Genomic DNA, 57671 nt, shown 5'->3' with positions numbered 1-57671 from the left:
AAAAGGGCGATAAGCGCGCCTTCGACCTGTTAGTCCTGAAGTATCAACACAAGGTGGCAGCCATCGTCTCCCGCTATATTCGCGACAGCTTTGAGGTCAACGATGTGGTGCAAGAGGCCTTTATTAAAGCCTATCGGGCGCTGCCAGGCTTTCGGGGTGAAAGTGCATTCTATACATGGCTATTTCGTATCGCGGTTAATACCGCCAAAAATCACTTGGTATCGCGCTCGCGGCGACCACCTGCACAGGGCGTGGATGCCGAAGAGGCAGAGTATCTGGCTGCTGAATACATGGAAGATGTAGATACCCCAGAAGGTATCCATTTTCGCGATGAGTTGGATGCCATTGTGTCCAAAACTGTGGCAGCCCTGCCTGAGGATTTGCGGTCAGCGGTGACCTTGCGGGAAATAGACGGCAAGAGCTACGAGGAAATAGCGGAAATCATGCAGTGCCCGGTAGGGACGGTTCGCTCGCGCATTTTCAGGGCGAGGGAAGTGCTCGACGCGAAGATCAGGGCCTATATGGAGCCCGAGCTGCGTCGTACGACGCCGGCCTGAGTCGGGTTTAGAGGAACTTAACTTTTTTTAACAAATTTACCCATAGGCGGGAACTTGAGTCTCAACTAGAGGTCTTAACCCCGTAACGAACGCATTAGGCCGTCCTTTCGTCCTAAATTGCACCAGATTAGAGCTGGCAAGTTGGTATCCGCCTCTCGTTCAACGGCGATAACGCACGCATTGTAAGGTGAGCTTAAAAGATGGTTCAAAACTCAGACAGCAAACTTCAGGAAGGCCTCTCTGCACTCATGGATAATGAGGCCAGTGAACTGGAGTTGCACCGGTTATTGAAAGCCGTTGAAACAGAAGGTACTTTGCGCGAAAGTTGGAAAAACTACCATTTAGCGGCCTCGGCCATTCGCGGGGATACCCCGGGCCTGGTGCCAGTGGATTTGTCGGCTCAAATCAGTGCTGCCATAGCCGATGAGCCCGTTCATCGGGCCGCTCAACCCTCGGGCCTGGTTGGCCTGTGGCGTGCAGCGGGGCGCTTGGCGGTAGCCGCCAGTGTGGCGGGGGCGGTTGTGATTGGTGCCCAACACTACCTGCAAACCAATGATGCGATGCTGGCCACTGCGCCTAGTGCTCTGCCCGAGACCGTAGGTGGTGCCGCAGGTGTTGTGCCCGATGGCTTTTCCGCGCCGGCGTTGAATACGCGCGCTGTCAATATTAGCGATGGCCCCGTCTTGAGTCAGCAGCCCGAGCGCACAGGCGTTATTTATCAGCCCTCTGTACAAGAGCAGCAAATCCAGAACAAGGTGATTGAAGAGCATTTGAATCAATTGATGTTGCAGCATGCCGAAAATGCTTCGCAAAACAGTGCGCAGGGCCTGCTGCCCTATGCGCGCATTGCGCCCGAGTCGGCGCCATTAGAGGCAAAGCGTGATGTACAATCAGAGCAAGACCAGCAGCGCTGATAAATTACGCCCTCAGTAGGCCTTTGTATGATCAAACGCGTGACCTTATACCGCCTGGGTTTTTCCCGGGCGTTTCTGTTTTTACTGGCCCTGTTGGCCCAGCCCGTCGCAGCCAATGAACCGGGTGCACGGGAGTTGCTGGCAAAGCAGTCTGTGGCCATGTCAAACCTCGATTATCGAGGCATTCTCACTTACGAACACGGCGCACACCTGGCAACCATGGAGATTACTCACCGGGTAATCGATGGGCTAGAGCACGAGCGACTGGTGCACCTGAACGGCAATCACCGGGTTGTGGTGCGCGACCAGGATAAAGCCCAGTGCCCCCACCAAGGGGAGCGTTTATTGCGAGGAATTGATGCCGATCTCGACGGTACTGATATCGATGCGCTGTACCACATTTCAGTGGTGGGTGAGGAGCGTATCGCCGGCAGATTGGCATCCATGGTGCAGGTCATGCCGCGCGATCAGCACCGCTATGGTTACGTCATTGGCATAGATAAGGCCTCGTATTTGGCGTTAAAAGTGATTTTTATTGGGCCTGGTGCGCGGGTGATGGAGCGATTCCAGTTTGCTGACTTGCAATTGCTTGATCCGCAACCCAGCGGCGACGCCGAGGTACAAAGGGCAATCGACTGCCAGCCTGCAGTTCAGCATCAGGCTCGCTGGGAGGCACATTGGCTGCCACCGGGCTTTAAATTGGCGGGTAGCCGCGCTGTGTCTGACGAACGAGAAATGTTGATGTACACCGATGGTCTGGCGGCGTTTTCTGTGTTTATCGATCGGGTAGATGCACCGGCCATGCTCGAGGGGCGCGCCCAGCGCGGCGCGACGGTGGCCTACATGGGCCGCGCAGAGGGTGGCAGTGAGAATTTTCGGGTAACGGTTGTGGGTGAGGTGCCTTCGCCAAGCCTGGAGCGTGTGGCGTTAAGCCTGCGTCAATCGACGGAGGATAGCCAGTGAACCCAGTGCGCGAGCAAGGGCGTATTGTCGCCATAGAAGCCGATAAAATCTGGGTGGAATCGATTAATCGATCGGCCTGCGCACAATGTGCGGCTAAGTCTGTGTGCGGGCAATCCGCCCTGGCGCGCTGGGCTGAAACGGCCAATTTACTGGCCATTCACGAGGTTAAGCCCCATTTGGCCGTGGGCCAAACGGTGCATTTTCAGGTGAGTGGCAACGCGCTTGTGCGTGCGGCGCTCACACTTTATTTGCTGCCGTTGGTTTTACTGTTGTTAGGTGCGGGGCTGGCCTTTAGCGTTTGGTCGCACGATGGGGTCGCTTTGGCGGGTGCCGTTGCGGGTTTATACATTGGTATGAAACTTGCGCCTTGGCTGGCGGTCAAAGGCGGCGGAAGAGATGCTTTGGGGCTGGCCTTAGTCGCGCCCGATTAAAGCGCTGGCGCAGCCTCATCCTTTCGCGTTGTATATTCGCTCTGGCGAGCGAGTATGAATTCAGTAAAAGTGAGGAACACATGCAATTTAAACATTGGCTGTTTGTGAGTGTTTTAGCCGTTTGTAGTGTTAGTGCCAGTGCGCGCGGCCTGCCGGAATTTACCGATTTGATCGAAGAGAATTCGCCGGCGGTGGTCAAAATAAACACAATTGAGCACGCAAAGCGCGCCAGTCAGCGTCAGGCGCTGCCTCAGGATATTCCCGATATTTTCCGCCATCTTTTCGAGCAGCGCGATCCGCGCCAGCGCGAGCAGCGCTCCATGGGCTCGGGCTTCATCATATCGGAAGATGGCTACGTGCTGACTAATAACCATGTGATTGACGGTGCCGATGAAATTTCCGTGCGGTTAATCGATCAGCGCGAGTACGAGGCGCAGGTAGTGGGTACCGATCCCCGCTCAGATTTGGCGCTTCTTAAGGTAGAAGCTAAAGACCTGCCCACACTGCGCTTCGCGGATTCCGACGACTTGAAAGTGGGCGAGTGGGTCCTGGCTATTGGTTCGCCCTTTGGGCTGGATTTCACAGCCAGCGCCGGCATTGTAAGCGCCATTGGTCGCAGCATTCCCACCGAGCGCAATGAAAACTATGTGCCGTTTATTCAAACGGATGTTGCCATCAATCCGGGCAATTCGGGCGGCCCATTGTTCAACATGAAAGGGCAGGTTGTGGGCATCAACAGTCAAATCTATACCCGCAGCGGAGGGTCTATCGGTTTGTCTTTCGCGATTCCAAGTAATGTGGCGCGCGACGTCATTGCCCAGCTGAAAAGTAAAGGTCGGGTGGATCGCGGTTGGTTGGGGGTTGCCATACAGGAAGTGGATCGCGACCTGGCAAAATCCTTTGGTTTGAGCAAGCCCATGGGGGCGCTGATCCAGCAGATTGAGCCCGGCAGCCCGGCCGATGTTTCAGGATTGGCTGTGGGCGACGTGATCATCACATTTGACGGTAAAAATGTCAGTAAAAGTGCAGACTTGCCGCACATCGTGGGTGGCATAGCGCCGGGAACCAAGGTGCCTGTCGTGGTCATGCGGGCCGGCAAGAAAGAAACACTGAACGTAAAAGTAGGCCGCTTGAATACGGATGGCGAGGCGGAATTAGGCGCGGCACCGGGTGTCGCCGGCGATCGCCTGGGTCTGGTCGTTGAGCCCTTGGAGCAGCGGCAAAAGCAGGCGTGGCGCCTCAACGGCGGGGTGCTAGTTGCCCAGGTGGCCGAGGACTCGCCTGCAGCCAAGGCTGGCATTCGTCCAGGCGATGTGATCGCGCAGCTCGGCTTTAACGATGTGACGGATATCGAGACCTACGAAAAGCTTCAGAAAAGCCTGCCGGCCGGTAAACCGCTGCCCATTCGCTTTTATCGCGAGGGGCGACCGGCTTATCGCTCCTTTGTTATCGAGAAGTAGGCTACATAGCCTAATATCGCCAAATGCGGTAGACTTGCCGCGCCGCGAGGGCCCTGAGGGGCTCTCGCTATTTGGGGCTTTACGGCAGGCCTGCCGGTTGTTGGGTGCACGCGTTCAACAAGAAGGAGTGGCTGTCAAATTGCCCGTTTATTCACGATTTCAGTAGTTGAAGCGCCCAGTGTCTGACTTAAGCCATATTCGTAATTTTTCTATTATTGCCCATATCGACCATGGTAAATCTACCATTGCCGATCGCTTCATCCAGATTTGCGGCGGTTTAACCGATCGCGAAATGGCGGCCCAGGTGCTCGATTCGATGGATATTGAGCGCGAACGCGGCATTACCATCAAGGCGCAAAGCGTGACCTTGCACTACAAGGCGCGGGACAATAAAACCTACCAGCTAAATTTTATCGATACCCCCGGGCACGTGGACTTTTCTTATGAAGTGTCGCGATCTTTGGCGGCCTGTGAGGGTGCTCTGCTGGTGGTGGATGCCGGTCAGGGTGTAGAGGCCCAGTCGGTGGCCAACTGCTATACGGCGATTGAGCAAGGGCTGGAAGTTATACCCGTGCTCAACAAAATGGATCTGCCTCAGGCGGAACCGGAGCGAGTGGCCGAGGAAATAGAAAACATTATTGGCATTGATGCCACCGAGGCAGTGCGATGCAGTGCAAAATCCGGTATGGGTATCGAAGACGTGCTGGAGGAGCTGGTCAGACTGGTGCCGCCGCCCGTTGGTGACATTGACGCTCCTCTGCAGGCTTTGATTATCGACTCCTGGTTCGATAACTATTTGGGCGTCGTGTCTTTAGTGCGCGTTAAGCAGGGCACACTCAAAGCAAAAGATAAGATCATCACTAAATCGATTGGCAAAGCCCATGTTGTCGATAAAGTGGGTGTATTTACGCCTAAGCTTACGGAAACCGGTGCGCTAAAGGCTGGTGAAGTGGGCTTTTTTGTGGCGGGAATTAAAGAAATTCTGGGTGCTCCCGTAGGCGATACCATTACCCATGCCAACTCGGCTGACACGCCCTCGCTGCCTGGTTTTAAAAAGGTAAAACCACAGGTCTATGCCGGTTTGTTCCCGGTGACGTCCGATGATTTTGAAGCGTTTCGCGAGGCGCTGGCCAAGCTTACACTTAACGATGCCTCTTTATTCTATGAGCCCGAAAGTTCAGATGCGCTGGGCTTTGGTTTCCGTTGTGGCTTTCTTGGCATGCTGCACATGGAAATTATTCAAGAGCGGCTGGAGCGCGAATACGATCTGGATTTGATTACTACGGCACCCACCGTAATTTACGAGGTGTTGAAAACCGATAAGGAAGTGATCTATGTAGACAACCCCTCCAAGCTGCCAGATCCCGGTCTTATCGACGAAATGCGCGAGCCCATTGTCGAGGCCAATATTCTTGTTCCGCAGGAGTATTTAGGTGCAGTCATTACACTGTGTGTGGAAAAGCGCGGCATCCAAAAAGATATTCAGTACACCGGCTCTCAGGTTCAGGTTCGTTACGAACTGCCCATGAACGAAGTGGTATTGGACTTCTTTGACCGTCTGAAATCAGTTAGCCGCGGATTTGCGTCGCTCGACTATGCATTCCAACGTTTTGAGCCCGCGAGGCTGGTTCGTCTCGACATATTGATTAACGGCGAGAAAGTCGATGCCTTAGCCTTGATTGTGCATCGAGACAATGCTGCCTATAAAGGTCGCGCCATCGCTGAAAAGATGAAAGAGCTGATTCCCCGCCAAATGTTTGATGTAGCCATTCAGGCTGCCATTGGCGGTCAGGTTGTTGCGCGCACAACGGTAAAAGCCTTGCGCAAGGATGTGACCGCCAAGTGTTATGGCGGTGATGTTAGCCGAAAGCGCAAGTTGCTGGAAAAGCAGAAGGCCGGTAAAAAGCGCATGAAGCAAGTGGGGCGCGTTGAAATCCCGCAAGAAGCATTTTTAGCTGTCTTAAAAGTCGACAGTTAAGTTCTAACAATAAAAGGATTCTACATTGGATATTAATTTTCCTCTGATACTGGTCGTACTTGTTTTCGTGTCGGGGCTGATTTGGCTGTTTGACAGCTTATTTTTGGCCAAGGAGCGTCGACAGCGTATTGCGGAAGCAGAGGCGGGCTTGGCAAAGACCTCATTAAAGGAAACCGATGAAGGCTACCAGTTAGCCATGGCAACTGCGAGTAAGGAGCCAGTGGCGGTTGAGTATGCAAAGTCTTTTTTTCCCGTGTTGGCCTTTGTGTTGGTGTTGCGCTCATTTTTAGTGGAGCCTTTTCAAATTCCTTCAGCATCGATGGTGCCCACGCTGCAAATCGGGGATTTTATATTGGTCAATAAATACACCTATGGCATCAGGTTGCCGGTAACCAATACCAAAGTATTTGATATTAATGATCCGGAGCGCGGCGATGTGATGGTGTTTTTTCCACCGCATAAACCGGACACCTACTACATTAAGCGGGTAGTAGGTATGCCTGGTGATGAGGTAGTCATTGCCGATGGAGCGCTTTATATCAACGGAGAAAAGGCGCCTCAAAAGCTGCTGGCCAGCTTGCCAGCCAGTAATCCGAAATACCAAGTGATGGACGAGCGCCTAGGCAATGTGGATCACCAAATTCACCGCAATATTAAGCCGGGTCTTTTGAGTCGGTCAGGCCGTTGGAAGGTGCCCGCTGACCACTATTTCATGATGGGCGACAATCGTGACAACAGCTCAGATAGTCGCGAGTGGGGGCCGGTGTCGGAGGAGGCAATTGTCGGTAAGGCCTTTGCTATTTGGATGCACTGGGAACAATTGTTGAGTGTGCCCAGTTTTTCACGTGTGGGTGGCATACAATAGATTGACGGGATCTAACTCAGGAGCACGCTATGCATAAACAACAACAGGGCATGAGCTCATTTAATCTGATTTTGGTGTTGGCTGTTGCCGGATTTTTTCTGATGTGTGCCTTCAAGCTGGTGCCTGTTTATTCAGAAAATCAGTATGTGGTTAGCGCGCTGAAATCATTGCGTGACAAGGATAAGCCTGTAGCGCAGATGTCTCCAGGTGAAATTCGCAAGCACATTCAAAGTTTTTATATGATAAATGGTGTGCGTTCTGCCGGCGCCTCTAATATTGAAATTGAGCGAGAGCGCAGTCGTAATATCATTACTATTAATTATGAAGTGCGTGTACCGCTGATCTACAACATCTCGGTTGTGGTGGATTTTAAGAACTACATGGATAGCACGAAGCCCGAAGAGTGCTGTAAGCCGCCAGTTGATTATCGCCCTAAGCCCGCCTCGTGAAGTCGACAACTTACGCCACGCTAGAACAAAAGTTGGGATTTCAGTTCTCTGATTCTCAGCTGCTCAAGCTCGCCTTAACTCATCGTAGTTTAGGTGCGAGTAATAACGAACGGCTCGAATTTTTAGGTGACAGCGTCCTTAATTTTGTGGTGGCAGAACAGCTGTACTTAAAGTTTCCACAAGCGCGAGAAGGGCAATTAAGCCGTCTGCGTGCAAGCTTGGTCAAGGGAGACACCCTGGCTGCCATTGCACAGGAGTTATCGCTAGGTGAATTTTTACTGCTGGGCGATGGGGAGCGCAAGAGCGGCGGTCATGCCCGGGCATCTATTTTGGCAGACGCCGTGGAGGCCATACTCGGCGCCGTCTACCAGGAAACCGGTTTGGCAGAGGTAAAAGCTGTAATCCTGCGGTTATTGGGTTCCAGGCTGAGCGCACTGCGTCTAGAGGATAACCAAAAAGACAGTAAGAGCGAATTGCAAGAATTAACGCAGGCACGACAGTTACCGCTACCCGATTATCAATTGGTGTCGGTAGAGGGGGAGGGACACGCTCAACAATTCACCGTGCGCTGTGTGGTTGTAGGTTTGTCGAAGTCCCCAGAGGCAACAGATTCAAGCCGTAAAAAAGCAGAGAAAAAGGCGGCCAGAATGGCTTTGAGCCAACTGGTATCGCGCAATGAGGTTTCATAAGTGACTGAAAGTGTTCCGCCTGATGTTCAGAAGTGTGGATTTATCGCACTTGTAGGCCGCCCCAATGTTGGCAAATCGACGTTGCTTAACCATATGCTGGGACAAAAAATCAGCATAACCTCCCGCAAGCCGCAAACCACTCGCAACAACGTGACCGGGATAAAAACCGATGGTCAATGCCAGTTAGTATTCGTGGATACGCCTGGCTTGCACCTTCATCACACCAGTGCAATGAATCGCTATATGAATAAAGCAGCCGGCACAGCCATTAAGGATGTGGATGTGGTGGTGTTTTTGGTCGACCGGACCCAGTGGACGGATGAAGATGAATCGGTGGCGCGCCGATTGGAGTCTATTAAAGTACCATTGATTATTGCGGTAAATAAGTGTGACCAACTAGACAACAAAGAAGTCTTATTGCCACATTTACAGCGGCTGTCGGAACGCTTGCAGTGTCAGGAAATAGTCCCCATTTCCGCCCTTAAGGGAATGGGTTTGGACCGTCTGGAAGCGCTTTTGGCAAAGCTGGTGCCCGAGGGTGACCATATGTATCCAGAGGATCAAATTACCGATAGAAGCTCTCGCTTTTTGGCGGCAGAAATTGTAAGAGAAAAGATTACCCGCCAATTAGGTGCGGAACTTCCCTATCAGATGGCAGTGGAAGTCGAAGAGTTTGAACAAGATGGTGGCATCTTACATATTGGCGCCGTTATTTTAGTAGAGCGCGACGGACAAAAGCGCATTCTTATCGGCGATAAGGGCGACCGTATAAAAAAAATAGGCCAGCAAGCGCGCCTGGACATTGAAGCCTTGTTTGATATTAAAGTGATGCTTAAATTGTGGGTTAAGGTTAAGTCCGGCTGGTCCGATGACGAGCGCGCACTCAAAAGCCTGGGCTATGACGATTTCTAAGCATGAGTACTGTTCTGGAGTTGGAGCAGGGATTCATACTTCATAGCCGGGCTTACGGTGACACAAGTCTGATAGTAGACTGCTTAACGCGTCGCTGCGGGCGGCAGTCCGTCTACGCTCGGGGCGCAAAATCTAAAAAGAAGTCGTCTGTGCGAGCGCTAATTAACCCCTTCCTACCCGTTGTTGTGTCAGCAAAAGGCCGCGGTGGTTTAAAAACCTTAACAGGACTAGAGTCGGCCGGTACGGCTTACCGGTTGCAGGGGCGAGCACTATATTGCGGATTTTATTTGAACGAGCTGCTGGTGCGCCTGCTGCCCGAAGACGATGCTCAGCCAGAACTTTTCGACTTCTATGCCGATATTTTGCTGGCGCTGGCTGGCCATCAAACTGAATGGGGCGACGCACCATTAGAGGTGAGGTTGCGCTCTTTTGAGTGGATGCTGGTTAACAAGGCTGGCGCTGGCTTTTCGCTTCGAACCACGCACGCCGGTGAGCCGCTGCAGGCGAACATGGGCTACGGCGTACGCTTTCAGCAAGGGTTAGAATTATCAATGCAGGCTGAAGGCACCACAAGCGGCGCGGCGCTGCTGGCCTTTGCTGATGGGCGATTGGCTAACGACATCCACAGGCAGGAAATCAAGTTGTTTATGCGAAGGGTGCTCAAGCCGCTCTTGGGTGCTAAGCCTTTGGTTAGCCGCTCGCTGTTTAGCTAATGTTTCAGTTTTAAAGCCGTAGTAGCTTAGAGCCGTAGTTGCTTAGATTGCTGTTGCGTAGTTTGGTCGCTGCACCTTAGGTGAGCGCTAAGGTACCAGCATACCTTCGTCAAACAATACGTCGACATCGTGCGAATCAGACCACTCCAATAGCGCATCAATCTCAGTAATTAATTTCTCGTAGAGCGGTACCAGCGCCTCCGTTTCGTTGGCCTGTAATCGCTTGTCGAGTTGGTGCGCTGCGTTGCGTAGCCGTCCCACCCCGCAGTAGCAGCAACCCCCATGCAGACGATGTACCCGCGCTTCCAGGGCTTTATAATCCTGTGTTGAATAGCTTTTTTGTATGCTCAGTTTGTCGTCAGCCAAGCCGTCGAGTAGCATGCTAAGCATATCTCTGGCGAGATTGGGCTTGTTGTTGGCAAGTTTTAGCGATTCGGTTAGATCCACTACGCGCTGGGGTTCTTGGCTTGGCGCCGGGCGAGGTTCTGGCGCGATTTCTTCTGCGGGTTGCTGAACATTTGGGAGCCAGTTTGCGTGTAGTTTTCGGGCTTTTAGCCAGCGATTAATTACGTGTGCCAACTGGGCTTCGCTCACCGGTTTGCTCAAATAGTCGTCCATTCCCGCCAGTAACAGTTGCGACTTTTGCTCCGACATAGCGTGCGCGGTGAGTGCGACGATGGGCGTGCGCCGCTTTCCGACTTCGCGACTGCGAATGACCTTGGTGGCTTCGATACCGTCCATAATGGGCATTTGCAAATCCATAAAAACCATGTCGAAAATCTGCCGGTCGGCAATTTCGATTGCCTGCTTGCCGTCCGATGCCAAGGTGACATCCATCCCGAGGCCGCTAAGCAATTCGCCAACGAGCTGTAAGTTGGCTGGGTTATCGTCCACTGCCAGTATGCTGGGTTTGTGCTCGTAGGGTGTGGTTCGGCTCGCTGTTCGCGTTTCTTCTTTTTCAGGCGATAGATCTTCTCGCAACAAGTTGAGCAGTCTTTGTTGTACTATGGGCTTTTCTAAAAAGTGTGCTGCATTGCTTTGAATGCTGCGCTCAATGGCGCGCCGGGTTGTTGGCGTGGCGAGTAAAAACGTTTTACAGGCGAAATGGTTCTTCAGTTGCTCTATAAGCTCACTCAGTAGATTTATATCGAGTAAGCGCTCTTGCTGCGGTTCTAAATCATAAAAAATGGCCTCGATTGGCATGTTCACCTGGGCCTGTTGCTTCACCAGTGACAATAGGTCTTGAGTGTTTTTAACTACTATGACTTTGCCGCTTTCTGAGCCAACAATTTCCTTCACTTGCAGGCATAGCTGCTCATTCGCGGCTAACATGGCAAAGTGGCAATTGGCGAGTAAGTGTTGCGGGTCTTGCTCGTAGGATTCCTGCTCTATGCCAAACTGTGCGGTAAACCAGAAGAGCGCACCGCCATTGGCGCCATTTTTCACGCCTATCTCTCCGTGCATCCGCTTGATCAACCCCTTGGATACAGCAAGCCCTAGGCCAGAGCCGCCGTGCTTGCGGCTATTGCTGCTATCGGCCTGACTAAAGGCTTGGAAAAGCTTGCTGCGATCTTTTTCGCTGACGCCAACACCCGAGTCTTCAACGGTGATGCCCACTTCCACTTGGGTTTCTTCAAGCTGTTTGAGTTCGGTGCGAATAATGACGTTGCCGCCGTGTGAGAACTTAATGGCATTGCTCACCAGATTGGTCAATACCTGCTTTAGTCGTAGGGGATCTCCCAGCAGGTGGGTAGGCAGATGGGTGTCCATCAGCAGAATGAGTTGGATATTTTTTTCATGTGCCGCCGGCGCCATAATTTGCATGGCACCTTCTATCACTTGCCGCAGGACCATAGGTACATAATCCAATTGCAGGCGGCCGGATTCGATCTTGGAAAAGTCCAGTACGTCGTTAATGATGGTCAGCAATCCTTGAGAGGAATGCTGAATGGTGCGCATGTATTCTTTTTGTTGTTCGTTGAGCGGTGTTTTGAGCAGTAAGCTGGTAAAGCCGATAATGCCGTTCAAAGGAGTGCGAATTTCATGGGAGGTATTCGCCAGAAAATCGGATTTAACACGACTGGCCTCAACGGCCTCTTTACGTGCTAAATCCAGCTCAATGTTTTGAATCTCAATGGTTTCTAGAGTTTCGCGTAGGTCCTCGATGGATTGATCCATGTTTTTCTGGATATCGTCGCGGCTTTCTTTCAAACTTTGTGCCAGTTTGTTGTAAGCGTGCGCCAGTTCGTCCAGCTCTGCAAGGGGGCTTGCGTCCAGCCGGTTGGCGAACATGCCTTTTTGCAGTTGATGTAGACCGTCTTTAAAGTCTTCTAATGCTTTGCCGATACGTTGGCCGTAGCTGAATGACAGTGCACCACTGATGGCTGCTGTCGCAAGCCCAATAATGATGGCAATTAGTAAGGTTTTGTACTCGAGCAGCGTGTAGTCGTCGTTGGATATTTCAACCACTAGCCAGCCGAAGGGTGCAAAGGAGTCGTGGTCGGCGTGAATAGGCACCACATAGAGAGTGCTGTCAGGCAGATTTTGATGACTGGCATCCAGGCTAAAGCGCGATGGCTCCATGTGAGCCGTCATGGAAAAGCTGTTGCCAGCGTGTATCAGTGGGTTGCGATTTAAATCGTAAACGCGGATCGCCTGGATATTACCATCGCTCACGGAAGTCTGTACCACCGATTGCAGCAGCAAGCGATTGTGCATGGACTGATAGGTTAATTGGGCCAATAGTCTGCTGACGTGATAGCCGCGATCGACGGACAGCTTGCCCAGTTGATGCACGTACAGACCTGTTAGCACAAGTGTCAGCAACAGGGTTAAAACGGCAACGGGAAGCAGGGCAATTCGCAGGGAACGAAGCTTGACTGTATGGGTTATATTCACGTCTCGACCATCCAATTTGGCAGCTGTTTAACCATACCATAATCGGCGGTAGAATAGCGCCCTCAAGCCGATTGCGGTGCGCACCGCAGAACGCATACTCATTTAGAAAAGGTCTGTTATATGTCTTATTCCGGCGGTCATCTAGGGCTTCCAACCATGGAAGCACTGGTGGGCGGTACGCCTCTGGTGCGGCTGCAGCGGCTTCCCGGCGACACCAGTAATTTAGTGCTGTTAAAGCTGGAAGGTAATAACCCGGCCGGCTCCGTGAAAGATCGGCCGGCGCTATCGATGATTAACCACGCGCAAGCGCGGGGCGATATCAAGCCTGGCGATAGGTTGATAGAGGCCACTAGCGGCAATACCGGCATCGCGCTGGCCATGGCGGCGGCCATCAAGGGTTATAAAATGACCTTGATCATGCCCGATAACGCTACGGCGGAACGCAAAGCAGCGATGACCGCCTACGGTGCAGAGTTGATTCTGGTCTCCAAAGCCGAGGGCATGGAAGGTGCCCGTGATTTGGCCCAGCGCATGGCTGCTGAGGGCAAAGGCAAAGTACTTGACCAATTTGCCAATCAGGACAATCCCAATGCCCATTTTTTAACCACAGGGCCTGAAATCTGGCAGCAAACGCAAGGGAAAATCACCCACTTTGTCAGCTCAATGGGCACGACGGGCACTATTATGGGCGTCTCCAAGTACTTGAAAACGCAAAATCCCCAGGTGCAAATCGTTGGATTACAACCGGAAGACGGCGCTAGTATTCCTGGTATTCGGCGCTGGCCAGAGGCCTATTTACCCAAAATCTTTGACGCCAGCCGGGTAGATACTGTAGTCAATATGTCGCAGGCGCTGGCCGAAGAGACCATGCGCGCTTTGGCGCGTGAAGAGGGAATCTTTTGTGGCGTTTCCTCGGGGGGCGCGGTGGCCGCCGCACTGGCGCTTAACCGCGAGCTAAGCGAGGCCGTAATTGTCGCGATTATCTGTGATAGGGGGGATCGCTATCTGTCCTCAGGTGTGTTCGATTAATGCAAAAACACCGGAAATCAAAGCGGCAGATCTCCAGCGCTCGGGGCGCGCGGCCCGCAGTGCTACCGGCGCCTGCAGAGCTTACCATTGAGCGCTTGGCGCACGATGGCCGAGGCATCGGCTATACCGACGGTCGCATCACTTTTGTGGAGCAAGCGTTGCCCGGTGAAGTGCACCGGGTGCGTTATGTGGCTGCAAAGTCGAAATATTTAGAAGCGCAGAGCGAAGCCTGTCTGGCGGCGCCCTCGCCAACCCGAGTAGCGCCTGTTTGTGGTCATTATACCCAGTGTGGTGGTTGTCAATTGCAGCATATGGACGACGCAGCGCAACTCGCCTTTAAACAGCAGATGGTACAAGATCAGTGTCGCCGTGCAGGTTTGGTGGTGCCGGCGTTCGAGCCAGCAATCAGTGCGCAGTCGCAGCGTTATCGCGCTCGCTGTCGCCTGTCGATCAATCACAAGGGGCAGGCCTTTGCGGGCTTTCGGCAAAAAGGTCGCAGTCAGTTGGTCAAGATCCTGTCGTGCCCCGTGTTAACGACAGAGTTAGCGGCACTGCTTGAACCCATTCAGGCAGTGCTTGCCGAATTGCCACCAGCCAGCTTAGGGCACATCGAGCTAATTTCGGAAACCTCGGGCGTTTATCTACTGCTCAGGCACGTTAAATCCCTAGATGTACAGGCGCGACAAAAGCTGGTCGAGCTGGAACAGACCACGGGTGCGCGCCTGTTATTGCAGCCAGAGGCTTCGGCAGATTACCAAGATTTACAGGGGCTGCCAGTGGCGCCTCGGCTTGCTTATGAATTGGCCGAACTTGAGGCTCCAGTTCATTTTAAACCGCATCATTTCACGCAAGTTAATCCGGCCATCAATCAGTTGATGGTGTCCCAGGCGATGACGTGGCTTGCGCCCCAAGAATCGCAAGTTTGGTTAGACCTTTTCTGCGGGGTGGGTAACTTTAGCTTGCCATTAGCCAACCGGGTACACAGGGTGATTGGTGTCGAAGCCAGTACCGAGATGGTCGAGCAGGCTAGTCAAAACGCGCACGTGTTGCAGCGTCAAAATTGTGAATTTTTGGTTGGGGATTTAGAGCAAAGCAGCATCTATCGCAAGTTTCCTAAGTCTGTTCACGGCGTTTTACTTGACCCGCCCAGAGCTGGCGCTAAAGGTGTGATCGAGCATTTAGTGGGCTTGAAACCCGCGCAAATTTTATACGTATCCTGTGACCCGGCAACCTTTGCCCGCGACGCCAAGCTTTTGGTAGAGGGCGGTTACCGCATTAAAAAAATCGGCGTGCTGGACATGTTTCCACAAACAATGCACGTTGAAACCATGGCGCTATTTGAGCTTTAGCGCCGGAAAACAGTAGGAACCTCATGGTTAAAGTCAGAGAAGATCAACCCGTTGGTGCCGATGGTCAGATTGATATAGAGGCCTGGTTATCTCGCCTGGAAAGCAAAGTTCATTTAACGGGTGAGGCCTACTCACGCATTAAATTAGCGTGTCTGGCTGCGGTGGCGGCAGAGCAGGATGCCATTGCCAATGAAAACCTCTGGGTGACCGGAATAAGCAGTTCCAAGACCGGCTTGGAAATGGCCGACATCCTGGCGGATCTAAATCTGGATGTAGACACATTAATTGCCGCAATCCTGTACCGCGCGGTGCGCGAGGGCAAGCTCAATATTGCTCGCGTAGGGAAGGACTTTGGCGCCAACATTGCCAAATTGATAGACGGCGTGCTGCGCATGGCGGCCATCAGCGGTTTGCGATTGACCGAAGAAAATTCAGCCCTAGGGCGCCAATCGGAAGAGCACGCGGAGAATGTGCGCAAAATGCTGGTTGCCATGGTGGACGACGTCAGGGTCGCACTCATCAAATTGGCCGAGCGCACCTGCGCCATTCGCGCATTAAAAAGTGCCACTGCCGAGCGGCGCCAGCGGGTGGCCCGTGAAATCGCCAATGTGTATGCACCACTGGCGCATCGATTGGGCATTGGCCATATTAAATGGGAGCTGGAAGACCTGGCTTTTCGGTACCTGGAGCCCGACGACTACAAAACCATTGCGCGTCTATTGGACGAAAAGCGATTGGGCCGGCAGCAGTACATCGACAATGTTATCGGCATGTTGCGCAATGAATTACAGGACGCCTCCATTGAAGGAGATATCTCTGGGCGCGCCAAGCACATTTACAGTATTTGGCGCAAAATGCGGCGCAAGAACATCGGGTTTTCCCAGGTGTACGACATCCGGGCCGTGCGCATACTGGTGCCAACGGTGCGTGATTGCTACGCGGTATTGGGGATTGTGCACAGTCTCTGGCGCAATATCCCCAACGAATTTGACGATTACATTGCCTCGCCGAAGGAAAACGGTTATCGCTCGCTGCACACGGCTGTTATCGGCCCCGAGCGAAAGGTACTCGAAGTACAAATTCGCACCCACGCCATGCATGAAGATGCCGAATTTGGTGTGTGCGCCCATTGGCGCTATAAAGGTACCGATAAAGAAGAGCAACAAACCGGCTACGATCAAAAGATCGCTTGGTTGCGGCAGGTGCTGGAATGGCATGAAGAGTTGGGCGGCAAAGGTGGTGAAGATAACCCCTTGGCGGACGATTTAAATCTCGGCTTAAATCAAGATCGGATTTACGTATTCACACCAGAAGGGCACGTGCTGGATTTACCAAGCGGCTCTACCCCGCTGGATTTTGCCTACCGCATACACACAGACGTAGGAAATAAATGTTGTGGCGCCAAAGTGAACGGACGCATAGTGCCGCTCAACCATGCACTAAATACCTCCGATCAAGTTGAAATTCTCACCGGCAAGCGCGAATCGCCAAGCCGTGACTGGCTGAGCCCCGCTTTGGGTTATGTCACCACATCGCGCGCCAGAGCCAAAATTCAACAATGGTTTAAATTGCAGGCCCGAGAGAAAAACCTGGCCGATGGGCGGGCGCTACTCGATAAAGAGTTCAAGCGGCTAGCGGTTCAAGATATTGACTTTGAACAATTGGCGAAGAGCTTGCACTGCAAAGGCTTGGAAGACCTATATACCGCTGTGGGCGCAAGTGACATCAGTGTGACGCAGGTGCTCAATGCGGCGCAACGCCTACTTGAATCAGAATCGCCAGACGATCAGCGTGTGCCACACATTAAAGCCGCTCGCGCGGACGGCGATGCTGCCGATATCTATATTGATGGTGTTGGTAATCTTTTAACTCATCTAGCAAAATGTTGCTCGCCGGTTCCGGGCGATGCGATTACTGGTTATATCACTCTGGGCAAGGGGGTTTCGATTCACCGACAGGACTGTAGCAATATTTTACAGCTGGAGGCCGATGAGCCCGAGCGCATTATTCAGGTGTCGTGGGGCGAAGCACCGCAAAAGTATTATGCTGTAGAAGTGCTTATAGAGGCCTTCGATCGTCATGGCCTCTTGCGCGACGTCACCGCTTTACTCGATAGCGAGAAAATCAATGTCATTGCCATGCAAACCTTGTCCGATAAAAATCTAAATACGGTTGATATGCAAGTGACTATTGAAGTGAAAAACTTTAATGCTTTGAGCCGTGCACTCAATCGGCTAAATCAACTGCCCAATGTGGCAGCCGCAAGAAGGAAGCGATAAGTGAGTAGCGGAACAAACGATCCTCAATACACTGTGGATGACTTGCTGTATTTGATGCAGCGGCTTCGAGAGCCGGGCACTGGCTGTCCCTGGGATCTTCAGCAGACCTTTGCCACCATTGTACCCAGTACACTCGAAGAGGCCTATGAAGTGGCAGATGCTATTGAGCGCGGCGATTTTGATCACTTGGGTGAAGAGCTTGGCGATCTGTTATTTCAAGTCGTGTTTTATGCCCAGTTGGGGCGGGAGCAGGGTTATTTTGACTTTAATGGATTGGTATCTCAACTAACTCGAAAGCTCATTAGTCGCCATCCGCATGTGTTTCCCGATGGCCATCTACGTGCTTTAACAAGCGCTCAAGCAGGCGAGGATCTGGATGTCAAGGCGCAGTGGGAATCCTTAAAGGCAAAGGAGCGCAAAGAAAAGGGGCACAAGGGCGTTTTTGCCGATGTTCCGACCAACCTTCCATCCGTATCTCGCGCACAAAAACTGCAAAAGCGCGCGGCTAATGTTGGCTTCGATTTTGAAACCCCCCAAGCTGCAATGGAAAAAGTACGTGAGGAATTGCACGAAGTAGAACAAGAGCTGAGGCGTTTAAAAGGCGCCAATACCACTGACGCATTGGGGCAGGAACTTGGGGATCTGCTTTTTGCCGTAATCAATGTCTGCCGGTTAAGTCAGTTTGATGCGGAAAGTCTGTTGCGGGCTACCAATCGAAAGTTTGAACACCGTTTTGGCAATATGGAGCGGCGACTACAGGCGGGCGGCAGCTCCGTTGAGGCGGCAACGCTACCGCAGATGGAGGCCGCCTGGCAGGCGGTTAAGGCGCAGGACGAGATCTAGCCTGCTCCAGCTCTTTTTGCCATTCAAACAGGTTCATCTCGATAAATACAAAGGCAACCAGCCAGAGAAAAGCATCCCAAAAGTCGAGGAAATCGCCATCTATGCCCCAGTAGATGGCGCATATTAATAGCGTAGAGTAGAGCGCAAGTTTGGCGCACTGGGTCAGCTTCCCCAGCAAAGGTGCTGCATTTTGGCGGGTTTGTAAAAACACTTCCACCTCGAGGATAACAACGATCAGCAACCAAGTGGATGCATTAATGACATCTACCATTGCCAGATTTTTAATAATTCCGTAATCAACTGTCGAGCCGATAATTTGGGTGCCCCGTAACTGTACTAGGTTACTTTGATTAAGCCGCTGGCAAGACTCCTGCGTCACAGGTAGGTATTCATTTAACGTTGATATCGTCGTGAAGTCCGTGCCGATCAATGCGCAGGTGTCGCGAATCACAACGGCGTCCACAGCAAAAATGCTAATGTATCGAGACAGGTAACCATACAGCGAGTAAATGATAAAAATGTAGCTGATACTCCTCACCAGTAGCAGCCAGAGTTTAACCCGCGTTGTGAGCCAACGATCATTAATGACATAGGTTTCCAGCTCAAAGAGTAGCAGCAGTAACACCCATGCTGCAGTATCAATGGTGTCTGAGTAGGCCTCAATAAGGCTTGCCAAAGGCACGCCACTGGTAAACGTGTGCGCTGCTGCTGCTGAGTTTTCATTGAAGAAAAGTATAAGATTAATGAGCAGCAGGCTGTAAATAGCGTATTTAAAAACCTGGTATATCAGGTAAGGGCTAGGTAGACGTAGGCTCGCTGTCACTGTCATTGCTTTCCGGTTGGTCGCTATTATTGTTGATACACGATTTTTCCATCAAAAACCGTCATAACCACCTGAGTGCTGCTGATGGCTTCGGAGTCTTCCAATTCTGCGTCTTGAAAAATATTGCGATCGATCATGATGATGTCGGCCTTTTTGCCCACTTCAAGTGACCCTGTCAGCCAATCCTGCTGTAGCGCTTTGGCACCATTTACTGTATAGGCATCAAGCACTTCAGTTATCGTGAGCCGCTCGCTGGCATTGTAGGTGTGCTGTTCGGCAGCGCGTGTGACTGCGGCCGCGATATTAACAAAGGGGCGTGGGTCACGGGAATCTACCGGCGCATCGCTGCCGGCAACAAGTGTTGCGCCATGCCGCTGAGCACTCTTTGCGGGGTAGTGTGTCATGGCATAGAGTGACGGTTGGTAGAGTGCCGTTATGTCTGTAACTCTGTCGATAAATGGCGTAACTGTTACATCGTATAAATAATCAGGAACTGCCCAGGCAAAGGTAAAGGCTAAAAAGACTGGGTTATTCGATAAGGTCGGGCGATCTTGCGGTGCTATTTGTTGTGCGTGGCTAATGGTTTGCGGCAAGCTATGCTGCAGAGAATGCCGGGTTTCGGCGAATGTAGACAGTGCCAAGCCTACCGCTCTGTCGCCTATGGCGTGCGCGTGAACCGCAAAACCCGCCGCTTCCAGTTGGTAAATATACTGTTTTATAAACGCTTTTTCGTGCTCAAAACGGCCGTTGCTTTCGATGCATTGCTCGGGATAGTGACCCCATTGGTTTAAAAAATCCTGTCGCTCGGCTATTGGGTGACGATCCTGCGAGCGCAAGCCGTCGCAGTGGGGTGCCTGTGTGTCGACGTACCCTTTTAACAGGAGCTCGCCGTCGCGCAGATTAAATTGGGGTTGTAAATAGGGTCGATACACTGCTGCATTGGGCAGAGCAGGTGGTTCGCTGTAGGGGTTGCCCTCAATGACGCCGTCGACAAAAATCTTGGCGGCATCCGCTTTTAGCAGTTCAGTATTTTTTTGTCTGTCTCGCAATAGACTAAAGGCGTCTACAACGGCGGGGATATCGATGACTTGATGAGCGTTTTGTATTACCCATCGGTCATCGCTTTCTCTATTTTCCTTTGCCTTCGAAAAGCGTTTGAAGTCTGTGAAAAGCGCCGCAGTCATGCGAAAGCTTTGCTGGCCAGATTGAGCGAACTTTTCATACACGCTAAAGGTTTCGATATCGGAGGCGGCATCTTGAATAGAGGTTATGCCGCTTCGATTCAAAAGCTCATTGACGCGGGGCATTTTTTCAGCCAGCTCGGACAGGTTACCGTCGCCGGTAAGTGCATTGCCCTCCAATGCTAAAAGGTAGCGGGCAGCTTCCGACAGGTTACCATCTGGCTCACCCTGGGAATCTAAGCCAATGTATTGTTGATAGGCGGCGAAATCGGTTGCTACTGTCTGCCGGGTAAGTCCAACCGTTCTACCGCTGGCATTTTTTGCAGTGGCCAGGGCCATGCTGTTGGCTGCCCCATGGTGGCCATCGTTACCGCGCAAGAAAATTGGGTGTTGAGTACTGGCGGCATCCAGAGCGGCGCGCAGCGTGGGCAGGTCATCGCTAGGTGTATTACCTTTTGTAAAATTCCATTGATCCACCGTCAACCACTGACCTGCAGGCAATGATGCATCGGCTATACATTGTTTTAATACGCGACTTAGACTCTCCAGTGTATGGGGTTCACTTTCTAAGTCGCATTGACTGCTGCTAACTAACCCAAAAGGGTGTATGTGCACATCGTGCAAACCGGGAAGTACAACTTTTCCCGCCGCGTCGACTAGGTTTGTGCGAGGGCCCCGGTAGCGCGCCGCGCCCTCATTGTCCCCCACATAGATTATGCGATCGCCTGAGATAGCCACCGCCTCTGCAAAAGGTGCTGTAGCGTTTGCCGTATAGATATTCCCGTGGCTGATAATGAGTGTGGCTTCGGGGGTATGCTCAGTGCAGGCCACCATGAAGATTGCACACGCTAAAAGCAGGTGTTTGCCAGTGATTAATCTCATGGTGGCGCCTCAATTACACGTTTAGCAATAAGTACTCGCGCTCCCAGGAGGTGATCACCCGGTTAAACGCTTCAAACTCTTCCATTTTTACTGCGGCATAGGCCTTGATAAATTCCGCACCAAACACGTCTTCGAGTTCTGGGCAGTCAGTGAGTAAATTCAGCGCGTGTAATAGATTGCGAGGCAGTTCAATTTCTCCGTCTTCGGACGCGTGGCCCTCGCAGGGCGGTGTGGGCGACAATTTATTTTTCATGCCAAGGTAACCGCAGGCTAGGGAGGCAGCGAAGGCAAGATAGGGATTAACGTCTACGCCGGGGAAGCGGTTTTCCACGCGTTTGCCAGCAGGAGAGCTATCGGGAACCCGAATGCCTGCGGTGCGGTTATCGTACCCCCACTCGAGGTTTACTGGCGCGGCAATGTCCTTTGCAAAGCGGCGATATGAATTCACATTGGGCGCAAAAAAAGAAATGGTATTGGGGATGTAGCGTTGCAAGCCGCCAATATAGTACTTGAATAGTTGGCTTTCTTTACCCTCGCTATCCACAAAAATATTGTTGCCCTCTGCGTCCACCACACTTTGGTGTATGTGCATGGCGCTGCCCGGCTCGTTGGTCATGGGTTTAGCCATGAAGGTTGCGTAGATTCCGTGCCTGAAGGCCGTTTCACGCATAGTGCGTTTAAAAGTAAAAACCTGATCTGCTAGATCCAGCGCGTTGCCGTGCACAAAATTGATTTCAAGCTGTGCGGCACCCGATTCGTGAATCAGCGTATCAACATCCAGACCCTGGGCCTCACAATAACGATACATGTCGTTTACTATGGGTTCGTACTCGTTGCAGCCGTCAATGCTATACGATTGGCGAACTATTTCGCGGCGCCCCGAGCGGCCGGGTGGCGATGTCAGCTCGTAATCTGGGTCGGTATTTTGGCTAACGAGATAGAACTCAACTTCTGGTGCAACGACTGGCGTCCAGCCTTCTTTTTCGTACAGCGCCAAGACTTTCTTTAGCACGTTGCGGGTTGCCATGGGGTGGGGCTCGCCGGAACGGGTGTAGCAGTCGTGGATGATCTGCGCGGTGGGCTCTTCAGCCCAGGGTACGATTCTGATGGCATTGGGGTCTGGCTCTAGCAACATGTCCGAATCGAGCGGTTGCACAAGGTCCCAATGGTTATCGACATACTCGCCTGTGACTGTTTGCACCAGAATACTTTCCGGTAAGCGGCTATCTTCTTTTATGAACTTGTGCGCGGGAATGAATTTCCCCCGAGCGCTGCCCGTCATATCGGGTACTAAACATTCAACTTCGGTTATGCCGTTTTGTTTGAGCCAAGCGTCTATGGAATCAACCATGGTGCACCTATGGGAGCTGTGGGTGAATAGATTTAACAGTAAATGAAGGCTAGCCCAGCTACAACGGGTGCGCTGGCAAAGACGTCCTTAACCCAAATGGGGCTTGCGTAGACGTGCGCCTGTACCTACTATGAAACCGAATTATTATTCAGTCTATGCTCAGGCTGGATGAAACACAAGATCCCCATTTGGGTCAGCCCGGAGGCTGTATGAACCGTATTTGGCACGAAACTCGGCGGGCACACACCGACTCTTACTATGCCGCCACGGCAAACGAAGGTTTTGATGAAGGCGCCTTGGAAGGACAGGTGCGCGCAGATGTCTGTGTCATAGGTGCGGGCTATACGGGCGTATCCACGGCGCTACATCTGGCGGAAAAGGGTTATCAGGTAGTTGTGCTAGAAGCCAATAAAATTGGCTGGGGCGCCTCCGGTCGCAATGGGGGGCATGTGGGGACAGGACAGCGCAAGGATCAGGCCGACCTAGAGGCAAGCCTGGGCTTCGAGCGAGCTAAATTGCTCTGGGATTTTGGTCTAGAGGCAGTGGCTACCGTAGAAGAGCGGATTAAGCGGCACAAAATCGCCTGTGATCTAAAGCAGGGCATTTTGCATCTAGCCAATAAGGCCAGCGAGGTAGAAGGGTTGAAAGCCGGCGTTCAGACCTTGCGCGATCGCTATCACTACGAGGAGGCTGAGTTTGTCGACCGCGACGCGGTACAGCAGATGGTGGGCAGCGCGGGCTATCACGCGGGCTACTTGGACCGGGGGTCTCGTCATTTGCACCCGCTCAACTATTTACTGGGGCTAGCCAAAGCAGCAAAGCAGGCGGGTGTCCAATTTTACCAAGATTCCCCGGTAACGCATTACGACAAGGGTGAACCGGCGCAAGTGCACACGGCGGCAGGCTCGGTGCAGGCAGCCTATGTGGTTTTTGCTACTAACGGCTATTTACACAAGCTGGAGCCGCGGTTGGCCCGGAAAATTATGCCCATCAATAATTTTGTACTGGCCACAGAACCGCTCGCCGAGTCAGTGGCGCGCTCGCTCATTCGCGACGACGTGGCGGTGCAAGACTCCCTGTTTGTTATTAATTATTGGAAGCTGTCGGGTGATAATCGACTGATTTTTGGCGGTGGTGAAAACTACACTAGCCGCTTCCCGTCAGACATAAAGCAATTTGTTCGCAAGTATATGCTTAAGGTTTACCCGCAACTCGCGGAAACACGCATTGAGTACGGCTGGGGCGGCACGCTGGCCATTACGCTCAATCGCATGCCCAGTTTTGGTCGTTTAGAGCCAAACGTGTTTTATGGTCAGGGCTATTCAGGTCACGGTGTACCCACGGCTACTATGGCCGGTAAATTACTAGCCGAGGCGATCAGCGGCACGGCGGAGCGATTTGATGTGCTGGCGAGTTTGCCGCAACCCATGTTTCCCGGCGGGACGCTACTGCGCTGGCCAGGTCTGGTGGCGGGGATGTTGTACTACAGCTTGCTCGACAAGCTGTAACTTTCGAAGTCTAGGTGCGGCGCCGACGGAATTCGCCGGTGGATAGGTAAAATTGAGTTATAATTTGCGCTAAATACTGATTTTTTATAGGGTTTATCTATTAAAAGATCAGCAAGTTTCAGTGCTGGCAGCCATAGCTCTCGTTTTGAGTCAAATTTTCTGGACGCTGACCACACCTGCGCGGAGCCCAAAACGCCTTGAACAACCGGACGGAAAAACGCACTAATTCAGTGGTCCCACGTCGCCAGCCCGTGCAGGAGCGCGCCAAGCTTCGCACGCGGCAAATTCTGGATGTCACCGCCAAGTTGCTCGGCGAAGTGGGGTTTGACGAGCTCACCACCATCTTAATCGCCAAGGAGCTCGCGATATCCGTCGGGTCGCTGTACCACTATTTCCCGAACAAGCAGGCCATTCTTTACGCCTTAGGGGACCGATGGTTAGAGACTATGTCCCAAGCCCTGACCAGCATTGAGCAAATGCCAGTGGAGACCATGGACTTGGCAGCGGTTGTTGATCGCGCCGTCGATCGGATGCTGGAGGTATACCGCGATGAGCGCGCCATATTGCCGCTAGCCCAGGCCATGTGGGCAGTGCCCGAATTACGCGACCTGGATGAACGGCACGACGCGATGATCATCGAGCGCATGATGGTGATTTTTAAGCGATTGGGCTTTGTTTCCAGCGACAACGAATTGAACCGATTAGGGCGAGCCTACCTGGAAATGACGCACGCCTTGTCGCTAGTGGTTGTCAATCAGGTCGGACGGCGTTCGGAAAGGACCCTCGCTGATTTAAAGCGGCTGGTGTATACCTTGTTAGCGCCACACAAAACAGACGACATTGTTGTCGCTGGCCCCAATGATATAGAAGGGCCATAGTGGCGCAAAAGACTAACGCGGTGGCTGTTTCGAACGTCGCCGCTGCTCTGTGTAGAGCTGAAGCAACAGTTTTTGATTGTGTAATGCCAGAGCAGCAGTCATGCGGATGGCCAGCAATAAGGTCAGCAAAAGCAGGGGTGGCAAATACCAGGCGCTAGCGGGTGCAATGCTCACCAGCTTAAAAATCAACAGGCCAATCAGTGGCAAGGCAACCCAGCGCTGCCCAAACAGCGTGGCCAGATCACTGACCGCATCCAGCCAGCGGTAGCGTTTATTTGACATGCTGCCCTCCAAAAATCACCTACAGACAAATAGCCTAGACAATTAAGAGAGACTTGGATGAAAAACCGACGCATCGTATTTAACCAGGTGGGTGACGAGTCCGTACTCACATTGGCGTCTGCCGAATTGCCCAAGCCGGCCGCAGGCTTTGTACGCGTCAAGCACGCCGCCATTGGAGTTAATTTTATTGATACCTACCACCGCGGCGGACTCTATCCCGTGTCCTTGCCCTCGGGATTAGGCTTAGAGGCTGCAGGTTGGGTCGATGCGGTGGGCGAGGGCGTTACCGGCTTCAAGCCGGGCGATCGAGTGGCCTATTGCGGTGGCCCGCTCGGCGCATACAGTGATTATCACTGCGTAAATGCCGAACAATTGCTCACTCTGCCGCAAACACTGGCTTTCGACACTGTGGCAGCGTCCTTACTAAAGGGTTTGACCGCAGCTTACCTTTTGCACGAAACGGTATCCCTTAATAAGGGGGATTGGATTTTGGTGCATGCGGCTGCCGGCGGCGTGGGCCAGCTTCTCTGTCGGTGGGCGGTCGCCATGGGATGCCGGGTTATTGGCACCGTTGGCTCTGTGGCCAAATTCGAGGCGGCCAAGGCCTGTGGCTGCGAAGCGGTGCTTAATTACCGGGCCGAGGACTTTGTCAGTGAAGTGGATCGCTGCACCGGCGGCGCAGGCGTACGAGTTGTGTACGATGGCGTGGGCAAGGATACCTTCGAACGCTCCCTGGAGCTGCTGGCGCCCAGAGGCTACATGGTGACTTTCGGTAATGCCTCGGGTCCAGCTCCCGAGGTGAGCCCTCTTGTACTGGCACAAAAGGGGTCGTTGTTTTTAACGCGCCCCACCTTGGCGCACTACACGCAAAACCGGGCAGAGCTTGAAGGTTTGTGGCAAAAATTGGCCACTGCAATGGCGGCGCCCTGGTTTGTCTCGGCTATTCACGCGCGTTACCCCTTGGCGGACGCGGCGCTTGCGCACCGTGCCCTTGGCTCGGGCCAAACCCAGGGCGCTTTGGTATTACTAGCTGCTGCGGCAGAGGCGCCTGTGGAGCAGGGCGTGTAAGATAGCCAACGTTTTATTGCAGAGAAAGATCATGAAATACCTGCCGGATCAGAAGAAACTGGTGATCGCCATTTCAAGCAGAGCGCTGTTTAACCTGGACGAAAGCCATCGCGTCTTTATGGAAGAGGGGCTGGAAGCCTACGCCCAGTATCAAATAGATCGCGAGGAAGAGGTGCTACCCAAGGGGGAAGCTTTTCCTTTGGTTGAAAAGCTGCTGAGATTAAACGACAGCCTGAAGGATCACGCTGTCGAAGTGATATTGCTAAGCCGAAACAGTGCCGATACCGGCCTGCGGGTTTTTAATTCGATTCAACACTACGACTTGCCGATCATCCGCGCCGCCTTTTGCGGCGGCGAAGACCCCTATCGGTACGTAACGGCATTTGGCTGCCACCTGTTTTTGTCCACCGATCCCAATGACGTACGCTCGGCACTGCTAGAAGGCGTGGCGGCGGCCACCTTGTTGGCAACTAAGCAGCCCAAAGAGGCGCGCACCCAGCTGCGTTTTGCCTTTGACGGTGACGCTGTGGTGTTTTCCGATGAGTCTGAGCGCATTTACAAGACCCAGGGACTTGAGGCGTTTGCAAAAAATGAGCGGGAGGCGGCCAAGCTACCTTTGACCGGCGGGCCTTTTAAACCCTTTCTGGCGGCATTGCACAGTATCCAGTCTGAGTTTGGTCTGGACAATTCGCCAATTCGTACCGCCTTAGTGACCGCCCGATCCGCTCCGGCACACGAGCGGGTTATCCGCACTCTGAGGGCTTGGGACATTCGAATCGACGAGTCATTGTTTTTAGGTGGTATGAGCAAGGCCAGCTTTTTGAAGGCCTATGGTGCAGACGTGTTTTTTGACGACCAGCAAACCCATTGCAGTGCAGCCAGCGAGCATGTCGCCACCGGGCACGTCCCCCACGGTGTGGCCAACGAGTAGCGGACCGCGAGAGCGCTGCTATGCTAAAAGCATGTCATTCACCTGCGGTTCGGTGGCTTTATGATAGAGAGGATTGTGTGTGGTACTGACCTCGGGCCGCAGACGTCTTATTTGATATATCACGCCGTCTACCTTGCCCGCCAATGTGGCGCCAAAGTGGAGGTTGTGCATGCGGTAGAGCCCCTGGGAAGCTTTGCCAAGGCTATTTTTAGCACCTACGCTGGCACTGCAGAAAAGCATGCCCACCAAGCCATCGACAAGATTTTGGCCAATATTAAAGAACAGGTCGTCGACAGCCTGGCCGAAGATTATATGGCGGGCATGGAGGATCTTGGCACTATCTGTGATGTGGTGGTGGATCAGGGCCCGGCCGCAGAAGTGATTTTAGCGCATGCGCGCGCCAGCAAGGCAGACCTTATTGTGATTGGCGGGCAGAGTACCCGCGGCGATGGCGTGCCGCTGCTTGGGTCTGTGGCCACTAAAATCCTTCAGCGCTCGCTCATCCCCGTGTTTACCATCCCCCTGGCCCAGCGCCATCTCGAGGGCGACCTGAGCCAAGGCGAGCAACTTGGCCTTTGGTGACTATACTCAGCCTGCTGTTTATGACGAAAACGCGCGAAAGACTGGCAAAGGCAAAAAAACCTATCTATTCTCCATTAGAATATTTCTGCTGATTCTTATAACAGCTAAAACGTTTCAGCGGCCAATCGGAGGGCTTGTATGAAATTGCAACAACTGCGCTATATCTGGGAAGTGGCACATCACGACCTTAATGTGTCAGCCACCGCGCAGAGCCTGTATACCTCGCAACCCGGTATCAGTAAACAAATTCGCTTGCTGGAAGATGAACTGGGCGTGGAAGTCTTTTCCCGCAGTGGCAAACACCTTACCCGTATCACGCCCGCAGGCGAAGCGATTCTGAAAACGGCGGGCGAAATACTGCGCAAAGTCGAAAGTATTAAACAGGTTGCACAGGAGTTCAGCAACGAGAAAAAAGGTAGCCTCTCCTTGGCGACCACTCACACCCAGGCGCGATACGCACTGCCCAAGGTAATTGAGTCTTTTATAAAGGCCTACCCCGAGGTGTCGCTGCATATGCATCAGGGAACACCCATGCAGATATCTGAAATGGCCGCCGACGGCACAGTGGACTTTGCGATTGCCACAGAGGCGCTCGAGCTGTTTTCGGACCTGGTGATGATGCCCTGTTACCGCTGGAACCGATGTGTGGTGGTGCCGCGCAATCACCCCCTTTGCCAGCAGTCGACGCTCACTCTTGAGGCTGTGGCTAAGCACCCGATCGTGACCTACGTTTTTGGTTTTACGGGGCGCTCCAAATTAGATGAAGCCTTTATCGAAAAAGGTTTGGCGCCCAAGGTGGTGTTCACCGCCGCCGATGCCGACGTCATTAAAACCTACGTTCGTCTTGGGCTAGGCATAGGTATTATCGCAAAAATGGCCTATAACGAAGAGGTCGACAAAGATTTGGTTGCTTTGGATGCTAGCCATTTGTTTGCCGCCAGCACTACCAAAATTGGCTTTCGTCGCGGAACATTTTTACGCGGATTTATGTACGATTTTATCGAGCAGTTTGCGCCGCATCTTACTCGCGAGGTGGTGGATCAAGCCTATCAGAAGCATTCCAAAGCCGAGCTTGACGACCTGTTTGACGGCATGGAATTGCCAACCTATTGATGGCTCAGCCATAAAAAACGGGGCCTTAGCCCCGTTTTTTATATTTAGTTATCTCGCCTACAGCCGTTATAAAAAATCAAGATCGGGATTATTGCTGAGAATTTCCGTGGCCTCGTCGGAGGCACTGGTTTTCTGCTCCAGTACATCGCGCAGGAACTTCATATAAACTGTGTACACCAGCGGCTCCTCGCCTGGTTTTTCTACCACAAAAAAAGGGGCGCGATGCACATCAAGTTTCGCCGCAAGCTGCATGCCTGGAGAATTGTTGTCGCGCTCATCGGCGATTATTACCTCATCAATGGCGTGCATATGCCCGGCGCTTTCAAGTTTTTCTAATACGTCCGCACACTTTTTACAAGGGCTACCGTCAGCCAGTATTTTTTTAACCAAAGTAATTTTCACAGACACATCCCATTTGCGGTATTAATTCAAAAGCAGCCATAAGCGCCATTTTGCTAGCAGCGGTAGGGCCGTTTAACGTTTCACATTGTCGGCGTGTAAGCCGCACTCTTTCTTGGTCGCCTCTTCCCACCACCAGCGCCCCTCTCGCTCGTGTTGATTTGGTCCCACTGGCCGTGTACAGGGTTGGCACCCGATAGAGATAAATCCGCGATCATGCAGTGCGTTATAGGGCACATTATGGGCGCGGATATAATCCCACACTGCCCGTGAACTCCAGTTCGCAATCGGATTGAACTTAGTGAGACTGCCGCCGGTTTTGGCAAAAAGCTTATCATCCTGGATTACGGGAATATTGGCCCGCGTGCCTGGGCTCTGATCCTTGCGTTGTCCGGTAACCCAAGCGTCCAGCGTTTGAAGTTTCCGCTGCAGGGGCATAATTTTACGGATACCACAGCACTCTTGGTGGTTGTCTTCGTAAAAACTGAACAAGCCTTTGGCAGACACGAGCTGCTGCACGGCGTGTGTATCTGGATACAGTATTTCCAAATTCAGCTTGTAGTGTTTCCGAACCTGCTCTAAATACTCGTAGGTTTCTGGATGCAGCCGCCCAGTGTCCAGACTGAAAACCTGCACCTGGGGGTCGATTTTTTTGGCCATGTCAATCAGTACAATGTCTTCAGCGCCGCTAAACGACAGTGCCAAATCGGCATAGTTGTCAATGGCGTACTCTAAAATCTCCATAGGTGAGGCCGATTCGAGTTGCGCATTTAAATCTACAAGTGTAATGGGATCGTCCGTCATGGATTGCCTATGAGTGCCGCGCATGATGCGCATTAGAATGCCAGAAAAGTAGGCAATTTTAGCAAAGCCTTTTATAAGATATAAGCAATCAATAATTATAGTTTTATAACCTTCGTGTCTTAGCTGTAACGCCAGCAGTTCGTGGAACAATGGCTGTGTTTTAGCCAAAAAACACTACATTTGGTGTTTTCGGATTAAATAGTGAGCAGATGTGGTGTAGGCGGTACAACTTTCGTCCAAATGTTAGGCTGTAAATCAGCCTAATTGTTTGTTATTTGCTCTTTTTTTAGATTGAGTGGTTATATGTTCCACGGGGAACATGTAGCGTAATACAGCTTGTGTTGGCGAGGCCGGCATTGCGTGAGCACGAGTACCTGAGTGACCTATATCTGTGACGAGTCTCTGCCCAGCAAGTTCGCAACCTTGGTGAGGGATTCCTGGTATTCATCCTCGACGATTGAGCCCGCAGTGATAGCACCGCCGCCCCAACAAGTCAGGCTTTCAGGACTTGCGATTAAACTTCTAATGGTTATGTTCGAATCCAAATTGCCATTTTGGCTCAGGTAAAACAAGCTACCGCAATAGCCACTGCGACTGCCAGCTTCCAGCTCGTCGATTATCTCCATTGCTCGGTGCTTGGGCGCTCCTGTCACTGACCCGCCAGGAAAGCAGGCCGCTAACAATGCCAGCGGCGTTTGGTGCTCTGAGAGCTGACCGCAGACACTGGACACTAAATGATGCACGTTGTTAAAACTTTGAAGTTCAAACAATTTGGGTACCCCCACGCTTCCGATGGCGCAAACCTTTCCCAAATCGTTGCGCAGGAGATCCACGATCATCAAGTTTTCAGCCCTGTCCTTAGCGCTATTTTGTAGTGCGCGGGCTAGTTGTTGATCCTCCTTCGGGTTGCTGCTGCGCCTTGCGGTCCCTTTTATAGGTTGTGCGAGTACCTTGCCTTGCTGTGCGCTGACCAGGCGCTCCGGGGACATGCTTAAAAGTGCTCGCGCCTTGTCTATGGCGAGGTAGCCGCCCATTGGGCCGGGCTGCCGTTGCCGTAATGCTCGGTAGCGATCAATGTTGCTTGCCTCGGGTTGGCGCGAACTAAAGCGCTGCGTGAGATTTATTTGGTAACAATCGCCAGCAAGAATATATTGCTGTATTTTACGAAATGCACCTTCGTAAGAGTTAACGTTAATATGATTTTCTAAGTTGTTGATATCTATGGTTTTATTCTCTGGAATATTGTCGGCTTTGGCGCAGATAGCCAACACCTGCGCTCGCAGGACAGGCGGGCAGTCGGGTAAAAAACACAGGCTAGTTTCCCGCCTATAGGCATCTTGTACCAACGCCCAGGGGTAGTAGCCAACAGCTAGGTCGGGGAAGTCAAGGTCGCTGTGGCTGGGTGAGCCTAGCTGGTGCAGGCGGCCAAACTCGTAGCCCAGCAAGCCCGCCAAACCGCCACAAAAGGGCAGTGAGCAGTGGGCGGGGGAGGCGGGCTGCATATCCCCCAGTAGCGCCCATACTTGAGCGGCATCCCGCACAGTCACGTGGCGCGTTTCGCCCTGGTATGTATGGGTCAAAGTGCCGCCCTGCAAACTCAACCACTGTTGCGGAGCAGCGGTAATGATATGATACCGGGCCGTTTTATGGCCACTCAGACCGCTATCAAAAAACACCGTATGAGGCAATTCTTCAAAGTGTGCCAACCAGCTACTCGGGTCATCCAGATAGGGGGCAGCGATCAATTCAGGTTGCTCGGGCATAGGTGTGCAGTGTGGGTGGGTAATCGGGCCGCAATTGTAAGTGTTTGGGCAACGCAAGCCAAATGAGTCATTCATCTAAAGCACAGTGTAAAGGGGGCGCTCCATGAGCGCGCAGTTGGGTGTAAAAAGCAGCAGCGGATTGTTTCCTGCTGTATTGAAAGAAGCCGAATTAAAGGGCGACTATGTTGAGGATGTGTACCTGCTGAAACCGGGTAACAGCATGGATCGAACCGTAGAGTTTGCGGTGACACATTTGAGCGTGCCGGGCAAACGCCGTGCCGAATTGCCACCCGTAGTACTGGTGCACGGCTTGTATCGCAATCGGCAGCAATGGATAGCCGCAGGCCAAGGATTGGCGATGGCACTAATCAATGCCGGCTACGATGTGTGGCTACCGGAGCTACGCGAGCACGGCAGCTCGCCGCTGCGGGCAGAAACCCACGGACCGCTAGAAATTGCCGAGTGTGATCTACCGGCGGCAGCGATGTTTGTACGGGAGCAGACTGGGCAAGCTGCCGTATTTATCGGTGTCGACGTCAGCAGTCTCGCCCTTCTGTATGCCTACCAGGCGGGTTTGTTGTCCCGTAACTTAATAGCGGGGCTAGTGTCGTTAGGCGGCCCCTGCGATAAGGAATCGATGAGCTTAGGGCAGCGTATTGCAGACGCTGGATTGCGCAAGCGATTATTGCAGGAGCCGGGTGGCGACGAGCCAGAGCGTCGCGAGTGGTTACGTATTTGGCGCAGGCGTTTTGGACTGCTTACGCGCTGGCGTGGTCAGCCTGTAGAACCACTGAAGCTGTTTCTGAGCCAGCCACGCCAGGTTTTGCATATTTTTGCACCGGAACAATTTGCCGATCGGCTCAAGCGCTGGCGGCATCTTCCAGCAGTCTCTGTGCATTTACTGGCGGATACGTCATCTGGCTACATCAGTGCGCGCGAGTGGCTGTTACAGGAGCAGAGCGTACATCAAATCATGCCGGGCCTGGTTCAGTCGATTCAGGAATTTACCGCTCAACACAGCCAATAGGACAGTATTTTGGCCTACCACCCATTGGAAAAAGTTATACATTTGCACGACGGCTATTGCCGGGCCTTTCAAGTGAATGGTCACGCTCTATTACTGGTGCAGGACAATGGCCGGCCGTATGTTCTAGTTAATCGTTGTCCCCATATGGATGCCCGGATGGACAGAGCACAGGTGCTGGACGGGCGTATTCGCTGCCCTGTTCACGGAATAGCATTTTCGCTGGATAGCGGCGTGGCAGAGGGGCCCTTGGCACACTGCCTGAAGCAGCTTGAAAAAGTACCCCATTGTTTTGATGGGGCCACTATCGGCGTGGACTTATAATCAATATCCATTTGATCGATGGCGGCGGCCGCACACGTGGCGTAATTCAATGCAATAATGGCGCAACCTATTTAAAGAGGAGCGGTCATGTCTGCGACGCCTTTTTCCACCCCCGATTTGTCGGACACGTATGGCACAGAAGTACAGTGCCTAGAGCTCAATCTGCGCGACTTTGGCGGCCACAGCTGTTTTTCTGGCGCAGCGGTGACAGTGCGCTGCTTTGAAGATAATTCAAAGGTAAAAGCTCTGGCCTCTACACCTGGCGAGGGTAGGGTCATGGTAGTCGATGGCGGCGGCTCGCTTCGCAAAGCACTGTTAGGTGACATGATCGCAGAGCAAGCTGTACACAACGGTTGGGCAGGGTTTGTCATTAATGGCTGTGTACGCGATGTGACGATATTGGCCACTCTGCCACTGGGTGTTAAAGCCCTAGCGCCATGCCCGGTAAAAACGGACAAGCGCAACCTCGGAGATGTGGATGTCGGTTTACGCTTTGGCGGTGTGAACATTCGCCCAGGGGATTATGTGTATGCAGATGCGAACGGTGTTTTGATCGCTGAACGATCGCTGAATTTCGCGGACTAGGGCCTAAAACAAAATAGGTGGGCCAACGAATGCATGCCGAAGAGCGGTCACTAGTCGACTAGCGTGACTGCTTCACCTCACTCTAAAGTATTTTCTGTATAACGCAAAAACAATGCCGTGAGTCTGCAGGTGGCACCTCGCAACGCAATTGTTATCGTTTGTTTACTTCGACCGATCCATGAAAAATGATAAAGTTTGGCAGATAAAAAAAGGGGCTGAATTTCAGCCCCTTTTTTCGTTGTCGCTTAGAATCAGAATTGATTCATGGTGTTGTCTTTGCCAGAGGCCTTCAGCGCAGCATCGCCTGAGAAGTACTCTTTGTGATCGTCGCCCATGTCCGAACCGGCCATGTTCTGATGTTTCACACAGGCAATACCCTGGCGAATTTCTTGACGCTGGACACCTTGCACGTAAGCCAGCATGCCTTCGTTTCCGAAGTAGCCCTTGGCCAGATTATCGGTTGACAGGGCGGCAGTGTGGTAGGTTGGCAAGGTAATCAGGTGGTGGAAAATACCAGCTTCGCGCGATGCATCCTTCTGGAAGTTCTGGATTCGCTGATCTGCTTCCTGAGCCAACTCGCTATTGTCGTAATCTACCGACATTAAGTTATTGCGGTCGTAGGAAGATACGTCTTTACCGGCTTCTACCCATGCGTCAAATACCTGCTGGCGGAAGTTCAGCGTCCAGTTGAACGATGGTGAATTGTTGTACACCAGTTTGGCATCGGGCACTGTTTCGCGAATACGATTAACCATGGCGGCAATTTGGCCAACGTGCGGCTTTTCAGTTTCGATCCACAGTAGATCGGCACCGTTTTGCAGTGACGTGATGCAATCGAGTACAACGCGGTCTTCACCGGTGCCCTGGCGGAATTGGAACAGACCACTTGCCAGTCGCTTAGGACGCAACAGTTTGCCATTGCGGTTGATGATCACATCGCCATTTTTCATATCCGCAGGCGCTACTTCCTCGGCATCCAGGAAGCTGTTGTACAGATCACCCAGGTCACCCGGTTCGTTGGTAACAGCGATTTGCTTAGTTAAACCCGCGCCCAGTGAATCGGTACGCGCAACAATCACACCATCTTCTACGCCCAGCTCGAGGAAGGCGTAGCGCACGGCGCGAATTTTGGCCAGGAAGTCGGCGTGTGGCACTGTGACCTTGCCGTCTTGGTGGCCGCACTGCTTCTCGTCAGAAACTTGGTTTTCAATCTGGATGCAGCAGGCACCAGCTTCGATCATTTTTTTAGCCAGCAGGTAGGTGGCTTCTTCGTTACCAAAGCCGGCATCGATGTCGGCAATAATGGGAACCACATGGGTTTCGTGATTGTCGATTTTCGCTTGGATTTCGGCAGCCAGCTTCTGGTCGTCTTTAGCGCGCGCATCGTCCAGCTGACGGAACAGTCCGCCCAATTCGCGGGCATCGGCTTGGCGCAAAAAGGTGTAAAGCTCTTCGATTAGCGATGCAACGGACGTTTTTTCGTGCATTGACTGATCGGGCAGAGGGCCAAACTCGCTGCGCAATGCAGCTACCATCCAGCCTGACAGGTAGAGGTAGCGACGCTTGGTGCTGCCCAGGTGCTTTTTAATTGCAATCAGCTTTTGCTGGCCGATGAAGCCGTGCCAGCAACCCAAGGATTGGGTGTACTGCGCGGTGTCTGCGTCGTAATTAGCCATGTCTTCGCGCATGATCTTGGCGGTGTAACGGGCGATGTCCAGACCGGTTTGAAAACGGTTCTGGGCGCGCATACGCGCAGCATATTCTGGGTTAATGGCTTCCCATTTTGCGCCTTGTGCTTCACGCAGGGCGGCAACGGCGGCGATATCGTTAGTGTACTGAGACATGGTGTAGTCCTTCCCGTTCTTGGGTTAATGATCCCGAGCTGGCGCCTTGAGAGCAGGCAGCCCGGTAAGCATTGGTCGCTTGAGAACAAGTCTAGGATCTGCACCAAGATTTGCCTAATTTATAGTTATTATTGCGGATATCAGCAATATGAATTATGGTGTGCGGAAAATATTGGCCGAATAGTGCAGTAGGGGCCAAGCTCGCGGAGCTATTGAGAGGGGGATAAGGGTGAATATTAACCGAATTGATCTGAATTTACTGGTTTATCTGGATGTATTGCTGCGCGAGCGCAATGTCACGAAGGCGGCAAATCATCTAGGCTTGAGCCAGCCGGCCATGAGCAATGGCCTGCGCCGCCTGAGGGATCTATTTGAAGACCCCCTGCTCGTGAGGACCAGTGAGGGTATGACGCCCACAGAGCGCGCGCTAGGGCTTCAGCCCGTAATCCGCGACGTGCTGGCCAATGTGGAGAAGGCAGTGCAACCGCAAAGCGACTTCGATCCATCGGCCTCAGATCGCGTATACCGGATCATGGCGAGCGATTATGCCGAGGCCGTATTGTTTCCGCAGGTCTTAACTCGGCTGCGCAGCGAGGCACCCGGTGTGACGTTGGATATTATGACGCCCTCGGATGTGAGCTTCTTGGACGTTGAGCAGGGCAAGGTGGATATGGTCATCAATCGCTTTGACAGTATGCCGCAGTCTTTTCACCAAACAACACTTTGGAAAGACAGCTTTTCTTGCATGTTTAGCGCCGAAAACCCCATAAAGGATCGATTTTCACTGGAGGCTTACCTGCAGGCACAGCACGTGTGGGTCAGTAAAACCGGTATGGGTGTGGGGGTAGGCGTGAACCCCCGCGACGTGCAGCGCCTGGGTTGGGTGGATGAGGCGCTCGCCAAGCAGGGCAAAAAACGCCGCATCAGCGTATTTACGCGGCACTACCAGGCGGCAATGCTCCTGGCAGAGCAAAAAGACCTGATTGTGACCATTCCCTCAAAGGCCGCAAAGCTGCACAGTCACAATACCCGGGTAGTGATTGCTGAGCCGCCCTTTGAGGTGCCCCAGTTTGAATTAAAAATGGCCTGGAGCCCGCTATTGCAAAACAATGCCGCGCACCAATGGATGCGTCGGCTAATTGTCGATGTTGCACACAGCGCGCATTAGTATTCATAAGCATTATGATCAATATAATAAGTATCCGTTAGATAAATCAAACGACTCTCACTAGAATTGAGGGTTACGAGAGGTCGGGCTTCCGACGCCAGTGTGTCACTGGGTTCTATCACAGGGTTAAGAAGAGGGTGTTTTATGACGAAGCGAATAGCGCAAAGTGGATTGCAGATAGCCGAGTGCCTGTATCAATTAGTCGACCAGCAGATCGCTCCGGGCACCGGTGTCACCTCTGAGCAATTCTGGCGCTCGCTGGCGGCGATTCTCAAGGAATTTGCACCCCGCAACCGCGCATTGCTGGCCAAGCGCGATGCACTGCAATCCCAGATAGACCTTTGGCATACTGAAAATCCAGGTCCTATCAAGAACATGGAAAGCTACAAACAGTTCTTGAAAGATATCGGCTACCTGTTAGAAGAGCCTGCTGATTTCGAGATCTCAACCACCAATGTCGATGAAGAAATCGCCTTGCAGGCAGGGCCGCAGCTGGTTGTGCCGGTGAAGAATGCGCGTTTCGCGCTGAATGCCGCCAATGCCCGGTGGGGTAGCCTGTACGATGCGCTGTACGGTACCAACGCAATCCCTGAAGTCGACGGTGCAGAAAAGGGCCAAGGCTACAATCCCGTGCGGGGTGCGAAAGTAATCGCCTTTGCGCGTGCGCACCTGGATCAGGCGGCCCCCTTAGCCGTCGGCAGTCACGCCGACGTGGTGAAGTACAAGGTTAGCTTTGGCGAGTTGCGCGTTGTGCTGAAAAACGGCACAGAAGCGGGTCTCGCATCAGCAGATAAATTTGTGGGCTATCGTGGTACAGAATCAGACCCCAGCGCCATATTGCTAAAAAATAATGGCCTGCATATCGAAATTCAGATAGATCCATCGACACCTATTGGTAAAACTGACCCGGCCGGTGTTAAAGACCTGCTAGTGGAATCTGCCATTACGACCATTATGGATTGCGAAGATTCTGTCGCGGCAGTTGATGCCGAAGACAAAACCGAAGTTTATGCCAATTGGCTGGGGCTGATGAAAGGGGATTTACAGGAGTCTTTCACTAAGGGCGGTCAGCAGGTTGTGCGCAAACTTAACGAAGATCGCGTATACACATCCCGCAATGGCGGCGAGCTTGTGTTGCACGGGCGCAGTTTGTTATTTGTGCGCAATGTTGGCCATCTAATGACGAACAATGCCGTGCTGGACGAAGCCGGCAATGAAATACCTGAGGGAATTCTGGACGGCATGGTTACCGTGCTGGCGGCCAAACACGATTTACTAAACACCGGCGCCATTAATAACTCGCGAACGGGCAGCGTTTATATTGTTAAGCCCAAAATGCATGGCCCTGAAGAGGTTGCATTTACCTGCGACTTATTCGCTAAAATTGAGCAGGCACTGGGGCTGCCGGAATACACCTTGAAAGTGGGGATTATGGACGAGGAGCGCCGAACCACGGTCAATTTAAAAGCCTGTATTTTCGCAGCCAGAGAGCGCGTTGTTTTTATCAATACCGGCTTCTTGGATCGCACGGGTGATGAGATTCACACCAGCATGTTGGCCGGCCCCTTTGTGCCCAAGGCACAAATGAAACAGCAGGCCTGGATTAACGCCTACGAGAATGCCAACGTAGATATAGGTCTTGCCTGTGGACTGGCTGGCAAAGCACAAATTGGCAAAGGCATGTGGGCCATGCCGGACGAAATGGCGGCTATGCTGGAGCAAAAAATCGGGCACCCTAAATCTGGCGCCAACACCGCATGGGTGCCATCGCCCAATGGTGCAACGCTGCACACGGTGCACTATCATCAGGTGAACGTGGCCGAGCTACAACAGCAGTTACGCAACCGCGAGCCGGCGCGCCTAGATGATATTCTCACAGTACCTGTGCTGGAGGATACGTCGGTACTATCGGCTGAATTAATTCAGCAAGAGCTCGACAACAATGCGCAGGGGATACTGGGTTACGTAGTGCGCTGGATCGATCAAGGTGTTGGTTGCTCAAAGGTGCCCGACATTAACAATGTAGGTTTGATGGAAGACCGCGCCACATTGCGAATTTCGAGTCAGCACATTGCCAACTGGTTGCACCATGGCGTGTGTACTGAGCAGCAGGTAAAAGACACTTTTGCCCGCATGGCAGCAGTGGTTGACAAACAAAACGCTGGTGACACAGCCTATACACCAATGGCAACTAACTTGAACAATAGTGTTGCCTACCGCGCGGCTCTGGATTTGGTGCTAAAGGGCAAGGAGCAACCTAACGGCTACACCGAACCATTGCTACATAAATATCGCTTAGCTCTGAAAGCCAAGGGCAATTGACCGAAACGTTAGTTGCAATGTCGATCAAAAAGCCCCGCATGACGGGGCTTTTTATTGAGCGTTTATCGATGTTGCTCTGTCATTTAAAAGCGTCTATTTTGACGCTGACATTCGTATCCAGGCTATTGTCCGTTGTTTGGTAGTGAACGACACCGCGTGAATCTTGATAGCTCTGACGTTGAACCCCGGCAAGCGAAATCCACTCGCCCAGCCGGCCGCGCACTTGGGTATGCAAAGCTTGGGTTTCAATTCTGTTATCGGCGACTGGGCGCTGCTGCTGTTGCGTGACATTAAGCAGTACTTGATCGCCCAAAACTCTCACCACAAAGCTGATACCACTTTCCACCGGGTGATACTGTGTGGTACCACCACCCAGTAGTCCGTACCGAGACTGAATGGGTATTTGCTGTCCTGTGTGTAATTGTACTGGTTCACCCTCCAGTGCCCGCAATTGATAGCTACTTTCGCGGTTGCCCCAGCCAGTGCTGCGCTTCACTGATATCTGGCCGTCGGTCGCGACGGGCGTGCCGTCCAAGGTGACCCTGCCGCGTTTGATACCGCCTTGCGTACTAAGGCCTTGCTGTTCCGAGCCCGTTTGAGATTGCTGGCGAACACTGATTAACAGCTGCACAGCTGGCGTGTCTAGCTCATCGACCAGATGTACCAGTTCCTGAAAATTTTCTGCCGTGGTGCGAATAATAAATTTATTGCCGCTAATGGAAATTTGCCCGCCGGGATCAACGAGCGGCGATAATGCGCCCACCATGGATTCAGGCGTTCGGTGCCGCACGGGCAGGGTATAAATAATCATGCTGGGCTCAGCGGAGGCGTGAGGGATATCGAAGGCGCTAAGCAATAGGGCGGCAAGCAGCAAGTATTTCATTATTAAATCCCCAGCCGCTGAAGTTCTGTAATTGGGGCGCCGTGCCCCCAGAGATAATCAAATTTCTGGGTAAACTCTTTTACTGTGGGCTTGTCGTCAAGATGAATAAATCCCTTGTAGTGGGTCGCGGTGTGCTGCAAGAGGATTTTATCGTTGTCACCCAGCAGAAACTCGCGCTCTAATTTGTGAATATTTTCAGGATCGAAGGGCAGTGGCAGTGCGCGCAATCGCACCTTGTCGGGTAATCGGTTAGTAAGGCGCAACAAGGGGTGTGGCTGCTCTATCAAAGGTTCAGCCAGGCGCACTAGAATTTGGAGCTGACAGTGTCGGGCAGCGCGGGCAAATGCAGAGCAGGCGTCGACGAAGTCACTGTGGCCGTACAGGTCGGGATTGAGTTGCGTGCTATATAGCCGCAGTTGCTGTCGACTCTGCTGTGCTAATTGGGTGGCAAAGGTAACAAATGCCGTCAGCTCGCTGAGAATAATCAGCGATGGCGTGGCGTCCGCAGCCTGGGCCCCCTGCAGTTCAAACAGGTGAGGATTATCACTCATTTGACCTCCTCAATGGCTTCTCGGTGAGTGGGCGGGGGCCAGGTGGTAGGCAACTAAGGGCGCGCGCCAGAAGGCATTCCGCAGTGGCTATGCGACAACCTTACCACAGGGCTTTTAGGTAATTGTAGTGCCTGGTCGCAACCTCTGAAGGTACTGGTGCACGCGTGAGGCGATCTCGGTTACTTCCAAACCGCCCGCTTTTGCTCTCTGCGCAGTACTAGTCGACGTCTACCTCTAGCGGGTCCTCTAGCCACAGGCAGTCGAGCGCAACCAGTCTACTCAGTAGGGCTGCGACACCCGCCTGAGTTACCCAGCCTTGCCAGCCATTAATGCTTCGGTTGTTTGCAATGTGCGCCGCTATATTGCCAGGGCACGCGTAGACTATACCGTTGGCAAACAGCTGATTGTCCCGATAGGCAAAGCGGGCATCAGGCGCCTGAAACAAGGGGCCGTCGTGGTCTTGCAGGTCTGCAGCTGCCTGCGCCAATGAATCGGCATCCGTCGGCCGAGTGACATCTTGCTCGGGCAGGTATTTGGGATCCGTCATGTATTTCCCAAACCATTCGGCTAGGCGTTCGGGGTCAGCTAAGTGTTGCTGTAGAATATTTTGTAAATTTTGTATGACATCGTCATTTATGGCGCCAGGCGTTACTGTTTGTGCGGCTAACTGATCTTGGTAGCGTTGTTGTTCGGAAAGCTTGCTGCAGATTTCTGCCACATAGTCGTCCAGAATTTCTGCGTGTGACGGCGCGCGAAAGCCAACCGAATACGTCATGCAATCGCCTTTAGCTATGCCCCAATGGGCAATTCGAGGCGGCACATACAGAATGTCTCCTGGCGACAGTAAGAACTCTTCTTGATGCTCAAAATTCTTCAATATATTGAGCGGTGAATCTTCTACGCGCTCGCTATTTGAGCCACAAAGTTGTCCTATCTGCCACCGACGCTGACCTAAACCCTGCACCAGAAATACATCGTAGTAATCGAAATGCGGCCCCACACTTGCGCCATCGGGTGCGTAGCTCACCATTAAATCGTCTAGACGCCAATTCGGCAGAAACCGAAACTGGTCGAGCAATGCTGTGGCCTCTGGCACCCAGTGGTCCACAGCCTGGACCAACAACGACCAATCGCCAGATGGCAGGTCGTTGAAATCTGATTCGCTAAAAGGACCTGCGCGCAATTGCCAGGGTTTGCCGTTGTCCTCGGCTAAAACCAGGCGCGATTCCACTTCATCCTCCATGGACAAGCCAGCCAATTCATCGGGCGACAATAAATTCTCCCAGCCGGGAAATGCGCCTTTGATAACTACGGGCTTTTTTTGCCAATAGTGGGTAAAAAAGTCAGAAAGCGATAACTGGCCGAGCGAAGTCAAAGGGTTCATAGCGCACTCATCAAGGGTTCGGAAAAAACGGGCTAAATTGCACTGCCGCTGGCGGCTCTAACTGATTGGCATAAAGGAAAAACGGCAGCCATTGGCTGCCGTTTTGGTTACAGGTTTTGAGCCTGCTGCGTTGCACTGCCGATATAATTGTGCGGAGTCAGCGCGCGCATGGCGGCCTTAGCCTCCTCAGGGATCTCCAGTGTTTCAACAAAATCGAGCAACACCTGTTTTGTAATGGTTTGGCCGCGCGTCAGGGCCTTCAATTTTTCGTAGGGCTCTGGTACGTCGTAGCGGCGCATAATGGTCTGTATGGGCTCAGCTAAGACTTCCCAAGCATTATCTAGGTCTTCCTGTAGGCGCGCCCGGTTAATTTCCAGTTTGCTAATGCCTTTTAAGGTGGAGGCAAAGGCTATGGCACAGTAACCGAAACCCACGCCCATATTGCGCAGCACCGTTGAGTCAGTGAGGTCTCGCTGCCAGCGCGACACCGGCAATTTGGCCGAAAGATGGTTAAACACTGCGTTGGCAATACCCAAATTGCCCTCGGAATTTTCAAAATCTATGGGGTTCACTTTGTGTGGCATCGTTGATGATCCCACTTCGCCGGCAATGGTTTTTTGCTTGAAGTAGCCGAGCGAAATGTAGCCCCAGATATCCCTGTCAAAATCGATAACAATGGTATTAAAACGAGCGATGGCGTCAAACAGCTCGGCTATGTAATCGTGCGGTTCTATCTGTGTGGTGTAGGGGTTAAATACCAGCCCTAAGCTTTCCACAAAGCTTTGGGCATTTGCCGCCCAGTCGATATCGGGGTAAGCCGAGAGGTGGGCATTGTAATTACCTACGGCGCCATTTATTTTACCCAGCAACTCCACAGACTTGACGGCCGCTATCTGTCGACGCAGACGGGCCACAACGTTGGCCATTTCCTTACCGACAGTCGTCGGCGATGCGGTTTGACCGTGGGTGCGTGACAGCATAGGATCTGCGGCAAACGCCTTGGCTAAAGCGGCGATAGCCGAATCGATAGCTTGCATTTGATCCAGTAAAATCGCGCGGCCGCGACTCAGCATCAAGCCGTGTGACAGATTGTTTATGTCTTCCGATGTGCAGGCAAAGTGAACAAACTCTTTAATTTTGGCCAGTTCTTCGTTGTCGCCAAACTGTTCTTTGATGAAGTACTCCACGGCTTTTACGTCGTGATTCGTAGTGGCTTCAATGTCTTTCACCCGCTGGGCATCGGCCACTGAAAAGTCTGTGACGATTTTATCGAGCTGGGCATTGGTAGCGGAGGAAAAGGGGGGCACTTCAGTAATTTTCGGATGGTTAGCCAACTGCTGCAGCCAGCGGATTTCCACTTCTACACGGCATTTAATCAGGCCGAACTCACTGAAAATGGCACGGTAATCTGTGGTTTTGCTTCCGTAGCGGCCATCTATAGGTGAAACGGCCGTCAGCGCAGACAATTCCATGGGTAAACTCCCGATAAAATAGGTAAAAATTCAGGGCGGGCATAGTACCTGAAATAGGCGCCAAAGGCAGCCAAAAAGGCGCTTATGCCGAAGCTTTTTTGCGCAGCTCGTACAGTTGGCGCTCGGCAGATTCAAGCAGTTTTCGCCGGTTTAATAGCAGCTGCCAGCGTGACCCCCCCATTTGACGCCACAAAGTAGCGGAGCGCACCCCAGCTAGAAGCAACGCCCGTATCTGGTTAGCGATGCGATTTTGCTGCAGATAGGTCATTTCGCCCATAACTTGAATGCGAAAGCGAAAGGTGCTGAGCGTGTCGGTGTAGAGCGCTGCCAGATTCGCCGTTAGGTTTTCGTGATCTGCTCCAAAGTGATCCAACTGATGCCGAGCTTGACCGATGCGCTGACCAATGGTGTCTAGCATTACGGGGTTATTTGACAGCTTTTTCTGTAGATACAGTAGGCCGTGAACATAGCGATCGGCAAAGCTGCCTTTCTTTTTTCCCTTTTGAAGAAATTGAACCAGGCCCTCGAGCCCGGCCTCAAGAGGGCCGTCAAACACCTCTTCAGGCCGAGCGGGATTCTGCACAAACAGGCTGTGGATCAAGGTTTGAAAGCTGCTTTTAGACTTAAGTCCAGTGGTAGCCAAGCGTTCAACCTGAGCAGCCGCTTCGAAGATGCCGGCCAGCGCGAGGGCCTGAATATCTGTATTGTTCATGGACCGCCTATTGGTTAAAACTGTGTTCGATGACGGCTCCACCCAAGCAGTGATCGTCTGCGTAGAAGACCACGTATTGCCCCGGTGTAACCGCGCGCTGTGGCTTGGTAAATGAGACTCTCAGGCCGCCATTGTCAGTGGCGTGCACCTCGCAACTCTGGTCTGGCTGCCGGTAGCGCGTTTTGGCGGTACAGTTGAGTGGCAAGGACGGCTGGCCATTGATCCAGTGTACCTGGGTGGCAAGCAGCGTATCTGTGTAGAGGGCCGGGTGATCGGTGCCCTGAGCAACCCGTAGCGTATTGCGTGCCAGATCTTTTTCGACGACAAACCAGGGCTCTTCGGGAAAGCCTTTGACGCCGCCAATCCCCAGCCCTTGGCGCTGCCCAAGGGTGTAGTACATGAGCCCATGGTGCTCGCCAATATGTTCGCCGGTCATGGCCTCAATGGGGCCGGGTTGCGCGGGCAAATACTGCTCCAGAAAGTCTTTAAAGCGTCGTTCGCCGATAAAACAGATGCCCGTAGAATCTTTTTTGTTGTGGGTTACCAGGTTGTGCTGCTCGGCCAGCGCGCGCACCGCGGGCTTTTCGAGCTCACCTACGGGAAAAAGGCTTTTGGCGAACTCGGCCTCGCCGACGGCGTGCAGAAAGTAGCTTTGGTCTTTGTTGCCGTCCAAGCCCTTGAGTAGGCGGGTTTGGCCGTCGACGTCTGCGCGTCGCACATAGTGGCCAGTGGCAATAAGATCGGCTCCGAGTGCCTCGGCATACTCCAGAAATACCTTAAATTTGATCTCTCGATTGCACAAAATATCGGGATTGGGCGTGCGTCCGGCTTTATATTCTGCCAAAAAGTGCTCAAATACATTGTCCCAATACTCTGCCGCGAAATTTGCGGTATGCAGCGGGATACCCAGGCGCTCGCAGACTGCTTGGGCGTCGGCCAGATCATCTTTGGCCGTACAGTACTCCGTGCCATCGTCCTCGTCCCAGTTTTTCATGAACAAGCCTTCCACTTGGTAACCTTGCTGCAGCAACAGTAGGGCGGAAACCGAGGAATCGACGCCACCGGACATACCGACGATGACTTTAGTTTGGCTGTGCATTTTGTGTCCTGTAACCAAGGGGCCCGAAGAGGGGGGGGCGATTTTACCTGTGTAAGCTCACAAGCTCCAGCGGCTGGCGACCGCGCGTTAACTACTGGTCGAGCACCTCGCCCACAAGTGGGCTGCGCCAGCTGTCGCGCTGCTGTGCGAAAGCCTCGGGATCGAGCCAAAGCGGTTCGATTATGGCGGTATCCAATGTTGCGTTGGCGTCCCAATGGTCGGGCTTTGCCGCAAAGGTGAACCGCAGATAGGTGATGCCATTGGCCGGCGCCAAATAGGTGGCGACGCCTACAAAGCCCGTCAATGTGACCAGCCAGCCAGTTTCTTCTAGCGTCTCCCGGCGAGCTGCTTGTAACAGAGTCTCACCCGGCTCCCAGTGGCCTGCGGGCTGGTTGATGCGCTCGCCCTGAGCGGTATGTTCGCGCACAAAAAGAAATTCGCCGTCGCGCTCAACAATGGTTGCCACTGTCACGTGCGGCGTCCAAAGCGGGCTCATTTTCGCCTCCGCTGACGAGGTACGGGCGCATGCTGTGGCAGATGGACGTGCACCGACTGACTTTGGCCGGGTTGCAAATCTGCTAGCGACCAAGGTCCTATAGCGACTCTGACTAATCGCAGGGTAGGGTGGCCGACAGCTGCGGTCATACGTCGCACCTGGCGATTGCGGCCCTCGGTAATCACCAGGGTTAGCCAGCTGTCGGGAATCTGTTGTCGCTGCCGCACTGGCGGTGTTCTTGGCCACAGATCCGGAGGGTCCATTAACGACACTTTCGCCGGGCGAGTGACTCCATCTTTGAGTGTCACACCAGCGCGTAATTGCGCGAGTGCCGCTGGATCAGGTACGCCTTCAACTTGAACCCAGTAAGTTTTAGGAAGCTTATGCGTGGGGTCGGCAATGCGTTGTTGTAACTTGCCGTCGTCGGTGAGCAATACCAGCCCTTCGGAGTCGTAATCCAGCCGGCCTGCCGGATAGACGTTGGGCGTATCGATGAAGTCGGCCAGGGTGGGGCGATTTTGGTCGCCGGTAAACTGGCACAGTACGTTAAAGGGTTTGTTTAAGAGCAATAATTTGGCCACGGTCTACCCAGAGATATCAAAACTAAATTTACACAGCTGCCGCCTCCAGGGGCTGGTTTGCGCCCCAGCGAGAAAGACTATTGATTTGATGGATAGTGAACCCCAAGTAATCCCAATAGCGCCACTGTTTGGGCATGCTATCATGCTTAGCAATGTGGCCGGCAGTGGCGGGCCTCACCCTCATATTAAACACACGTTCGTGTCGTATCAAACATTCAAAATGGAGTAGGAAATGGGTTATCAACACATCCAAGTGCCAGTCGATGGCGAAAAGATTACCGTCAACGCCGATTTTTCGCTCACTGTACCCAATCGCCCCATTATTCCCTTTATCGAAGGGGATGGCATTGGCGTGGATATTACGCCGGTGATGCGCAAAGTGACCGACGCAGCAGTAAAAAAAGCCTACGGTGGCAAAAAATCCATTGCCTGGATGGAAGTCTATTGTGGTGAAAAGGCGGCAGCCAAGTACAGTGGAGACTGGTTTCCTGCCGAAACCCTAGAGGCCATACGCGAATACGTAGTGGGCATCAAAGGCCCACTGACGACCCCCGTGGGCGGCGGCTTTCGCTCGCTCAATGTCGCCCTCCGCCAAGAGATGGATTTGTACGTCTGCCAGCGGCCAGTGCGCTGGTTTAAAGGCGTCCCATCGCCCGTGAAAGAGCCAGGCAAGGTCGATATGGTGATCTTTCGCGAGAACTCCGAAGATATCTACGCCGGTATCGAGTGGAAGGCAGGTAGCCCGGAAGCGCAAAAAATGGTCGACTTCTTACAAAAAGAAATGGGCGTCAAGAAAATTCGCTTCCCCGAAAATGTCGGTATCGGCATCAAGCCCGTCTCGTCCGAAGGCACCAAGCGCCTGGTGCGCAAGGCCATTCAGTACGCGGTAGACCAAGACCTTCCGTCGGTCACCCTGGTGCACAAGGGCAACATCATGAAGTTTACCGAGGGAGCCTTTTGCGATTGGGGCTATGAACTGGCACGCGAAGAGTTTGGTGCCAAGCCACTCGACGGCGGTCCTTGGCATAGCATGACCAATCCCAAAACAGGCAAAGAGATAATCATCAAAGACGTTATTGCCGACGCCATGTTGCAGCAAATTTTGTTGCGACCAGCCGAGTACGACGTCATTGCCACCCTGAATCTGAACGGCGACTACCTCTCAGATGCCCTAGCGGCGCAGGTAGGCGGAATTGGCATTGCACCTGGTGCCAATAACTCAGATGCGGTTGCGCTATTTGAGGCCACCCACGGCACGGCGCCCAAATACGCAGGCCAAGACAAGGTCAATCCGGGTTCATTGATATTGTCGGCAGAGATGATGCTGCGTCATTTGGGATGGAAAGAAGCGGCTGATTTGATTATCGCCGGCGTCGAGGGCGCCATCGCCGACAAGACCGTGACCTATGACTTCGAACGCTTAATGGACGATGCTAAGCTGCTGTCCTGCTCAGCCTTCGGCGACGCTATCATTGCCAAAATTGGCTAATGTCCTGGAAATTGCGACACGAAGGATGATTTAGACGACAGGAAGCCCCGCGCGCGGGGCTTTCTTGGGGCGCAATGGACCGCGCTATAGAAATTCGAATGGCAATCCCGTGACTAGCTAGTTAGCCACAACCTGCAATTTAGGTGAAGTGTCTGCCTGCGGGGCTGGAGCCTCGGCTTCTGCACTTTGAATATTGGTTGCATGCAGACCTTTGTCGCCTTCAACAATATCAAAATTTACCGTCTGTCCGGCTTTTAAGGTTCTATAACCGTCCATTTGAATGGCGGAATAGTGAGCGAAAAGATCCTCCCCACCCCCATCTGGCAGAATAAAACCATAACCCTTCGCGTTATTGAACCACTTCACAGTGCCTGTAGGCATAGGAAAATCCTTCTATCGCCTTGATTTAAAACGTGTTTTTATAGTTTTTATAAAAGCACAACCTTTAAACAACAACTGGCAAGACTTGCAGTGCCAGTAACTCGCACCCATATCCCATGTCAGGGAGTTCAGTTCAGGTGGTTAAAAATTAGCTGGATAACACATCTTTTAACCAACTGAGCCTGCCATGTCAAGAGATCAGCACTTTTGTGCGGTTTTATCTTGGCGAACTTAGGTAAAATGGCGGTGTCAAATTAACCGTTCAGCAGATCACAGTGGGCCTACATGGGAAATCTTAAATTTCTTCAACTAACATTAAGTAGTAGTCATGATGAGAGCGAAGATGATACCGGCCACGACCGCGGCGTAGCGGTTCAGGAGGCAAAGCCAGTACTAAAGCGACCCTCCATGTACAAGGTGGTTTTATTGAATGACGACTATACGCCCATGGATTTTGTGGTAGAGATATTGGAAGGTTTTTTTTCCATGAATCGCGAACAGGCGGTCAAGGTCATGCTACAGGTCCATACGCAAGGCAAAGGCGTATGCGGTGTGTACACACGGGATATTGCAGAAACAAAGGCCGCTCAGGTTAATCAGTATGCAAGAGAGAACCAGCACCCACTTTTATGTGAAATAGAAGCTGCTGGTGAAGGTGACGAAGCTTAGAGGTTACAAAGATGTTAAGCAAAGACTTAGAAGTTACCTTAAACTTGGCCTTTAAAGGGGCCAGAGCCAAGCGCCACGAGTTTATGACGGTGGAACACCTGCTGCTTGCGCTGCTCGATAACGAGTCAGCAGCAACGGTTTTGCGCGCCTGTGGGGCCGACCTTAACAAGCTGCGCAAGGAGCTGATCGAGTTCGTGGACTCCACCACGCCCTTGATACCAGAAGATGATCAAGAGCGCGAAACACAGCCGACCTTGGGCTTTCAGCGCGTATTGCAACGCGCGGTGTTTCACGTACAGTCTTCGGGTAAAAAAGAAGTTACTGGCGCCAATGTGCTCGTGGCCATATTCAGTGAACAAGAGAGTCAGGCCGTTTACTACCTCAAGCAACAGTCTATCGCACGTATCGACGTAGTGAACTACATCACCCACGGCATCTCCAAAGTGTCAGGCCACTCCGGCCACGTGGCTCAAGAACCTAATCCCGATACGGTCGATGAAGAGAGTGTGGGCGAGGGCAGTGCACAGCAAAGCCCCCTCGACAGCTTTACCACCAATCTCAACGAGTTAGCGTCTACTGGAAAAATCGACCCACTTGTGGGGCGCGCCGACGAGGTCGAACGCGTCGCACAAGTGCTGGCGCGTCGCCGCAAAAACAATCCATTGCTGGTGGGCGAATCCGGTGTCGGCAAAACCGCCATCGCCGAGGGCCTCGCCAAGAAAATCGTGGACGGAGAGGTGCCGGAAACATTACTCGACTCAGTGGTTTACTCGCTGGATCTCGGGTCTTTGCTAGCCGGTACCAAATACCGGGGCGATTTTGAGAAGCGATTCAAAGGCTTGCTGGCCGATTTGCGCAAGCAGGACAATGCCATTTTATTTATCGATGAAATACACACCATCATTGGTGCTGGCGCTGCCTCTGGCGGGGTTATGGATGCGTCGAACTTACTGAAACCGCTACTCACTTCCGGCGAAATGCGTTGCATTGGCTCGACCACCTTTCAGGAGTATCGCGGCATCTTTGAAAAAGACCGGGCGTTGTCTCGGCGTTTTCAAAAAATCGATGTGAACGAACCGTCCATAGAAGACACCTATCAAATTCTGAAAGGGCTAAAGAGTCGGTTTGAAGAGCATCACGGCTTAAAGTACACAGATACGGCGCTGCGCGCGGCAGCAGAACTGGCGGGCAAGTACATTAACGACCGCTTCATGCCCGACAAAGCCATAGATGTTATCGACGAAGCAGGTGCCTTCCAACAATTACAGCCCGTCAACAAGCGCAAGAAGCAAATTGGCGTAGCGGATATTGAAGCCATGGTGGCAAAAATTGCGCGTATTCCGCCGAAGAGTGTGTCCAGTAACGACAAGGAACAACTGCGCACACTGGAGGAGCAATTGCGTATGGTGGTGTTCGGTCAAGATCAGGCCGTGGGCACTATTGCCACCTCAATCAAGCTTGCTAGAGCAGGCCTGGGATCGTCGGACAAACCCATTGGCTCGTTTTTGCTTGCGGGGCCTACGGGCGTTGGTAAAACAGAAATTTGCCGGCAGTTGGCCAAGCTAATGGGCATTGAATTGCTGCGCTTTGACATGTCGGAATATATGGAGCGCCATACGGTATCTCGACTTATCGGTGCGCCTCCAGGCTATGTGGGTTTCGACCAGGGTGGACTCTTGACCGACGCAGTCACCAAGCATCCACACAGTGTGGTGTTATTGGACGAAATCGAAAAAGCCCATCCAGAAGTGTTTAATTTGCTACTGCAGGTTATGGATCACGGCACTTTAACGGACAATAACGGCCGCAAAGCTGATTTCCGAAATGTAATTCTGGTGATGACAACTAACGCGGGCGCCCATGTACTTAGCAAGCGCTCAATGGGATTTACCGATCAAGACAACAGTACCGACGGTATGGAGGAAATCAAAAAAGCCTTTACACCAGAATTCCGAAACCGCTTGGATGCCGTGGTTCAGTTCGCACCGCTCACCCTGGAGGTCATCAAAACTGTGGTCGACAAATTCCTGGTGGAGTTACAAGTGCAACTGGACGACAAGCACGTTCAGCTTACGGTAACCGACGAGGCTCGCGAGTGGCTGGCTGTGCACGGCTACGACGAGAAAATGGGTGCCCGACCAATGACCCGATTGATCCAAGAGCGCATTAAAAAGCCCTTGGCAGAAATGGTGCTATTCGGTGAGTTGGCGGACGCAGGCGGCCTGGTGGTGGTGGATGTGGAAGACGACCAGCTGCTGGTTTCAACGGAGCAGGAGAAAGAGCCTGCAATGAGTTAATCGCCCATCCTTTGTCGGCGCGGATCTGCTGACATTGGCTTGGTTTCGATTAAATCCGCCAAGTGGCGGCCCTGTCGCGCAAGTGATATCGGATACAAAAAAGGCAGCAAAGTGGCTGCCTTTTTTATGCCTAGCTCATCAGCTCCTCACCGGAGGCGATTAACGGGCGCGATAGGTGATACGGCCTTTGGACAGATCGTAGGGGGTAAGCTCTACCTTGACCTTGTCGCCAGTCAGGATACGAATGTAGTTTTTGCGCATTTTTCCTGAAATATGCGCGATGACCACGTGGCCATTTTCCAGCTTCACTTTAAACGTTGTATTCGGAAGGGTATCGACTACCTCACCTTCCATTTCAATATGATCTTCGCGTGCCATCCGGCAGTATCCTCTTTGATGCATATGTTGGCCGGAAATATTGGCCATATTCGAGAAGGCGGCAATTGTGCACTAATTCACTGCACTCGCCAAGGACAGGATGACTCAATTTGCCCTTAATCTGGCCCAAAATCCCCCTCTCAGGCACTCTAACGGCTGATACTGTGTTTTATAGTTCATCTTTTGACTGTCTTTGATCCAGTAACCAAGGTAGAGGTAGGGCGCCCGCTGGTGTTTAGCCCATTGGATTTGTTTCAAAATGAACCAGCTGCCCAGACTGCGTGCGCCAAGTGCCGGGTCAAAGAAAGTGTAAACGGCAGAAATGCCTTGCTCCAATTGGTCACACACGGCCACGCCCACCAGCACACCATCCAGGCGTGCAGCCAAAAATCGGGTGATTCCCCACTCATTCGTTAAAAAACCGCGGTATTGCGATCTGCTGGGCGGGTACATATCGCCCTGGTAATGCCGTTCGTTGATATAGCGCGCATAGAGCGCATAGCATTCATCGGTGTCGATGGACTCCATGAGTTCCAGTAACAGGTCGCTGTTGCGCTTAAGCGTTCGTCGCTGGGTGCGATTGGGCTTAAATTCGTTTAAACGAATGCGTACTGGCAGGCAGGCATTACAATTCGCACATTGAGGCCGGTACACATGCTGCCCAGAACGCCTAAAGCCTAAATCGGACAGCCGGCTGTAAAGACTTGCGTCCATGGACGCTTCTGGATCTACAAAAACAGTGGTTGCCTCTTGATCATCCAAGTAGCTGCACGGGTGTGGGTGCGTAGAGAAAAGCTTTAAATTAATCGAGCTAGTCATGCATCAGCTCCGGCCGGTACTGCCAATCGGCGCTAGTGGTCATGTCACACCCCTTAAGCATAGCCTCAAATTCTGCCCGGTCATAGAGACGCGCACCCAGGGACGCCAGATGATCGGTGTGCATCTGACAATCGATCGCATGTATACCCCAAGCTTGCGCATGCCGAGCCAAGGCCGTCAGCGCGACTTTCGAAGCATTGGTGGCGCGCGAAAACATGGATTCGCCAAAAAATTGTGCACCCAGGCAAACACCGTAAAGACCACCCACCAATTCACCCGACAGGCGTACTTCCACCGAGTGCGCATAGCCCAGCTGATGAAGCCGAATATAGGCTGCCTGCATGGAGGGCAGAATCCAGGTGCCGGTATCTTCGCGCAACGCAGCACAATTGCGGATAACCGAGTTGAAGTCGCAGTTAAAGCTCACGTCAAACCGCTCCTGGCGCAGCACTTTGCGCAGGCTTCTTGACACATGGAGGTTTTCTGGGAGCAGGATCATTCGGGGCGCAGGGGACCACCACAGGATCAGTTCTTCGTCGTCAAACCAGGGAAATATACCCCTGCGGTAAGCCGCCAGTAGCCATTCCGGCGTCAGGGCGCCGCCCGCAGCCAACAAGCCGTTAGGATCCTCAAGTGCAGTATTGGTGGGAGGGAAATGTGGGGTGTCCGGGGTTAACCAGGGAATCAAGGGTTTGCTCCATTACCGCTAAACAGCGCTAGCCTAATGGCTTTGGTAAGTGGCGCAAACCCCTGTGACATTCAAAAGCGACCTGGTGCCTAAAAATTAGGCAAGGTCGTCGAGGTACTTTTCTGCATCGAGCGCGGCCATACAGCCTGAGCCGGCAGAGGTAATCGCTTGGCGATAGATGTGATCGGACACATCGCCCGCGGCGTAAACACCGGGCACGGAGGTGTGGGTTGCGCCGCCATCAAGGCCTGATTTAACCACGATATAGCCGTCTTTCATTTCCAGTTGGCCCTGGAAAATATCGGTATTGGGTTTGTGACCAATGGCAATAAATACGCCCTGAACATCCAACTCCTGGGTGCTATCGTCCTGGGTGCTTTTCACGCGAATACCGGTCACCCCGCTATCATCGCCCAATACCTCCTCCAGCGTATGGTTCCACAATAGCTTCACATTGCCATTTTTTGCCTTCTCAAACAGCTTGTCTTGCAGAATCTTTTCTGAGCGGAGGCTATCGCGGCGGTGCACCAGCGTGACTTCGGCGGCGATATTGGACAAATAGAGCGCTTCCTCAACCGCGGTATTGCCGCCACCTACGACCACAACCTTCTGATCGCGGTAGAAAAAACCGTCGCAGGTGGCACAGGCAGACACGCCGCGCCCCATAAAAGCCTCTTCTGAAGGCAGCCCCAGATATTGGGCGCTGGCGCCGGTGCAAATGATCAGTGCATCGCAGCTGTAAGTGCTGGACCCCTTTAAAATGAAAGGACGTTGTTTCAGGTCTACCGAGTCGATGTGATCGAACACAATTTCCGTATCAAAGCGCTCGGCGTGCTGTTGCATTTGCACCATCAAATCCGGCCCTTGCAGGTCGTGAACGCCGCCAGGCCAATTCTCCACCTCGGTGGTTGTGGTAAGCTGGCCGCCCTGTTGCATACCGGTTATCACAACCGGTTTGAGGTTGGCGCGGGCCGCATAGATCGCCGCGGTGTAGCCTGCGGGGCCTGAGCCCAAAATGATGAGGCGATGGTGCTTGGTGTCGCTCATAGGGTAGTCCTGATTGGCAAAGTTATAATGTTCCGTAACCCAGATGGGGGCTGGTTGCTCCGAATTCTAGGGTGGGGGGCAGAATAGGCAAATTGTATCGATTAATCTATTGGATAACAGTTAGCTATAGCTGAAATTTATCGCTTTTCTTTACTTTAAGAAAGGCGTATAACGTATTGATTATTAAGTTATTAGTAGAAGTTTAAATACCGTTTTTTAACCTGAAATACGCTGGGTGAATCTTTGAAATCGATGGAACAAACGCAAACGCCGCTGACAACAAAAGTTGTTGGTCGCGCCGTCACAGAGGGAACATTGATCGGCCTGCTGGTGGTTTGTGCCTTCCTGACGCTGATTTTGGCCACCTACGACCCCGTCGATCCGGGCTGGTCCAGCACCGGCCTCAATCGGACAGTGTCCAATGCCGGTGGCCCTTTTGGCGCGTGGCTCGCCGATGTGTTTATGTCGTTGTTTGGGCACATGGCCTACCTGTTCCCGCTGCTGCTGGGGTGGCGAGCCTGGTTGATCTTCAGAGACCGAAAATCAAACCGCGGCTTTGATGGCCTATTGTTCAGTCTGCGCCTGCTGGGTTTGGCGTTGCTTATGATTGGCGGCACAGGACTGATCGCCCTGCACCAAAGCGGTGATGCCAATTTACCCTTCTCCGAAGGCGGTTTATTGGGGGCCTCGGTGTCGGCAGCCTTAGATGGGGCATTTTCCTTTGTTGGCGCGGGCATGATTTTACTGGCGAGCTTGCTATTTGGACTCACGGTCTTTGCCGATATCAGTTGGATCAGGCTCATGGATCACACTGGGCGAATTACCTTGTTAGCTTGCAGGGCGGCAGTCTCCAAGTGGCAGTCCTATCGGGAGAATCGCAAAGCTCAGGTGCAAGTGCAGGCCTCGCAAAAAGCGCGCCGTAAAGCCATCGCCGCCCAGGTAGAAAAGCAGGAAAAGCGCGAGCCCATTGTTATTGAAGCGCCCACGCGCAAGCCGGTGGCCAGCCCCCGCGTCGAAAAAGAAAAGCAAAAGTCGCTGTTTGTGGATACCACGGTCGACGGCGAGCTGCCAAAAATCGGCCTGCTTGATGCGGCCGACAACAACCAAAACAAAGGCTACAGCAAAGAGAACCTAGAGGCGCTATCTAAATTACTTGAACTCAAGCTGGCTGATTTCGGTATTAGCGCCGAGGTGGTGTCTGTGCTGCCGGGGCCGGTGGTTACACGCTTTGAAATTCAGCCGGCGCCCGGTGTGAAAGTATCGCGCATATCCAATCTAGCCAAAGATCTCGCGCGCTCGCTGGCCGTCATCAGTGTACGGGTGGTGGAAGTCATTCCAGGCAAGTCCGTGGTGGGCATAGAAATTCCCAACGAGCATCGCGCCATGGTTAGGCTTAGCGAGGTCCTGGCCTCAGACACCTACGACCGCGCTAAATCTTCGCTAACGCTGGCATTAGGGCACGATATTGCCGGCGAACCGATCATCGCCGATCTCGCAAAAATGCCCCACTTGCTGGTGGCCGGTACCACCGGGTCGGGCAAATCGGTGGGTGTCAACGTAATGCTGTTGAGCTTGCTCTACAAGTCTACGCCCAAAGAGGTGCGCTTAATTCTGGTAGACCCCAAAATGCTGGAATTGTCGATATACGATGACATTCCGCATCTGCTGACCCCGGTAATTACCGACATGAAAGACGCCGCAAACGGGTTGCGTTGGTGCGTAGGCGAAATGGAGCGGCGCTATAAACTCATGGCGGCCATGGGCGTAAGAAACCTGGCAGGCTTCAACCGAAAAGTAGAAGATGCCATTAAGGCCGGGCAGCCCTTAAAAGACCCGCTTTGGGTGCCCGAAGACAATTTTGTTGCCGGCGAGGCAGTCGCCGAGGCCCCAGACCTGGAAACCCTGCCGGCCATTGTGGTGGTTATCGACGAATTCGCCGACATGATGATGATTGTCGGTAAAAAGGTGGAACAATTGATCGCCCGCATTGCCCAAAAGGCGAGGGCAGCCGGAATTCATTTGATTCTGGCGACTCAGAGACCTTCGGTGGATGTCATTACGGGCCTGATTAAGGCCAACGTGCCTACCCGTATTGCCTTCCAGGTGTCCTCGAAAATAGATTCGCGCACCATTCTCGATCAGGGCGGGGCCGAGCAACTTTTAGGGCATGGCGATATGCTCTACCTGCCGCCCGGTACTTCGGTCCCGGTGCGGGTACACGGTGCGTTTGTGGATGATCACGAAGTCCACGCCGTCGTAGATGACTGGAAAAAGCGTGGCAAGCCCAATTATTTGGACGACATCGTGGATGAAAGTACAAACAGTATTCCGGTTCCCGGCCTGCCGACAGAGGGCGAGGAGGGCGCCGACAGCGAAGCCGACCCACTTTACGACGAAGCGTTGGCCTTTGTTACCGAAACCCGAAAGGCGTCGATCTCTTCGGTGCAACGGAAGTTACGCATTGGCTACAATCGCGCCGCCAGATTGATCGAGGCAATGGAAGAGGCCGGTGTCGTATCGGCCATGGGTACCAACGGCAATCGCGAAGTCCTGGCGCCCGCGCCACCTAAACATTAACCCCAGTAAATCCATGGCGGCTGGGTCATCGCGAGACCCTGCGCAGAGGTGGCGCCCGCGAAGTGCGTGTGAGAAGCCCGATGTCAATACAGAAATAGGAAGGTAGACGTGACAATGTTTCAACAAATGACTGCGCGCACCCAACATTTCCGCGAGAAAGCCGCAAGGCTGCGCGCAAAAGTTTCTATCAGTCTCGCACTGATGGCGCTATCGCTTTGTGGTTTTGCAAATGCCGCATCTCCGGTAGATGAACTGACAGCACTGCTGCAGGCCATGCAGTCGGCGTCCGGTGAATTTGAACAAACACTGCAGGATGCGCGAGGCAAAACATTGCAAGCCAGCCAGGGCACTTTCGCGGTTAAAAAGCCTGGTAAGTTTTTATGGCATACGCGCACACCATTTTCTCAGCAACTGATCAGCGATGGCAATTTACTGTGGTTATACGATGCCGACTTAGAGCAGGCGACTCTATCTGTGCTCGACGACAAAATTAGTCAAGCGCCAGCGGTACTGCTGAGTGGCGATGCCAACCAAATCGCGGCAAAATTTACGGTCAGTCAAACGCAACATATCAAGGACGCTCCCAATGGTCAGCAGCGTTACCAATTAACTAGCAAGGCGGCGAATGCAGATTTTTCGCGTATTCTGGCTGAGTTTAAGGACGGCGTGTTAACGGTAATGTCCCTTGAAGATAAGACCGGCAATACCACGCAGTTTCGCTTTAGTAATGTCGACATCAACACCCCCCTCGCCGACACCCAATTTAATTTTACGCCGCCCGCTGGGACAGACATTATTCGCAATGACCAGTGATCTATTTGGGCCGCCATCAAAAGGCTACCAACCCCTGGCTGCCCGCCTACGGGCGAGCAATCTGGATGACTATGTGGGCCAGGCTCACCTGTTAGCACCCGGCAAGCCGCTCCGAGAAATTCTCACAGGGGGCCAAATACACTCGATGATCCTTTGGGGGCCACCAGGTGTTGG

Annotated in this window: 53 protein-coding genes and 1 pseudogene (1 of these 54 running past the window's edge); 32 read left to right on the top strand and 22 right to left on the bottom strand. The window is 52.7% G+C overall.

The annotated features are described in order from the left end of the window. From rpoE to recO, 11 genes are all read left to right on the top strand, one after another. Positions 1-557: the 3' portion of an RNA polymerase sigma factor RpoE gene (rpoE, locus tag ACW8F6_RS02825; RefSeq protein WP_491574323.1), read on the top strand. Its footprint begins 46 nt before the window's first position; the window shows 557 of its 603 coding nt (coding positions 47-603); its start codon lies off the left edge, out of view; its stop codon occupies positions 555-557. A 200-nt stretch (positions 558-757) separates the two neighbouring features. Further along, positions 758-1471 (top strand): sigma-E factor negative regulatory protein, encoded by a 714-nt coding sequence (locus ACW8F6_RS02820; protein WP_491574322.1) that lies wholly within the window; start codon positions 758-760, stop codon positions 1469-1471. A gap of 27 nt (positions 1472-1498) precedes the next feature. Then, entirely contained in the window at positions 1499-2434 is a 936-nt protein-coding gene (locus ACW8F6_RS02815; RefSeq protein WP_491574321.1) for a MucB/RseB C-terminal domain-containing protein, read from the top strand. Then, the gene (locus ACW8F6_RS02810; RefSeq protein WP_491574320.1) at positions 2431-2865 is read left to right on the top strand and encodes a SoxR reducing system RseC family protein; all 435 of its coding nucleotides are present in this window, start codon (positions 2431-2433) and stop codon (positions 2863-2865) included. Before ACW8F6_RS02815 ends, ACW8F6_RS02810 begins: the two co-directional genes overlap by 4 nt. 80 nt (positions 2866-2945) lie before the next feature. Further along, positions 2946-4325, top strand: coding sequence for a DegQ family serine endoprotease (locus ACW8F6_RS02805; RefSeq protein ID WP_491574319.1), 1380 nt, complete (start codon positions 2946-2948; stop codon positions 4323-4325). Positions 4326-4503: 178 nt separating this feature from the next. Then, positions 4504-6303 (top strand): translation elongation factor 4, encoded by a 1800-nt coding sequence (lepA, locus tag ACW8F6_RS02800; protein WP_491574318.1) that lies wholly within the window; start codon positions 4504-4506, stop codon positions 6301-6303. A gap of 25 nt (positions 6304-6328) precedes the next feature. Beyond that, a complete protein-coding gene (lepB, locus tag ACW8F6_RS02795; RefSeq protein WP_491574317.1) occupies positions 6329-7168 on the top strand; it encodes a signal peptidase I in 840 nt (279 codons plus the stop codon). Between the two features lie 29 nt (positions 7169-7197). Continuing rightward, the gene (locus ACW8F6_RS02790; RefSeq protein ID WP_491574316.1) at positions 7198-7617 is read left to right on the top strand and encodes a DUF4845 domain-containing protein; all 420 of its coding nucleotides are present in this window, start codon (positions 7198-7200) and stop codon (positions 7615-7617) included. Continuing rightward, the gene (gene rnc / locus ACW8F6_RS02785) at positions 7614-8306 is read left to right on the top strand and encodes a ribonuclease III (protein ID WP_491574315.1); all 693 of its coding nucleotides are present in this window, start codon (positions 7614-7616) and stop codon (positions 8304-8306) included. The genes ACW8F6_RS02790 and rnc overlap by 4 nt, the downstream gene beginning before the upstream one ends. Then, entirely contained in the window at positions 8307-9218 is a 912-nt protein-coding gene (era, locus tag ACW8F6_RS02780) for a GTPase Era (protein WP_491574314.1), read from the top strand. 2 nt (positions 9219-9220) lie between these two features. Further along, positions 9221-9931, top strand: coding sequence for a DNA repair protein RecO (gene recO / locus ACW8F6_RS02775; protein WP_491574313.1), 711 nt, complete (start codon positions 9221-9223; stop codon positions 9929-9931). A gap of 87 nt (positions 9932-10018) precedes the next feature. On the opposite strand, the gene ACW8F6_RS02770 is transcribed toward recO, so the two are convergent. Further along, positions 10019-12829 carry a response regulator gene (locus tag ACW8F6_RS02770; protein ID WP_491574312.1) on the bottom strand — a complete coding sequence of 937 codons (2811 nt, stop codon included), beginning with the start codon at positions 12827-12829 and terminating at the stop codon, positions 10019-10021. A 120-nt stretch (positions 12830-12949) separates the two neighbouring features. Between ACW8F6_RS02770 and cysM the strand changes: the two genes are divergently transcribed. Genes cysM through mazG form a run of 4 tightly spaced genes read left to right on the top strand, consistent with a single transcriptional unit; the run spans position 12950 to position 18329 of the window. After that, a complete protein-coding gene (gene cysM, locus ACW8F6_RS02765; RefSeq protein WP_491574311.1) occupies positions 12950-13858 on the top strand; it encodes a cysteine synthase CysM in 909 nt (302 codons plus the stop codon). Further along, complete coding sequence (rlmD, locus tag ACW8F6_RS02760) at positions 13858-15207, top strand: 23S rRNA (uracil(1939)-C(5))-methyltransferase RlmD (RefSeq protein ID WP_491574310.1); 1350 nt, start codon at positions 13858-13860, stop codon at positions 15205-15207. The genes cysM and rlmD overlap by 1 nt, the downstream gene beginning before the upstream one ends. A gap of 23 nt (positions 15208-15230) precedes the next feature. Continuing rightward, entirely contained in the window at positions 15231-17486 is a 2256-nt protein-coding gene (gene relA, locus ACW8F6_RS02755; RefSeq protein WP_491574309.1) for a GTP diphosphokinase, read from the top strand. Further along, positions 17487-18329, top strand: a complete 843-nt coding sequence (gene mazG, locus ACW8F6_RS02750; protein WP_491574308.1) for a nucleoside triphosphate pyrophosphohydrolase — start codon at positions 17487-17489, stop codon at positions 18327-18329. Here mazG and ACW8F6_RS02745 read toward each other — a convergent pair. The 3 genes from ACW8F6_RS02745 to ACW8F6_RS02735 are packed head-to-tail and all read right to left on the bottom strand — an operon-like array spanning position 18307 to position 22566. Further along, positions 18307-19158, bottom strand: a complete 852-nt coding sequence (locus ACW8F6_RS02745) for a hypothetical protein (RefSeq protein ID WP_491574307.1) — start codon at positions 19156-19158, stop codon at positions 18307-18309. The two genes, mazG and ACW8F6_RS02745, sit on opposite strands and share 23 nt — an antisense overlap. Positions 19159-19178: 20 nt before the next feature. Then, on the bottom strand, positions 19179-21215 hold the full coding sequence (locus ACW8F6_RS02740; RefSeq protein ID WP_491574306.1) for an amidohydrolase: 2037 nt from the start codon (positions 21213-21215) through the stop codon (positions 19179-19181). 13 nt (positions 21216-21228) lie between these two features. After that, positions 21229-22566, bottom strand: a complete 1338-nt coding sequence (locus ACW8F6_RS02735; protein WP_491574305.1) for a glutamine synthetase family protein — start codon at positions 22564-22566, stop codon at positions 21229-21231. A gap of 209 nt (positions 22567-22775) precedes the next feature. Between ACW8F6_RS02735 and ACW8F6_RS02730 the strand changes: the two genes are divergently transcribed. Continuing rightward, complete coding sequence (locus tag ACW8F6_RS02730) at positions 22776-24074, top strand: NAD(P)/FAD-dependent oxidoreductase (protein ID WP_491574304.1); 1299 nt, start codon at positions 22776-22778, stop codon at positions 24072-24074. A 197-nt stretch (positions 24075-24271) separates the two neighbouring features. Further along, positions 24272-24952 carry a TetR/AcrR family transcriptional regulator gene (locus tag ACW8F6_RS02725; protein WP_491574303.1) on the top strand — a complete coding sequence of 227 codons (681 nt, stop codon included), beginning with the start codon at positions 24272-24274 and terminating at the stop codon, positions 24950-24952. Positions 24953-24964: 12 nt separating this feature from the next. Here ACW8F6_RS02725 and ACW8F6_RS02720 read toward each other — a convergent pair whose 3' ends face one another. Beyond that, the gene (locus ACW8F6_RS02720; protein ID WP_491574302.1) at positions 24965-25234 is read right to left on the bottom strand and encodes a hypothetical protein; all 270 of its coding nucleotides are present in this window, start codon (positions 25232-25234) and stop codon (positions 24965-24967) included. A gap of 57 nt (positions 25235-25291) precedes the next feature. On the opposite strand from ACW8F6_RS02720, the gene ACW8F6_RS02715 reads away from it, so the two are divergent. The 4 genes from ACW8F6_RS02715 to cysB all read left to right on the top strand — a co-directional run bounded on the left by ACW8F6_RS02715 (position 25292) and on the right by cysB (position 28928). Further along, positions 25292-26302 (top strand): quinone oxidoreductase family protein, encoded by a 1011-nt coding sequence (locus ACW8F6_RS02715; RefSeq protein WP_491574301.1) that lies wholly within the window; start codon positions 25292-25294, stop codon positions 26300-26302. A gap of 31 nt (positions 26303-26333) precedes the next feature. Then, complete coding sequence (locus ACW8F6_RS02710; RefSeq protein ID WP_491574300.1) at positions 26334-27233, top strand: 5'-nucleotidase; 900 nt, start codon at positions 26334-26336, stop codon at positions 27231-27233. Positions 27234-27293: 60 nt separating this feature from the next. Next, positions 27294-27815 (top strand): universal stress protein, encoded by a 522-nt coding sequence (locus ACW8F6_RS02705; protein WP_491574299.1) that lies wholly within the window; start codon positions 27294-27296, stop codon positions 27813-27815. Positions 27816-27953: 138 nt separating this feature from the next. Further along, on the top strand, positions 27954-28928 hold the full coding sequence (cysB, locus tag ACW8F6_RS02700) for an HTH-type transcriptional regulator CysB (protein ID WP_491574298.1): 975 nt from the start codon (positions 27954-27956) through the stop codon (positions 28926-28928). Between the two features lie 66 nt (positions 28929-28994). Here the strand turns inward: cysB and ACW8F6_RS02695 are convergent, their stop codons facing one another. The 3 genes from ACW8F6_RS02695 to ACW8F6_RS02685 form a co-directional block, all read right to left on the bottom strand. Further along, positions 28995-29330 (bottom strand): hypothetical protein, encoded by a 336-nt coding sequence (locus ACW8F6_RS02695; RefSeq protein WP_491574297.1) that lies wholly within the window; start codon positions 29328-29330, stop codon positions 28995-28997. 72 nt (positions 29331-29402) lie between these two features. Next, positions 29403-30131, bottom strand: coding sequence for a phosphoadenylyl-sulfate reductase (locus ACW8F6_RS02690; RefSeq protein ID WP_491574404.1), 729 nt, complete (start codon positions 30129-30131; stop codon positions 29403-29405). A 383-nt stretch (positions 30132-30514) separates the two neighbouring features. Next, complete coding sequence (locus ACW8F6_RS02685) at positions 30515-31894, bottom strand: anthranilate synthase component I family protein (RefSeq protein WP_491574296.1); 1380 nt, start codon at positions 31892-31894, stop codon at positions 30515-30517. Between the two features lie 103 nt (positions 31895-31997). Between ACW8F6_RS02685 and ACW8F6_RS02680 the strand changes: the two genes are divergently transcribed. The 3 genes from ACW8F6_RS02680 to ACW8F6_RS02670 all read left to right on the top strand — a co-directional run bounded on the left by ACW8F6_RS02680 (position 31998) and on the right by ACW8F6_RS02670 (position 33827). Beyond that, positions 31998-32921 carry an alpha/beta hydrolase gene (locus tag ACW8F6_RS02680; protein ID WP_491574295.1) on the top strand — a complete coding sequence of 308 codons (924 nt, stop codon included), beginning with the start codon at positions 31998-32000 and terminating at the stop codon, positions 32919-32921. 9 nt (positions 32922-32930) lie between these two features. Next, the gene (locus ACW8F6_RS02675) at positions 32931-33242 is read left to right on the top strand and encodes a Rieske (2Fe-2S) protein (protein WP_491574294.1); all 312 of its coding nucleotides are present in this window, start codon (positions 32931-32933) and stop codon (positions 33240-33242) included. Positions 33243-33329: 87 nt separating this feature from the next. Further along, a complete protein-coding gene (locus tag ACW8F6_RS02670; protein ID WP_491574293.1) occupies positions 33330-33827 on the top strand; it encodes a putative 4-hydroxy-4-methyl-2-oxoglutarate aldolase in 498 nt (165 codons plus the stop codon). A 251-nt stretch (positions 33828-34078) separates the two neighbouring features. Here the strand turns inward: ACW8F6_RS02670 and ACW8F6_RS02665 are convergent, their stop codons facing one another. Continuing rightward, positions 34079-35671, bottom strand: a complete 1593-nt coding sequence (locus ACW8F6_RS02665) for an isocitrate lyase (protein WP_491574292.1) — start codon at positions 35669-35671, stop codon at positions 34079-34081. Positions 35672-35900: 229 nt separating this feature from the next. On the opposite strand from ACW8F6_RS02665, the gene ACW8F6_RS02660 reads away from it, so the two are divergent. Continuing rightward, on the top strand, positions 35901-36839 hold the full coding sequence (locus ACW8F6_RS02660) for a LysR family transcriptional regulator (protein ID WP_491574291.1): 939 nt from the start codon (positions 35901-35903) through the stop codon (positions 36837-36839). 144 nt (positions 36840-36983) lie between these two features. Next, positions 36984-39161 (top strand): malate synthase G, encoded by a 2178-nt coding sequence (locus ACW8F6_RS02655; protein ID WP_491574290.1) that lies wholly within the window; start codon positions 36984-36986, stop codon positions 39159-39161. Between the two features lie 79 nt (positions 39162-39240). On the opposite strand, the gene ACW8F6_RS02650 is transcribed toward ACW8F6_RS02655, so the two are convergent. The 8 genes from ACW8F6_RS02650 to ACW8F6_RS02615 form a co-directional block, all read right to left on the bottom strand. After that, on the bottom strand, positions 39241-40044 hold the full coding sequence (locus ACW8F6_RS02650) for a hypothetical protein (protein ID WP_491574289.1): 804 nt from the start codon (positions 40042-40044) through the stop codon (positions 39241-39243). A 2-nt stretch (positions 40045-40046) separates the two neighbouring features. Next, the gene (locus tag ACW8F6_RS02645; RefSeq protein WP_491574288.1) at positions 40047-40595 is read right to left on the bottom strand and encodes a DUF7931 domain-containing protein; all 549 of its coding nucleotides are present in this window, start codon (positions 40593-40595) and stop codon (positions 40047-40049) included. Positions 40596-40812: 217 nt separating this feature from the next. Beyond that, positions 40813-41979, bottom strand: a complete 1167-nt coding sequence (locus ACW8F6_RS02640; protein WP_491574287.1) for a JmjC domain-containing protein — start codon at positions 41977-41979, stop codon at positions 40813-40815. A 107-nt stretch (positions 41980-42086) separates the two neighbouring features. Then, a complete protein-coding gene (gene purB / locus ACW8F6_RS02635; protein WP_491574286.1) occupies positions 42087-43451 on the bottom strand; it encodes an adenylosuccinate lyase in 1365 nt (454 codons plus the stop codon). Between the two features lie 82 nt (positions 43452-43533). After that, positions 43534-44163 carry a high frequency lysogenization protein HflD gene (gene hflD / locus ACW8F6_RS02630; RefSeq protein ID WP_491574285.1) on the bottom strand — a complete coding sequence of 210 codons (630 nt, stop codon included), beginning with the start codon at positions 44161-44163 and terminating at the stop codon, positions 43534-43536. Positions 44164-44170: 7 nt separating this feature from the next. Further along, positions 44171-45262, bottom strand: a complete 1092-nt coding sequence (gene mnmA / locus ACW8F6_RS02625; RefSeq protein WP_491574284.1) for a tRNA 2-thiouridine(34) synthase MnmA — start codon at positions 45260-45262, stop codon at positions 44171-44173. A gap of 91 nt (positions 45263-45353) precedes the next feature. Beyond that, entirely contained in the window at positions 45354-45758 is a 405-nt protein-coding gene (locus tag ACW8F6_RS02620; RefSeq protein WP_491574283.1) for an NUDIX hydrolase, read from the bottom strand. Continuing rightward, positions 45755-46339, bottom strand: coding sequence for a pseudouridine synthase (locus ACW8F6_RS02615; RefSeq protein WP_491574282.1), 585 nt, complete (start codon positions 46337-46339; stop codon positions 45755-45757). The genes ACW8F6_RS02620 and ACW8F6_RS02615 overlap by 4 nt, the downstream gene beginning before the upstream one ends. A gap of 232 nt (positions 46340-46571) precedes the next feature. On the opposite strand from ACW8F6_RS02615, the gene icd reads away from it, so the two are divergent. Beyond that, positions 46572-47828 (top strand): NADP-dependent isocitrate dehydrogenase, encoded by a 1257-nt coding sequence (gene icd, locus ACW8F6_RS02610; protein ID WP_491574281.1) that lies wholly within the window; start codon positions 46572-46574, stop codon positions 47826-47828. Positions 47829-47945: 117 nt separating this feature from the next. Here the strand turns inward: icd and cspD are convergent, their stop codons facing one another. Then, positions 47946-48209: a cold shock domain-containing protein CspD gene (cspD, locus tag ACW8F6_RS02605; protein ID WP_491574280.1), complete on the bottom strand. Its 264-nt coding sequence runs from the start codon at positions 48207-48209 to the stop codon at positions 47946-47948. A gap of 285 nt (positions 48210-48494) precedes the next feature. Between cspD and clpS the strand changes: the two genes are divergently transcribed. Both clpS and clpA read left to right on the top strand, forming a co-directional pair. Beyond that, on the top strand, positions 48495-48878 hold the full coding sequence (clpS, locus tag ACW8F6_RS02600; RefSeq protein WP_491574279.1) for an ATP-dependent Clp protease adapter ClpS: 384 nt from the start codon (positions 48495-48497) through the stop codon (positions 48876-48878). Between the two features lie 11 nt (positions 48879-48889). Then, positions 48890-51175, top strand: coding sequence for an ATP-dependent Clp protease ATP-binding subunit ClpA (gene clpA, locus ACW8F6_RS02595; protein WP_491574278.1), 2286 nt, complete (start codon positions 48890-48892; stop codon positions 51173-51175). 159 nt (positions 51176-51334) lie between these two features. On the opposite strand, the gene infA is transcribed toward clpA, so the two are convergent. The 4 genes from infA to trxB all read right to left on the bottom strand — a co-directional run bounded on the left by infA (position 51335) and on the right by trxB (position 54107). Further along, entirely contained in the window at positions 51335-51553 is a 219-nt protein-coding gene (gene infA / locus ACW8F6_RS02590; protein ID WP_015046008.1) for a translation initiation factor IF-1, read from the bottom strand. Positions 51554-51658: 105 nt separating this feature from the next. Further along, on the bottom strand, positions 51659-52372 hold the full coding sequence (locus tag ACW8F6_RS02585; protein WP_491574277.1) for an arginyltransferase: 714 nt from the start codon (positions 52370-52372) through the stop codon (positions 51659-51661). Then, positions 52365-53060 carry a leucyl/phenylalanyl-tRNA--protein transferase gene (aat, locus tag ACW8F6_RS02580; protein WP_491574276.1) on the bottom strand — a complete coding sequence of 232 codons (696 nt, stop codon included), beginning with the start codon at positions 53058-53060 and terminating at the stop codon, positions 52365-52367. The genes ACW8F6_RS02585 and aat overlap by 8 nt, the downstream gene beginning before the upstream one ends. Before the next feature lie 96 nt (positions 53061-53156). After that, a complete protein-coding gene (gene trxB, locus ACW8F6_RS02575) occupies positions 53157-54107 on the bottom strand; it encodes a thioredoxin-disulfide reductase (protein ID WP_491574275.1) in 951 nt (316 codons plus the stop codon). Between the two features lie 252 nt (positions 54108-54359). Here trxB and ACW8F6_RS02570 point away from each other — a divergent pair, with 252 nt between their 5' ends. The 3 genes and pseudogenes from ACW8F6_RS02570 to ACW8F6_RS02560 form a co-directional block, all read left to right on the top strand. Next, complete coding sequence (locus ACW8F6_RS02570; protein ID WP_491574403.1) at positions 54360-56684, top strand: DNA translocase FtsK; 2325 nt, start codon at positions 54360-54362, stop codon at positions 56682-56684. Positions 56685-56798: 114 nt separating this feature from the next. Then, positions 56799-57497, top strand: coding sequence for an outer membrane lipoprotein periplasmic chaperone LolA (lolA, locus tag ACW8F6_RS02565; protein ID WP_491574402.1), 699 nt, complete (start codon positions 56799-56801; stop codon positions 57495-57497). Next, positions 57487-57671 (top strand): annotated as a pseudogene (locus ACW8F6_RS02560) (recombination factor protein RarA); the annotation flags it as partial. The gene lolA and the pseudogene ACW8F6_RS02560, both read left to right, overlap by 11 nt.

This window comes from Simiduia sp. (assembly GCF_058345725.1).
This window is presented reverse-complemented; position numbering and strand designations above follow the sequence as displayed.

What these genes read in the sequence shown, in the direction of transcription:
- rlmD (WP_491574310.1), top strand. Translation starts at nt 13,858, where the DNA reads ATGCAAAAACACCGGAAATCAAAGCGGCAGATCTCCAGCGCTCGGGGC.
- hflD (WP_491574285.1), bottom strand. Translation starts at nt 44,163, where the DNA reads ATGAACAATACAGATATTCAGGCCCTCGCGCTGGCCGGCATCTTCGAA.
- ACW8F6_RS02745 (WP_491574307.1), bottom strand. Translation starts at nt 19,158, where the DNA reads ATGACAGTGACAGCGAGCCTACGTCTACCTAGCCCTTACCTGATATAC.
- lolA (WP_491574402.1), top strand. Translation starts at nt 56,799, where the DNA reads ATGTTTCAACAAATGACTGCGCGCACCCAACATTTCCGCGAGAAAGCC.
- clpS (WP_491574279.1), top strand. Translation starts at nt 48,495, where the DNA reads ATGGGAAATCTTAAATTTCTTCAACTAACATTAAGTAGTAGTCATGAT.
- ACW8F6_RS02620 (WP_491574283.1), bottom strand. Translation starts at nt 45,758, where the DNA reads ATGAGCCCGCTTTGGACGCCGCACGTGACAGTGGCAACCATTGTTGAG.
- relA (WP_491574309.1), top strand. Translation starts at nt 15,231, where the DNA reads ATGGTTAAAGTCAGAGAAGATCAACCCGTTGGTGCCGATGGTCAGATT.
- ACW8F6_RS02715 (WP_491574301.1), top strand. Translation starts at nt 25,292, where the DNA reads ATGAAAAACCGACGCATCGTATTTAACCAGGTGGGTGACGAGTCCGTA.
- ACW8F6_RS02790 (WP_491574316.1), top strand. Translation starts at nt 7,198, where the DNA reads ATGCATAAACAACAACAGGGCATGAGCTCATTTAATCTGATTTTGGTG.
- ACW8F6_RS02705 (WP_491574299.1), top strand. Translation starts at nt 27,294, where the DNA reads ATGATAGAGAGGATTGTGTGTGGTACTGACCTCGGGCCGCAGACGTCT.
- mnmA (WP_491574284.1), bottom strand. Translation starts at nt 45,262, where the DNA reads ATGCACAGCCAAACTAAAGTCATCGTCGGTATGTCCGGTGGCGTCGAT.
- recO (WP_491574313.1), top strand. Translation starts at nt 9,221, where the DNA reads ATGAGTACTGTTCTGGAGTTGGAGCAGGGATTCATACTTCATAGCCGG.
- ACW8F6_RS02570 (WP_491574403.1), top strand. Translation starts at nt 54,360, where the DNA reads ATGGAACAAACGCAAACGCCGCTGACAACAAAAGTTGTTGGTCGCGCC.
- ACW8F6_RS02665 (WP_491574292.1), bottom strand. Translation starts at nt 35,671, where the DNA reads ATGTCTCAGTACACTAACGATATCGCCGCCGTTGCCGCCCTGCGTGAA.
- ACW8F6_RS02690 (WP_491574404.1), bottom strand. Translation starts at nt 30,131, where the DNA reads ATGACGGACGATCCCATTACACTTGTAGATTTAAATGCGCAACTCGAA.
- infA (WP_015046008.1), bottom strand. Translation starts at nt 51,553, where the DNA reads ATGGCACGCGAAGATCATATTGAAATGGAAGGTGAGGTAGTCGATACC.
- ACW8F6_RS02685 (WP_491574296.1), bottom strand. Translation starts at nt 31,894, where the DNA reads ATGCCCGAGCAACCTGAATTGATCGCTGCCCCCTATCTGGATGACCCG.
- clpA (WP_491574278.1), top strand. Translation starts at nt 48,890, where the DNA reads ATGTTAAGCAAAGACTTAGAAGTTACCTTAAACTTGGCCTTTAAAGGG.
- ACW8F6_RS02740 (WP_491574306.1), bottom strand. Translation starts at nt 21,215, where the DNA reads ATGAGATTAATCACTGGCAAACACCTGCTTTTAGCGTGTGCAATCTTC.
- cspD (WP_491574280.1), bottom strand. Translation starts at nt 48,209, where the DNA reads ATGCCTACAGGCACTGTGAAGTGGTTCAATAACGCGAAGGGTTATGGT.
- cysB (WP_491574298.1), top strand. Translation starts at nt 27,954, where the DNA reads ATGAAATTGCAACAACTGCGCTATATCTGGGAAGTGGCACATCACGAC.
- ACW8F6_RS02730 (WP_491574304.1), top strand. Translation starts at nt 22,776, where the DNA reads ATGAACCGTATTTGGCACGAAACTCGGCGGGCACACACCGACTCTTAC.
- ACW8F6_RS02645 (WP_491574288.1), bottom strand. Translation starts at nt 40,595, where the DNA reads ATGAGTGATAATCCTCACCTGTTTGAACTGCAGGGGGCCCAGGCTGCG.
- purB (WP_491574286.1), bottom strand. Translation starts at nt 43,451, where the DNA reads ATGGAATTGTCTGCGCTGACGGCCGTTTCACCTATAGATGGCCGCTAC.
- ACW8F6_RS02655 (WP_491574290.1), top strand. Translation starts at nt 36,984, where the DNA reads ATGACGAAGCGAATAGCGCAAAGTGGATTGCAGATAGCCGAGTGCCTG.
- ACW8F6_RS02650 (WP_491574289.1), bottom strand. Translation starts at nt 40,044, where the DNA reads ATGAAATACTTGCTGCTTGCCGCCCTATTGCTTAGCGCCTTCGATATC.
- ACW8F6_RS02710 (WP_491574300.1), top strand. Translation starts at nt 26,334, where the DNA reads ATGAAATACCTGCCGGATCAGAAGAAACTGGTGATCGCCATTTCAAGC.
- ACW8F6_RS02805 (WP_491574319.1), top strand. Translation starts at nt 2,946, where the DNA reads ATGCAATTTAAACATTGGCTGTTTGTGAGTGTTTTAGCCGTTTGTAGT.
- ACW8F6_RS02820 (WP_491574322.1), top strand. Translation starts at nt 758, where the DNA reads ATGGTTCAAAACTCAGACAGCAAACTTCAGGAAGGCCTCTCTGCACTC.
- trxB (WP_491574275.1), bottom strand. Translation starts at nt 54,107, where the DNA reads ATGAGCGACACCAAGCACCATCGCCTCATCATTTTGGGCTCAGGCCCC.
- cysM (WP_491574311.1), top strand. Translation starts at nt 12,950, where the DNA reads ATGTCTTATTCCGGCGGTCATCTAGGGCTTCCAACCATGGAAGCACTG.
- ACW8F6_RS02815 (WP_491574321.1), top strand. Translation starts at nt 1,499, where the DNA reads ATGATCAAACGCGTGACCTTATACCGCCTGGGTTTTTCCCGGGCGTTT.
- ACW8F6_RS02680 (WP_491574295.1), top strand. Translation starts at nt 31,998, where the DNA reads ATGAGCGCGCAGTTGGGTGTAAAAAGCAGCAGCGGATTGTTTCCTGCT.
- ACW8F6_RS02585 (WP_491574277.1), bottom strand. Translation starts at nt 52,372, where the DNA reads ATGACTAGCTCGATTAATTTAAAGCTTTTCTCTACGCACCCACACCCG.
- ACW8F6_RS02735 (WP_491574305.1), bottom strand. Translation starts at nt 22,566, where the DNA reads ATGGTTGATTCCATAGACGCTTGGCTCAAACAAAACGGCATAACCGAA.
- ACW8F6_RS02670 (WP_491574293.1), top strand. Translation starts at nt 33,330, where the DNA reads ATGTCTGCGACGCCTTTTTCCACCCCCGATTTGTCGGACACGTATGGC.
- ACW8F6_RS02720 (WP_491574302.1), bottom strand. Translation starts at nt 25,234, where the DNA reads ATGTCAAATAAACGCTACCGCTGGCTGGATGCGGTCAGTGATCTGGCC.
- ACW8F6_RS02640 (WP_491574287.1), bottom strand. Translation starts at nt 41,979, where the DNA reads ATGAACCCTTTGACTTCGCTCGGCCAGTTATCGCTTTCTGACTTTTTT.
- icd (WP_491574281.1), top strand. Translation starts at nt 46,572, where the DNA reads ATGGGTTATCAACACATCCAAGTGCCAGTCGATGGCGAAAAGATTACC.